The following is a 56,034-nucleotide window of genomic DNA, read 5'->3' as shown; positions in this document are numbered from 1 at the left end:
GGCCTGCGCGACGGGCACCCGGTGCCCTATCGCAGCGACGTGGACCCACGCCAAATTCAGAAAGTGCTCAAGCACGCGTTCATTCTGGAACGCATCGCACCGGGCATGGCGCGCCTGCGGGTGTCCTGCAACACGCTCACCGATGTGATGGGCATGGACATGCGCGGCATGCCCATGTCCGCGCTGATCAACGAAGCGTCTCGCGACAGCTTTGGTCAAGCGTTGGAAAAAGTCTTTGCTGCGCCAGCAATTGGCCGTCTGGAAATGAGCACTACCCGTGGCTTCCGCCGCAACGGTCTAAACGCTGAAATGATGCTCCTGCCGCTGCGCTCTGACAGTGGCGAAGTGAACCGCATTCTCGGCGCCATCACCGTGGACGGAGATCTGGGCCGCGCACCGCAGCGGTTTGATCTGGAAGGCAGCTTCCTGCGCCGGATCGACATGCCAAGCACCAGCATTCTTTCTGACACCATGGCGACACCTCAGCCTCAGAAAGTCGAAATCACCACCCCGGCTGGAATCAAGCCTGCGCAAGAGCACGCCAAGACACCGGCCACGCCGCGCCTTGCTCCAACCCGGCATCCGCACCTGCGGGTGGTTGTGTCGGACGACTAGAAGAAATCTGGTCTCACAAAGAAGGCGGGGTCTACTGGACATGGCACCCCGCCTTTTTTTGTGTCTGCACTTCAGAATATGAATATCTGCAGACAAGTGCTTTGCGGCTATTCTGTTTTCTCAACCCACAAGCGAACCGCTTTTAAGCACCCAAATGCAAATATACCCTTCGGTTCCGCTTGCCTTTTTTCTCGATCTTGCCAACCCGCACCCGGCCAATCTCGCCTGTACTGGCTACATGTGTGCCGCCGCAGGGTTGCAAATCCACCTGTTCATCCTCGGTACCAATCCGTACCAAACGGACCTGTCCCGCACCTTTGGGCGGGGCCACAGACATGGTCTTGACCAACCCCGGATTGGCTTCCAGCTCCGCATCCGTAATCCAGTCTTCAGTGACAGCCAAATCCCGATCAATCAGGGCATTCAACGCATCACTCAGCGCCTGTTTGTCTTCCGGCGCCTCCGGCATGTCAAAATCCAACCGGCCTTTTTCAGCGCCAATGGATCCTCCAGTCACCGGCAAAGGAATAACCACGGACAGCAAATGCAGGGCCGTGTGCACCCGCATGTGGCGATGCCGCCTACCCCAGTCCAGAACTTGGGTCACATCGGTGCCGATCGGTGGCAGCTCTTCCGGCGCAGACGGCACCAATGCAATCTCACCCTCCAAGGTTTTCACTGTTGTGGCAATCTCGGTGCTGTGCCCATCCCACTCCAAACGCCCACTGTCTCCCGGCTGCCCGCCGCTGGTGGCATAAAATAGCGGCGCATCCAGCAAGATCCCCCCCTCAGGTGTATGGCCAATCACCACGCCAATCGCCTCTTTCAAATAGGCGTCTTCCAAAAACAAAAGTTTGCTCATCGGCCGTCTCCGTCCCCATCTCCGTCCACGCCATCCATGTCATCCAGGTCCGGCGGTGTTGGCGTTGCGTTTGCAGGCGAATGCATTTTCGCCACCGGCGCTTTGGGCGGGTTTGCAGCCCGTGCTTCGCCATTCAAAGCTTCTGGATTGCGGAGCCAAAGATCACGCTGGGCAAAGGGTATCTCGATCCCTTCCTCCACAAAACGACGGGCGATTTCATGGTTCAGGTCGCTCTTCACCGTCAACATCCAATTCACATCCCGCAGAATGGCGCGAATTTCAAAATCCAGCGAGTCCGCGCCAAACCCCTGAAACACCACCGCTGGCGCCGGATTGGCCAACACCATCGGGTGCCCCTCGGCAATCTCGCGCAGGATGCCTTCCACCCAGCGTGTGTCCGTTCCATAAGCCACCCCAACGGGCACAATCACCCGCCCAACGGTGTTGCCGCGTGTGTAATTCGTCACCGTGCCGGAAATCAGATCACTGTTTGGGATCACCACGTCAGAGCGATCAAATGTCTCAATCCGTGTCGAGCGCACAGAGATATCGCGCACATAGCCCATCTGGCCATTCACATCGATCCAGTCGCCCTCACTGACAGGGCGTTCAATCAACAGGATGATACCGCTCACAAAATTCGACACGATGTTTTGCAGGCCAAAACCTATGCCCACGGAGAGTGCACCCGCAAACAGTGCAATATTACCAAGGTTAATCCCGGCCACCGTCAAAGCAATCAGCGCCGCCAGAAAAATCCCGATATACCCGGCGCCAGAAACCACCGCCGTCTGCCCGCCCGCATCCAAACGGGTCTTCGGCAGAATATTGTCGCGCAGAAAGCTCTGCGACAGTCGGGTGACCGCATGGCCAAAGGCATAGACCACGATCAACAGCAGGATATTCTCCGGCGATAAGATCAGGTCACCAAACTGCAAACCATCCGTGATGTTGCGCCAGATTTGCTTCAGATCTGAAACCTGCGCGCCCCAGGACATCAGGAAAATTGGCAGCGACAGGATCACAATGCCGATCCCCGCCAGCACTGCCGCCAATGGGCTGTCATCATCATCCCGGCCGTTTAAGGCGGAGAAAATCTTCTGAATGACCCGTTGTGCCACCAGTAAAAAAGCCACTAAAAACACGGTGCGTGTGCTGGAAAACACCAGATAGCTGGCCCCGCGCGTCAACCCGATGGTGGCCAAAATGCTGCCAACCAGTGACACCAGAACCGTGTAGCGACCAAGCAGCGACACCAACTGACCAATCGCTGTCAGCGGCCCGTCTTCTTCAGCGCGCATCGATCCCGCATGGCGGGTCACAAGCAGTCCTAGGCGGCCAAGGTAAAAGGCAGCAGTGACGGTGATGACAAAGAACACCACCGACTCAGTGCCGTGCGTCCAGCTTTCATAGCGGGCCAATTCGACAAACAGAGAGCTGAACGCCAGCGTGGCCCCAAGTACCGTACTGGCCCGGCGTCCTTTGCGCTTTTCCGCATCGGTCAGGTTGACCAGCAGCAAGGGCCGCTCGTTGCGTGAAAACACCCGTTCACCCAACCACCGCGCACTCAACAACTCAAAGGTCATCAGCGGCAAAATAGAGAGCACAACATCGCCCCGTAGCCCAGGCAAATCGGTGGCGTAAACCGCTTTGGAGAATGCAAAAACACCCAGCATCGGCAAGATGACCTGCCCATAAGACAGCAGGAAAACGGCAATCCAACGTGTCGCCGATAGATGCACACGGTCACGGATCATGCTCTGCAGAGCCTTTTCGGTCCAGCGCATTCCGCGAGTCAGCAGCACAAAGGCAATTGCCAGATAGAACAACATCTGTGGCAGCGACTTGCGCAGCTCGTTGCGTTGTTTTTCATGCACCCAGCCGGTCTGGAACTCCAACGCAATAAGCCGAAAGGACTCGCTGAGTTCTCTAAAGGCTGGCGCCCACAACTCCGGTTTTAGTGGAAACGGGCCAGGCTCCAGCAGAATTTGCGTCTGCCGGTCGCGCAGCAACACATCAATAGACCGGATTAGCTCTTCCGCTTCGGTCAGCGCCAGTTCCGCCCGTCGCACAGGCGCTTTGGCCTCTGACAGCGACAGCTCCAATTGCCGCCGTTCCTCGGCCACATCTTCAGGTTCGCCGCCTTCCGGCACCGGCCCCAGACGCTCCATCTGCGCCTCAAGCGTGGTTACGGATATCCGAGACCGTGAACTCTCGTCACCAAAGTCTTCACTCCATAGCAAAAGCTGACCGCGTAGCGTGTCCATCGCTGCTTCGGAGGCGCGATCATTATCGATGGCTTCAGCGGCGCGGTCCGCAACCCGCCGCCATTCGCCATAGTCAGGAGGTAAAGTGCCCTGCGCCCAAACTACCGTGACCCAAACGGTCAGAACCGTGACCGCAACACTCAGAAACTTGGCCAGTGGGCGCATTATGGGACTGCCTTATACGTCTTCGAACACACCTGGGATGCTGCTTGGGCCTTTGTTGCCCAGCCATGCCGGCGTCGGCAGGCCTTTTTCCTTAAGAAACTCCGGGTTGAACAGTTTGGACTGATAACGCGTGCCGTAGTCACAGAGGATGGTCACAATGGTATGTCCCGGCCCCATTTCTTTGGCCATGCGTACTGCACCCGCCACGTTCACACCGGAAGACCCACCAAGGCACAGTCCTTCATTCTCCAGAAGATCAAATACGTAAGGCAGCGCTTCGTCATCCGAAATCTGGTAGCTCATGTCAGGCGTGAAGCCTTCAAGATTGGCGGTAATACGCCCCTGGCCAATGCCTTCGGTGATCGAGCCGCCTTCGGACTTCAACTCACCGTTGGTGTAAAAGCTGTAGAGCGCCGCGCCCATCGGGTCCGCAAGACCAATTTTTACGCCTTTAGGCTGTAAGGCTTCCGCCACGCCCGCCAAGGTGCCACCCGATCCAACAGCACAGGTAAACGCGTCTACTTTACCACCAGTCTGTTCCCAGATTTCCGGGCCTGTGGTCTCCACGTGGCTTTGACGGTTGGCCACATTGTCAAACTGGTTGGCCCAAATTGCACCGTTTGGCGCAGTCTTGGCCAGTTCCGCAGCCAAACGACCGGAGTAGCGCACATAATTGTTGGGGTTTTTGTAAGGCGCCGCAGGCACCTGAACCAGTTCCGCGCCCGCAAGCCGCAGCATGTCTTTCTTTTCTTGAGATTGCGTCTCAGGGATCACAATAACGGTTTTAAAGCCCATGGACGCGCCCACCAGCGCGAGACCAATCCCGGTGTTGCCAGCTGTGCCTTCGACAATGGTGCCGCCAGGCTTCAAATCACCCCGCGCGATGGCGTCTTTGATGATATACAGCGCGGCGCGGTCTTTGACCGATTGCCCGGGGTTCATGAACTCCGCTTTGCCAAAAATCTCACACCCGGTTTCGTCGCTGACTTTGTTCAGTCGGATCAAAGGGGTGTTGCCAATCGCTTGGGCCAGATCACGGGCGATATGCATGTTGCGCGGTCCTTTATAGATGTCTGAAATCCTGTGTAGGCAAGGCGCGGGGCAAACTCAAGCGGTCCCGCGCAGCCTGTCGCGATGTCGCGCCAACCAAAGCGCCGCCAACACCAATGGCGCATTCACCACTTGCTTGTTGTCCACCATCTGCATCAGCTCCTCAAAGCTGTAAAGATAAGAACAAATGTCTTCCGCTTCATGGGCCAGTCCAGACACCCCGACCACTTCATCAGGCAGGTTCGCCAAGCCTAGGTAAATGTTGTAAAATTCGGTGCTGCAACCAGGTGAGGCATAGCAATTTGCCACCTCGTGTAGAGCGGTCAAATCAAGCCCTGCCTCCTCCTGCGCTTCACGCCGTGCGCAGGCTTCGGGATGCTCATCCGCATCCAAACGTCCAGCGATTGGCTCAAGCTGCCAAGGCAAATCATCGCCACGTGCAAACGGGCCTGGGCGAAACTGTTCGATCAACAAAACGCGATCCCGCACTGGATCATATGGCAGCACAATCACGGCATCCGTGGCCACAAAGACCGCGCGTTTGACCATGTCACTGCGCGCACCGTCGTAGCGGCGGAAGGTCAAGTCATACTCTTCCATCGTGAAAAAATTGGCGTACGGCCGAGTCAAGGCCACGTCACTGACATCTGCGCCTGTCATGCCGCTTGGGCTCACGGCATCGTTGCGCCGTCGCGCTTGCATTTTGGCGGTGGCCCGCGCCTTGATCATGGGCAACATGCGGTCCACCTCGGCGCGGCTCCGCTGCCCAAAGTAGGTCATTTCCTCAACGGCTCTGAGCACGGTCACCTCGCCAAACCGTTTCGCCCAGCCGTCAAGCGACCACGCCCCGGCCGGCACCCAGCCCGCGTTTTCGCTTTTGAATACCTGCGCCGGACAAGTTTGTCCGGTCACTTCTACGGAAACATCCGTCAAATCATAATCGTAACTGCCTTCATAGAACCGGAGCCGCTCAACGCCATCATCGCTCAAGCCACCGATGAACAGGCCAAATGCACGGCTGTCCGAAGGTTTTAGAATGGGGAAATCCTGGCCCTGAACCGCAAACACAGAATGGTCCACCAACTCCGCAGGTCTCAAGTCCAGCGCGCTTGCAGGTTGGCCAAGAACAGCCTCAAGCAGTGGCACGTGTCGCAACGTGCCGTACACAAAAACATTTGTCATGATTTATCCCCAGCGGCGCGCCGCAAAATTTGTAAAAACACCACTCACAATTGCGCCTAGCCCAAGCGTGATCAAGACATTTGGATGCAGCAGATATAGCCCATACTCCATGGAAACCGTGACCGCACGTTCCATCGCTTCCACCGGTTCATCCAACCGCCGCCGCATCGCAAGCCGAAACATCTCGATCAAGCCAAACAAAACCAAAGCCCAAAACACCAGGGCTGCGACCCCGACAATCCCCAATTCCAGGGACCCACTGCGCCCAGCCCGTCGCCCCATCACACGCCAGCCCACAATCAGCCCAACTGCGGAACTGATTAAGGTCATATGGCCAAAGTTTGAGCCTTCTGGCATCTGTGGTTTCACAAACTCCGCCACCAGCCCACCGATAACGGCAAGGCAGAGCGCAGCGACTAACTTATTTGATGTGATCATGTACTGGGCTTAGAAATCGTGATTTGCGTCACGTCGCAGCTTCCACTGCGAAACGCCGCAGCGCAAGAGGTCAGATAAAAATTCCACATGCGGCGGAAGCGCTCATCAAAGCCCATACGCGAGATCCGGTCCCAATGGGCGTTAAACGTGCCGTGCCACCGACGTAAAGTCTGACTGTAACTCTGACCAAACTCAATTGATCCAGCGACAATCAAGCCCGCTTTTGTGACCTCTTCACGCAGGGCGGACGGGCTGGGCAACATGCCGCCTGGGAAAATGTATTTCTGAATAAAATCAACACTCTTCCGATATTGCTCAAACCGCTCTTCGGTTAGTGTGATGATCTGGAGCGTGGCCTTTGCACCTGGTTTCAACCGGTCCCGCACTGCCGCAAAATACACCGGCCAATATTTCTCGCCTACTGCCTCAAACATCTCAATGCTGGCAATACCGTCATAGGTTTCAGTCTCCTCTCGGTAATCTTGCAGCTTGAAATTCACCAGGTGAGAAAGTTCCGCTTTCTCAATGCGTTCCTGCGCGAACTTTAACTGCTCTTCAGAAATGGTCAGCCCCGTGACTTTTAACCCACGTTCCTTGGCTGCGTATTCTGCAAAGCCGCCCCACCCACAGCCGATCTCCAGCACATGGTCACCTGGTTTCACGCCCATCCGATCCACCATACTGGCGTATTTGGCGATCTGCGCATCTTCCATGCTTTCCTGGCCGGTTTTGAAAATCGCCGAGGAGTAGGTCATCGTGTCATCCAGCCACAGACCATAAAACGCGTTGCCCAAGTCATAGTGGTAACTGATGTTTTTCTTAGCCTGACTTTTGGTATTGGTGTTCATCCAGTGGCGCAGCCGTTCAAAGGCGCGCACAAAATACATCCCCGGAAACCCGTCGTACAACGCGTCGTTGTCATGTCGCAAGAAGTCACAAAACGCCTGTAAATCCGGGGTGCTCCACCAGCCTTCCAAGTAAGCTTCACAAAAGCCCAACTCTCCCTCGCGCATCAATCGCGCAAAGGTGTCATTGTTGTGTACATGCATTTCGCATTCCGGACCTGGCTCCGGCCCCAGCGCATGAAACCTGCGCCCGTCCTGCAAGACAAAATCAATCCGCCCATGTTTGATTTTCAGCGCGGTCTCAAACACCGCAGCAAAATAGCGCGGCAAGTTGTCTTCACCTTTGGTCGATGTCAGGTACATAAAGTCCCCCTCTTCCTTGTGTGCTCTAAATGCTAGGCGCGATCAGCGCCTTACGGCAAGTTTTAATTGTTATGGGAGCCCTGCAGTGTAGCGAATGGGGGGCAGTTCTGATCGACATGCAAAAAGATTTCAGAGCCGTTGAACCGGTAACAGACAGGTGCACCCTGCCGCAGGACCGGACGCATCCCCCGCGCCACGAAGTCCTGCGACAAGGCTCTCAACGCCCGCGACAAACACGATTTGCCATGGCTCTGAGGCTTACAAATATGGGGATGACTTCGCGGCCCAGCAAGAAGGCGCCATAAGTCGTCTCTGGATTAACCGCTGGATAGACCAACGGCAAACTACGTCACAAACACTCCGTGAATTGCGACGTCCTTGATATCGAATGGGGCAAAGCCCCGCCTGTTGAAGTCTTTCAAACACTTACGACGGGGCTGAGCCCGGTTTCACAGCACCGCGTCGAGCGCCGAAATCAGTTTCTGCACTTCGTGTTCACTGGTGTAATGCACAAAACTCACTCTCAAAACACCGTGAGTGGCATCCACATTCATGCCTTCCAGCGCCCGCAGCGCATAAAAGTCGCCACCACCGGCCATCACGCCATGCGCGGCCAGTTGGGTCGCAAGCGCCTCACCCGGCGCATTGGCCACCAGCGCAACAGTTGGCGCGCGCTTGGCCGCCTCGGATGGCCCGATTAGCCGCACCGAGTTTTTGGACGTCGCATAGTCCAGGAGCGGCTGCAAAATCACCTCTTCATGGGCGCGCATCAAATCATGTACCGCTGCACCGGTCGCCGCCGGTGTTTCACCCATAATCCCGTGATGTGCCGCGAGCGCCTCAATGTAGTCCACCATGCCAGCACTGGCCGCGACCTGCGCATGGTCCGGACCCGCCGGTGTGAACCGTTTATAGAGGCTGTCGCCGTTGAAGTAGTGGCCTTGGTTGGGCAGCATTTCCCCGATATTGCGTCGCACCACCATTATGCCTTGATGCGGGCCATAGGTCTTATACGCCGAGAACATGTAGATGTCCGCACCAAGACCACCCACGTCCGGCAAGCCGTGTGGGGCGTAGCTCACGCCATCAACACACACAAACGCCCCGGCCGCATGTGCCAAAGATGTGATTTTGGCCACCGGATTGATCTCGCCCACGACGTTGGAGCAATGCGGAAAACACACCAGCCGCACCCGATCATCCAGCAGCTCCATCAGCTTTTCAGGGTCGAGATGCCCGGTCTCCGGATCAATCTTCCATTCGCGGATTTCAATGCCGTCCTCAGCCAACCGCCGCCACGGGCCAGAGTTGGCCTCATGATCCTGATTGGTCACAATGATCGCGTCCCCAGGGTCCATCCACTGACGAAACGCCTGCGCCAAAACATAGGTGTTCTGTGTGGTTGACGGCCCGAAGGATACTTCATCCGTCTCCACGCCCATGAGGGCTGCCAGACGGGCGCGGGCTTCGTCCATTTCGGCACCACCGAGTTCGGAGGCCCTATACGGCGCATAGGGTTGCACTTTACGCTCGCGATAAAAACGGGTCAGGCGGTCAATCACCTGTGCGGAGGTATAGCTGCCACCCGCATTCTCAAAAAACGCTTGTCCCTCAAGCGATTGTTCTGAAAACGCCGGAAACTGGCTGCGCACAAAATCTACGTCAAGCATCGGATACCCCCTGAATTTGACCCGCACCAAACCGCTGTTTCCCGGCAGGGTCAAGCCGGGAAACACGTATAAAACGCGGCGTTTATGCCAACGCTGCGCGGATTTTGTCTGCCTGCTCTTTCAGTACCGCAAAATCCGCCATCGTGCCAGGTGGACGCAGCTTCACACCGTCGTGGCGCGGCAACACGTGGTAATGCAGGTGAAACACCTCCTGACCACCGGCGGCCTCGTTAAACTGCTGCACCGTCACGCCTTCCGCGCCAAAAGCTGTCATCACCGCATGGCCCATCTTTTGCACGGTCTTCAAACAGGCAGCCAGCTGCTCCGGTGTGGCGTCCAGCATGTTGCGGCACGCTGTCTTGGGAATGATCAGACAATGGCCATCGGCGCGCGGCATGATGTCCATAAACACATAGGTGTCGTCATCCTCATAAAGCTTCTCGCTTGGGATTTCGCCCCGCAGGATTTTTGCAAAAATATTGTCGTTGTCATAGCTCATGGCGTGACGCCTCCCTCAGACATGCAAAAGGCGGGCAAGTTGCCTCACCCGCCTGTTTCACAGTGTTTTCGCGCTGTTAGGCGTTCACGTCAACCACAACGCGTCCCTGCACCTGACCTTGCAGAATGTCTGCGCCCAATTGCGGCAGGTCCGACAGGCTTGCCGGTTTCACCATCGCTTCCAGCTTGTCCATCGGCAGGTCTTTGGCAATCCGTTCCCAGGCGCGCAGGCGATTGTCATAAGGCTGCATCACGGAATCGATGCCCAAGAGATTCACACCGCGCAGCAGGAACGGGATCACGGTCGCTGGCAGTGCCGCGCCTCCGGCCAGACCCACGGCGGCCACGGATGCCCCATATTTCATCTGGCCGAGAACCCGCGCCAGCATCGCACCCCCAACGGCATCTACACAACCAGACCAGCTCTCGCTTTCCAGCGGACGCTTCACGGTCTCGTTGAGCTCTTCCCGCGCCACAATCTGCGTCGCGCCAAGAGATTTCAGGTAGTCGGCACTCTCCGGACGCCCGGTCACACCGGCGACTTCATAACCAAGGTTTGCCAGGATCGCGACCGCCACAGAGCCCACGCCCCCGGCCGCACCAGTCACCAGAACCGGACCATTGCCGGGTTTTAACCCATGATCTTCCAGCGCCATCACCGACAACATAGAGGTAAAACCCGCTGTGCCCACGGCCATCGCCTGCTGTGGCGTCAGCCCCTCTGGCAGCGGAACCAGCCAATCGGCTTTCACCCGCGCCTTCTGGCCGTATCCGCCCCAATGGGCCTCACCCACGCGCCAGCCGGTCAGCACCACTTTGTCGCCCGGCTTGAAACGGTCATCATCGGACGCCTCGACGGTACCGGCAAAGTCGATCCCTGGCACATGCGGATATTTGCGCACCAGCCCGCCGCCCTTGGCCGACAGGCACAGGCCGTCTTTGTAGTTCACCGTGGAGTACTCCACTGCCACCGTGACCTCTGCGTTGGGCAGGTCGTCCAGCGTCAGATCTTTGATCGACGCGCTTGCCAGACCTTCGTCGTTTTGGTCCATCACCAGTGCTTTGAACATCTCATCTCTCCTCTCGCGCCAGACCACCGCCCGGCTTTCTCATTCCCAAAATATCCTTGCCGTAGGCGTCCGCCCTCAGCCACATCCGCTATTGCCAGAAGGCCTCATAAACCGTTGCTGGCCGTACCCCATCTGGTGTCACCACATCCACCTCGGTGCCTGACTTCCAATGGGTCATCCGCACCATGCCGATCGCCACATTGGTGGTGAAATCTGGCGACCAAGCCGCGCTGCTCACATTGCCCACGTGATCATCCCCATCCATGATTGGCCACAACTGGTCACAGGACGGCACTGCCGCGCCATGAATTTCAATGGGACGGATCTGTCGCACAGGCCCTTCCTGCGCCACGCGCAGCAAGGCATCCCGCCCCACACAGCCAATCGCGGTGTTGGTGTTACAAAACCGACCCAAGCCACATTCATGTGGCGTGTTGTCATCGGTCATGTCGTTGCCGTAGCTCAGCAACCCGCCTTCGATCCGCTCAATCAGGTTGGGACATCCCGCATAAACATCCAGATCTTTGCCCGCTTCCATGAGGGCATTCCAAAGCGGCATGCCGATGTCGCTGCCTTCGACATAAATCTCAAACCCGCCCTGTTTGGAATAGCCGGACCGCGCCACCACAAGGCTACGCCCCTGAAACTCAAACCAGCCAAAGCGAAAGAACCGCACGTCCCGCACTTTCTCGCCAAACACACGTGCTATCAGATCGTCCGCTTTCGGTCCCTGTACCGCCAACGGGCTGACATCCGGTTCATCCACCAGCACATCCAGCCGATAGCCGTAGGCGATGCCTTTGACCCACAACAGCAAATCACTGTCGGCAATCGAAACCCACCACCGATCCTCGGCGAGTTTAACCGCCACCGGATCATTCAACATGCCGCCGGTCTCATCGACGATGGGCACGTAATAGCACTGCCCCGGCAACATGCCGCGCAGGTCCCGCGGCGTCAGCATCTGCAACAGCTTGCTCGCATCCGGCCCGCGCACTTCGACTTGGCGCTCCACGGACACATCCCAAACCTGCACAGCGGTTTTGAGGTGACGATAATCCTCTTCCACAGAGCGAAACACCGTCGGCAGTAACATGCGGTTATAGACCGTATAGGCCTTCACACCGGCCGCTTCGACGCCGTCCGAAAACGGTGTGCGTCGTAGCCGTCGTGATGGGGAAATCAGAGCCATGAAACCTCCTCAGGCATCAAAACCAAATCCGTATCTTCTGTGGTGCGACCAAAGCCGGTCAGCATAGCATGCACTTGGCCGCGGTGGTGTGTCTGGTGATTGAACAAATGCACCACACACAGCGCCATTGGCTTGAGCATCTCTTTGTTTAACATCTGCGCATGCCAGCTCAAATCCCCACTCAAGCTTTCGGAGGTAACACTTTCTGACCACTGCACAATTCGCAGATCCATGCGTTTTCTCTCCTGCGCCCAGATACCAAAAGTCGGGCACAGTTCTGCATGTTCAGTCGCCGGCTTGGACGGCCCATCCCCGCCGTCCAAGCGGCTCATCCACAGGGCATCGCCCCAGAGGATGTGGTTGATTGTCGCCATGACCGAGCCAAAAAACGCACCACGATCGGCCCGCAATTCTGCCTCGGTCAGTGTTTCACACGCCGCACGCATCGTCTGGTTTTGCCAGGCGTTATACTTGGCCATCATCTGACAGTATTCGGGCGTGATCATCGACATTGGCCTTACCGAGGTCCGTGCCAGTCGATCTGGCAGATTTCAGCAGAGCGTCCACCAAAATCCCAAACCCGACCAAAGGCGCGCACGCGGCCCTTGGAGGCTGTTGCCACCGTGATGTCCGGACCCATCCAGTATTTGGTGTTGGAGATCACAATCTCCTCGTCCTTGTTCTTGCCTTCAACCGGATAGACGACACCCTCGATCTTCTTGCCGACGGTGATGTGGCGGGTTTTGCCATCCTCGGAGGTATCATAAGACACAGGCTGACGCTCCACGCCAATGATCTCTCCCACCAGCACCTGGAACAGGCCTGTGGTGCCCTTGGCTTTACCGCTGAAGATATCAACGAGCGCGTTGTAGGCCTCCGGGCTGGCCCGATCATCAATGAACAGCGCCACCTTCCAGTTGCCACGGCTCATCATGCCCGGGATCTCGATCAACAGACCGATGTTGAGGCCCGACAGGTCGACGTCACCGTACTGACCTTCGTCAATCCGCACACCGCCCCAGGTCTGACAGTGGCCTTCCGTGGGAGGATGCAGCCCAAGGCTCACCACACAAGGGCAGAACACTGTACAGTTACAGTTCAGGATCAGCTCGCCCTTGATAGTCCACGGAATGGTGCCCAACCCGGATTTCATCGCCTCCGGATGGCGGTTGTCGATCTTGGCTGGCGCCGTAATGTTGTCCGATGCCATGGTGTGGTCCTCCTTAAGTATTCTTCACAGGGCGTGCGCCGCCACATAGGCCGCGCTGCACAGCAGCACGAGCCCCAGCGGCTTTGTCACCCAACGCCCAACGTCGGGCAGTTTCTCAAAAATCATGATCAGCGTGGCCAGCCCCATAAAGGCAATGTTCATCACGCCGCCCACGAATGCCAAAAGCATCAACGCCCAGCAGCAGCCCAGACAGGTCAGCCCCAAACGCAATCCGTTTTTCCATGGCCCTTCATCCCAATGCTGCATAAAGAACGTCATCGGCATGCGGCACTTGGACAGACAGGCCTCTTTCATGGGCGAGAACTGATACAGCCCCGCCACCACCAGCAAAAAGGCTGAGAAAACCGCCGACCGGCTTTCGCCCAATGCGCCCAGCAATCCCGCTTGAAACAACACCATCTGCAGCGCTGCGGCGAGTATGGAAAAACCTATCCATACCGCAAGGTACCCACCGACAAGCGCGGAGAACCTCGCGCCCGGCGCTTGTCGCGCCAGGTCATCATAGGTGGCAAAGGCTGGCAAAGCCGTGGGTGCCATCATCGCAGCGCTCATCACAACCCACATCAACAGCACACGGGCAAAGCCGCTGGCGTCCGGCGTGATGGTGCACAGGCTGACCCAGAAATCCGCACCGTAAATTGCATTGAGCTCGCGCATCTCCGCCGGAATGGCCATCAGAAACAGAGCAGTCCACGCAGCCAGAATGCCGCCAAACAGCGCCACCCAATGAAAACCCGACATAGAACGAATGCGATCCGCGATCATCCCGGCATTCCTCCTCTTGCCACGACTCACAACTTGCTGTCTAAAATGTCAGACAATTAAACGCGCAGCAAACACTAAATGTCAGACAATTGAAAATAGACCCCAAGAACAAAGCCGACCTCTCCGCGCAAATCGCCAAAGCGATCCGCGATGCGATCATCTCCGGCGACATGAATGTCGACGAACGCCTGCCCTCGGAATCTGAGCTGGCGGACCAATTTGACGTCTCCCGACCAACCGTGCGCGAGGCGCTCAAACGACTCGCGGCGCAAAACTTGATCCGGACTCAACGCGGCGCTACAGGCGGAGCCTTCGTACGCCGCTTGTCTTACGATGAAGCCTACGCACAGCACATCACGACCAGCACTCTGTTGCTGTCAATGAATGCGGTGGATTTTGAAACCGCCTGTGAAGCGCGGTTTGCCCTAGAACGCGCCTGCGCGCCCCTGTCGGCCCAACGCCGCACACCGGATCACCTCGCCACCATGCGGGCGGAAATCCACCGTCAGGCCCAACCAGGCCTCTCCGATGAACGCTTCTGTGACAGCGACGTGGCCTTCCACCGTGCCCTTGTCGATGGCGCAGGCAACCCGGTGCTGTCCTATCAACTGGCTGGCGCGGTTGAGGCCATGCAACCGCTGATGAACATGATCACCTTCACACAGCGCAACCGCGATGTGATCATTGGCCTGCACACCCGCATCGCCGACGCCTTGGAGATGCAAACCAGCACCGACGCCGACGAAGCCCTAGCAGAACTCACCTCTTACACACTCTCGCTTGGTGAAGAAGCGATGGAGGCACGTGCCCGGCGGTAAACGCATCGGCGCTCACAAACATGTGCACTGAATTTCTCAACGCCTGTGGCAAACTGCGTCAAGGACCACCCACGCCGTGCCACAGGAGTTTGTCATGTACGCGCCTTACTACAATCGCCGCCGCTTTTTGATTGGTGCTGGCCTGTCTTCGGCCCTGGTCGCCTCAGGGATGACTTCACCTGCTCTCGCTCAGTCATTGAAGCCAACTCAAACAATGCGCGGCGGATCAAACAACTACCGTCCAAACGCGCCGTTTGTCGAAAAACTGGGCGATGGGTTTCATATTTCGGGCAAAGTCCGTCTGGCGGGTCAAGGTCAACCGATCCAAAATGCCCGTATACAAATCTGGGCGGCAACCACTATTGGCGGCGAGCGCGAACCACTCAACCATGGCTCTGTTCTCACACAGGCGGATGGGACCTACCATCTGGAAATGCACCAGATTGTGCCTAACTTTGGCCAGCCGCACGCACATCTTGCCTATGACGACGGCGCATTTAAAACGGTCTTCTTGCGCCCAGTCATGCCAAGTGCACGTGACACAACTCTGAATGTTGACTTTGTCCTCACACGCGCCTGATCTTGCCAAATGGCCAAGTCTCTTTTGATCTGGAGCGCCGCGGCGCTTGTACTGTTAGTGCCCTTGGTTGTCGCGGCGCAAAGTCCTTACCTGGCCTATCGGGACCCCACGTATATCGTTGCGGGATTTGCTGGCATTCTCAGTCTCATTCTATTCCTGCTGCAACCTCTGCTGGCGGGCGGCCACATCCCAGGGCTCAGACCCCGCACAGCGCGCATTTGGCATCGCGCCACAGGCAGCGTTATTGTTCTGGCGGTGGTGGCGCATGTCGGCGGTCTCTACCTGACGAGCCCACCCGATACGCTTGACGCGCTGCTCCTTGTCTCCCCGACTCCATTTTCGCTTTACGGCGCCGTAGCACTCTGGGGCATGATCATCACGGCACTCCTAGTTATGTTACGGCGCCGCTTGCCGTTGCGCTTTCTACACTGGGCCATTCTGCACAACTCGCTCGCCGTACTCATTGTTCTTTCAACGGTCGTACATGCTCTTCTGATCGAAGGCACCATGGGCCCGGTCAGCAAATGGATAACATGCCTCGCTGTAGTCGGGACAACACTCTGGGTCGTTTGGGACATGCGCGTACTTCGTCCACGGCGTAAACACTAAACCTGCTTGCACCCAACACGCGATGCGGGTTTTCTCCGCCCAAACGGCTTCAAAGCCGAACAACAGGAGAGATTTATGCGCCCAACCGACCATCTGCGCACCCTTGCGGGTGAAGACTGGACCGCCGCGACCACGCACCCGTTCTGCACCGAATTGGCCGAAGGCACCCTGCCCTTGGAAAAAATGCGTTGGTATCTGGCACAGGACTATCAGTTCGTCGGCAACTTCGTGCGCTTGCTCGCCAGTGCCATCGCGCACGCGCCGACATTGGCCGATTCAGTCCCGGCGGCACAGTTCCTCGCTTTGGTCACCGGCCCGGAAAACACCTACTTCCTGCGCTCCTTTGAGGCGCTCGACATGACTGAGGCAGAGCAAAACGCGCCGCCTGCGCTGCCCACCGAAGGTTTCAACGCGCTGATGGCCGAAGCCGCCGCTTCCGGTCGCTATGAATTGATGTTGGCTGTGCTGGTAGTGGCGGAGTGGGTCTATCTAAGTTGGGCCACGCCGGTGAACCCACCCAAAAACGACCTGCCGTTCTATTTTGCCGAATGGATCACGCTGCATGCGGGGGAAGGCTTTGAGGGCGTCGTTGAATACTTGCGCAGCCAACTGGACGCCGTATGGCCAACTCTGACTGTCGAGGCCCAGGATGAGGTCGAGGCGCTATTTCTGCGGGCCGTAAAACTGGAGCGGGATTTCTGGGACGCGTCTTACGCCGAACATAACTAACGCGCCTTAACATTTAGGGGCGCAACGCACGGTCCGGTAACCCTTGCCGGGCCGTCAAAAACCCCACCTCCGCGAAACAGTCGCGATACTGACGTGTTACCGACGCGCCAAAATTTGATTAACGCCGCTTGCACCTCCTGCGCAACAGTCTTATCTATTGGGTGTTCCTTCGGGGACTATGGACATAAACGCGCTTGTAATAAACGGATCGGACCCGGGGGCGGTACCCGGCGTCTCCACCAAAAATCCTTCATTTGAGGATCATGGGGACGAAATAGGATCGACGGACGTCTAAAGAAGTTAGCTTTGTTTCGGCTGTCTGCCACCGTTATCGGCGAAACTTGTACAATTGCAAATGACAATCGTGCTCCGGCAATGGCAGTTGCAGCGTAAGCTGTAAATGTCGCCGAAACTAACTCCTTAGGTTTAGCGACCTAAGGCGGGGTCCGCAGGAACCTGGCAACAGAATCCTGCACTTTCTTCCCCCAATTTCCTAAATTAACCGAGTCGCGTCTTGAGTGTGGAAGATGTTAATTTTTCAACGAAAAATGGTTAATTTGAGGCTCGGCATTAATACTTTGCCGTCAAAATTGCTTTATTTGTTAAAAATCGCAATTTCGCCACGTTTTGACCTTTCTTTTTAACCTTTCACTTACTCTTTGGACCGTAGCGTCCGCTTTGGGGATACAACTGGAAGGCACTCAAAATGTCTGTAGATAAGCAGCAAGTAATCGAAGATTGGTTCCGGCGTGTTTGGGTAGAAGCCGATATGGACGCCATCGACGAGATGTTCCGTCCTGATAGTAAAGCAGAAGGTGTTTTGCCTGGCTTTGATGTAGGGCCGGATGATTTCCGCGAAATGGCGAGCATGTATTTGGCGCTGGTAGAGGATCCAATTGTCTGCGTCGAAAAAGTTATGGTGGACGGCGACTGGGCCGCAGCCCTTTGGACCATGAGCATTCTCAACCCGGTCAGCGGTGATCGCATCACTGGCTTTGGCCAACTGTTTGTGCGCTTCGAAGGCGCAATCATGGTCGAAGCCTATAACAACTTTGATTTGGTTGCCTTTTTCGAAAAAATGGGCTTCCTGCCAGAGCAAACTATGGCTATGTGCCTGACTGGGCAAAAGGTCGCTTAGGTCCGTCAAAAACACCTTGCATCCGAGGCGTTGTGAGCTAGCCATAGAGCCATGACACAGATGCCCTCATACACCGACTTGCTGCGCGTCTTTGGACGTATTGGCCTCCTGTCGTTTGGCGGACCCGCAGCGCAAATCGGCTTGATGCATCAGGAGCTGGTCGACCGCACCGGTTGGCTGAAAGAGAAAGAATTTCTCGGCGCCCTGTCCTTCTGTATGCTTTTACCCGGCCCTGAAGCCATGCAGCTCGCCACCTTCTGTGGCTGGAAGCTGCGCGGCACGATCGGCGGTGTCATCGCCGGCAGTTTGTTTGTCCTGCCCGGCGCTGCTTTGATCTTCCTCCTGGTTGCAGGCTACGCCGCTTATGGCGACCTGCCACTGGTTGCGTCAGCCTTCCTTGGCGTGAAAGCGGCGGTGGTGGCAATCATCGTGCAAGCGTTGTTAGGTCTGTCGCGTAAGGTTCTGACAAATAAAATAAACGCAGCAATCGCGTTGGCAAGTTTTGCCGCGTTGTATTCAGCTATCTTGCCGTTTCCGGCCGTCATTGTTCTGTCTGCGGCATTGGGATTTATGTTGTCCGGGCAAACAGCAACGGACACTGACATAAACCAAAGCCACGTTCAAAATCCGTGGAAGGAAACTGTGACCGCCGTCGCGATTTGGGGCCTGCTCTGGCTTGTGCCCGTGATCTTTGCTGTGTCCGCAGGTGGTTTTCTGAAAGATATAGCACTGTTCTTTTCACAACTGGCCGTGGTCACCTTTGGCGGCGCTTACGCCGTGTTGGCCTATATGGTGCAAGCGGTGGTGCAGGACTTCGGCTGGCTCACCACCGATCAAATGATGGACGCGCTTGGTTTGGCGGAAACCACGCCGGGTCCGTTGATCCTTGTCACTCAGTTTGTCGCAACTTTGGCAGGCCAATTGCAAGGCGGCGCAGGCCTGGCGCTCACCGCAGGTTCACTCGCACTGTGGTGCACGTTTATTCCTTGTTTCCTTTGGATTTTTGCCGGTGCGCCTCATGTGTCCCGCATCTTGTCCAACCCGCGCCTCAGCGCCGCGCTCACTTTGATTTCGGCCGCAGTTTTGGGCGTTATCGCCAATCTGAGTCTATGGTTCACACTCAACCTCCTGTTTGCCCAAACCACTCAAAGTCCCATCGGTACCCTGCCCGTCTTGACCAGCTTTGACCCAATTGCCGGTGTGCTGACCGCCGCGGCAATCTTTGCAATGCTGAAACTGCGCCTGCCACTTTTGGGTGTGATAGCGCTCTCAGCCAGCGCCGCGATGACAATTGGTCTGCTTTAGGCCAACTTTTTGCGCTGGATCGTCTTTTGTTTCCCGCGCAATGGTCTATTGTAAAAACAACAGACTATCGGAGCACTGACATGTCCGGGACCATCGACTACGGAAATCTCATGCATCGCGCGATGCGCAGCCTGATTCAGACGGTTTTGACCGATGTTCAAGCAACCGGTCTGCCCGGTGAGCATCATTTCTTCATCACCTTTGACACTCAGCATCCAGATGTGGAAATCGCCGAGTGGCTTGCAGATCGTTATCCTGGCGAAATGACCGTGGTCATGCAGCATTGGTACGACAACCTGACCGTCACCGACGAAGGCTTCGCCGTAACATTGAACTTTGGCGATGCGCCGGAACCTCTTTATATCCCTTACAATTCCATCAAAACCTTTGTGGACCCATCGGTGGAATTTGGCCTGCGGTTTGAAACCCAGGATGAGGACGAAGTGGAAGACGCGCTTGATGAGCTGCCTGAGGAAATCAACCTCGAAGAGATCGTCGAAGAGCCGCGCAAAGACGCCGAAGTCGTCTCTCTGGACAGCTTCCGTAAGTGATCCCCTCGGCCGGACGGGCCGCTAATGGGGTTTTACGCCTGCCTGGAATTTAGCCCTCGGTCTCAAAGGCTGATTTGCCGCGCCTTGTTAGCGGTATCCCACGGTATACAGTATTGCACTTTGCCCCACTTCCGTTATGACACTCCTGACATTTTATACCGGAGGTCGTCATGGCAGATACCCGTACTGAAACCGACAGCTTTGGCCCACTAGAGGTCCCTTCTGACAAGTACTGGGGTGCGCAGACCCAGCGGTCTATCATGAACTTTCCGATTGGTTGGGAAAAACAGCCAGTGGCGATTGTTCGTGCACTTGGCGTGATCAAGCAAGCCTGTGCCATGCAAAACAAAGCCACCGGCAAGATGGACGCTAAAATCGCCGACGCGGTGATCCAGGCTGCTTCCGAAGTGGTTGCCGGCAAGTTTGACGACAACTTCCCATTGGTTGTCTGGCAGACCGGTTCCGGCACGCAGTCCAACATGAACTCCAACGAGGTGATTGCAAACCGCGCGATCGAGATCCTTGGCGGCGTGATTGGCTCCAAGGACCCCGTGCACCCGAACGATCACTGCAACATGGGTCAGTCCTCCAACGACACCTTCCCAACCGCGATGCACATCGGCGCCGCAATGACCGTACGTGATGTATTGCTGCCGGGCCTGAACAAGCTCGCAGAAGGCTTGGAAGCGAAATCTGAAGAATTCAAAGACATCATCAAGATTGGCCGGACCCACACCCAGGACGCGACACCGCTGACATTGGGCCAGGAATTTGGCGGCTATGCCCATCAAATCCGCCAGGGTATTGCCCGCGTTGAAGCTGCCCTTCCCGGCATTTATGAACTGGCCCAGGGCGGCACCGCCGTCGGAACCGGCCTGAACACCCAGCCCGGTTGGGGCGAAGCGGTGGCAGGTCATATGGCCGACATCACCAGCCTACCATTCGTGACCGCACCTAACAAATTTGAAGCGCTGGCAGCACATGACGCCATGGTCTTCATGTCCGGCGCTTTGGCCACTGTGGCGGGTGCGATGTACAAAATCGCCAACGACATCCGCTTCTTGGGGTCCGGTCCGCGCTCCGGCCTTGGTGAGCTGATCTTGCCTGAAAACGAGCCAGGCTCCTCTATTATGCCGGGCAAAGTGAACCCAACTCAGGCCGAAGCCATGACCCAGGTGGCCGCCCATGTGATGGGTAACAACGCCGCCATGACCTTTGCCGGCTCTCAAGGTCACTTCGAGCTGAACGTCTACAACCCGATGATGTCCTACAACCTGCTGCAATCCATGCAGCTGTTGGGCGACGTTGCGGACAGCTTCACCGAGCGTATGCTGAACGGCATCAAAGCCAACGAGCCACGCATTGATAAGCTTATGAAAGAAAGCCTGATGCTGGTCACAGCGCTGGCCCCAACCATTGGCTACGACAACGCAACCAAGGTTGCTAAGACCGCGCACAAAAACGGCACCACCTTGAAAGAGGAGGCTGTAGCGCTTGGATTTGTTGATGAAGATACCTTCGACGCTGTGGTGCGGCCGGAGCAGATGATTGGTCCAAAGGCGTAAGCATGGCCCTTCAATAGTTTGAAAAGGCGGCTCATTGTGGGCCGCCTTTTTCTTTTTTCGACGGAAAAATTGCGGTCAACCGTTTGAATTTTGATGACTGCAATCCTAGGTACATCCCATGAAAAAACAGAACATCCGCCCCCTACACCTGATCCTCATCCTGATTATGGGTGGGGTGTCCCTGGTCACAACGCCGGTGTTTGCCATGGTGATTGATGAGATCACCACCTGTGAACTCGACGCCGCAGGACTGTGACGGAACTCAAGCTGGGCAACTCCTTGGGATGGCGCTAGTCTCCCTCCATGACCGTTGTGAATCTCAATAAGTTCCGCAAAGCCAAAGCCCGCGCCAACAAGCAGGCGCAGGCAGATGAAAACGCTGTAAAGTTTGGCCGCACCAAAGCCCAGAAACAGCTTGAATCTGCGCAGGCAGACAAGGCGCGCCAAGAGCTTGACGGAAAAGAACGCGAATGAGCCGCCCTATCAAGCGTTCATTGACCCTTCGTGGTCACCGCACCAGCGTGTCTTTGGAAGATGATTTTTGGCGGGCGTTTCGCGACATCGCGGACGAAAAAGAAATTCCTATCAATGCCTTAGCGGCGAAAATTGATGCGGAGCGCGATCTGGAAGCCGGACTCGCGACAGCCATTCGGCTTTACGTTTTGGCTTATTTTCGCACCCGCGCTTCATTTGACCCCTAAATATCCCTGCCAGAGGCAACGCCCTGTAGGGCGTTTTAGGCCGCTTCGGATGCCACCAAACGAATCCGCTCAATCATGGCCCGCAAACCGTTAGAGCGCTGCGACGACAGGTGTTCGTTCAGCCCGAGACGCTCAAGTTCCGCCCGCGCATCAACAGCCACAACCTCCGCAAGGGTTAGCCCGTTGTAAAGTTTGCGCAAAACCGCAATTAAGCCACTCACAATCATCGCGTCGCTTGCCCCGTCAAAGGTCAAAACGCCGCCTTCAATGGTTGGGTGCAACCATACCTGACTGGCGCAGCCGTCCACTTTGGTGGCCGGCACCCGCAGCGCCTCGTCCAGCACGGGCATGTCTTTGCCCTGCTCAATCACATAGCGATACCGATCTTCCCAATCTTCAATGAACTCAAAGTCCTCAACAATGTCTTCAAAGGCTTGGGCGGCCATGGGGATCACTCCTGTGACGTGAACTGCGGTATCTCACTTAAATCGCGCGCTCACAAAGGTCCACCCCTGGCACGGCACCATCATCTGGTGCTTTTCAAGGCGAAACGAATAGGTTAACCCATGGGACAAAGAATGAGGCCTATCAATGCGCACCCCTGTCTTACTGTTGTTGACATCGACATTGGCTTTGTCGGCCTGTCAATCCCGATGGAATCCCTCCAACTGGTGGGGCAAAGATCAGGCAAGTCAGGTGCAAACCGAAACCAACGAGTTGATTCCGGAGAAGACTGAGGACGGGCGGTCGTTTTTTCAAAGTCAGGAAACCGCCGAATACAGGGGGCTCCCGATCGACAAGGTCACGTCCGTCGAAGTTCACAAAGTGACAGAAGGCCGCTTGATCATGGCGGTGGGCGTGTCCTCTGTGCACGGGACGTCGGACATCCGACTCATTGTGCCAAACGAAAACGCATTTGAGGGTGGTGTCTTGACGCTGAACTTGATGGGGCGTCCGCCAGTTGAACCCATCATTGGCGGCTCAGACCAATCCCGCGAAGTGACAACCGCTGTGGTTCTGACCGAGCAGGAAATGGCGGGTGTGCGGACTATCCGCGTAAAAGCCTTAACCAACAGCTTGGATCGTCGCGCCCGGTAAAGGGCCACATCCACTATCAATTTTGGTGAGAAACGAGGCGGATTTGGTAGGCCCGGCAGGACTTGAACCCGCAACCAAAGCGTTATGAGCGCTCTGCTCTAACCAATTGAGCTACAGGCCCGCCGAGTGCTTGGTTATGAAATGCCGCCGGTGCCGTCAAGCGGTCAGTTTGCCTTCGACCACTTTGAACTCAGCCTGACGACGCAGCTCCACCAATTTGTCCACGAAAGCGTTGATCACCAAGTCAATTCTTGATCCGGGAATGGTTTTGGTTGGTGAGATTGCAAAGACATCTTTACTGGGCGCTGTGAACGCAGGCAGCACAACTTCATAGATGCCCTCATCAAGCTCTTTTTGGATCAACATCCGTGCTGCGCGGGTGTATCCCATGCCCCGGCACACAGCGTTGACGATAATACCCGGGTCATCTGCCGTAAATCCGACACGAATGGGCGCTTGATAAGACAGACCATCCTTTTGAACATCAAAGTGTCCAAAGGACTTGTCTTCATGGTGTTGTATAAACTTCAGCCGTTTTAAGTCTTCTGGTTGCTCTGGGCGACCACAGGCATCCAGATAGTCGGGCGTCGCAAAAAACACGGTGTCCAGGGACGCAATTTTGCGCGCATAGCCAGCCGTGTCTCCCAAACTTCCGGCGCGAATGGCAAGATCAAATCCTTCGCGCACCACATCCACCAACCTGTCCTCAAGTCGCAATACAATGTTGAGGTCCGGATGCGCCTTTCCCAGTTCAATCAACACAGGGCCGAACACGATACGCCCAAGAAAATTCCCCGCATTGATCCGTATGGTGCCAGCCACGTCGGTGTCGAGCGCCTCAAGCTCCGCAAGCATCAATTCATAGCGCTCAAGAAGTTTTTGGGCATGTTCGTGCACCAGAGCTCCAGCACGCGTCGCTGACACGCCTTGTGGCGAGCGGTGCAAAAGTTGCTGCCCAATATCGGATTCTAGCTGTTTGATCTGTTGACTGGCAGCGGATTGTGAAATGCCACGTTGCTGCCCTGCGGCAGATAAGCTTCCTTCATTTAGCGCGCTGACAAAAGTCTCCAACAATCCAAATCGATCCATGGCTATTCGCCTTCCTAATGCCCTGTATCACCATCACATCGGTACAAGTCGCTAGATTTCAAGATTATCTCCCTCCCACCAGCACTTGCTGGTCACAAATTTGCTTCAGGGATATTGGAGATCCTTATGTCGATGAACCGCAGAAACTTCCTGTTCACCGCCGCTGCAGCCCCCGCCTTGGCCGCAGCACCTGTACCTGTCGTGGCTTCAACACCTTCGGAAAGCCGCTTTCAAGGCACCTACCGATTCCGGGTCGGAGACGCGACTGTCACGGCGCTTCTAGACGGATACCTAGATGCTGCGCCGGAGATGATTCCTGGATTTGAAGCAGCAAGCGTGAGCGCTGCTCTGGAAAGATCTCAGCAAAAACTCTTCCCCGGCGGCGTACGAATCCCGGTCAATGCCTTCCTGATTGAAATTGGCGGTCGCCGTGTTTTGGTCGACGCCGGAACGTCATCATTCTTAGGTGACACATTGGGTGATTTGAACACAGCGCTCGCGGCCATCAATGTCTCTGCTGACTCCATTGATATGGTTGCCCTCACCCATATTCACCCGGATCATTCCGGTGGCTTGATTGACGCCAATGGTGCTGCTGTATTTGCCAATGCGCAGATTGCTGTTGGCCAAACCGAATACGGGTTCTGGCATGATGACGCGATCATGGCGAGCGTGCCTGAAAGCTCCCGTGGCTTCTTCCAGATCGCCCGCAATACCATCGCGCCCTATGCGGATCGTTTGATCATGCAAAGCGGTGAGCAAGAGGTTCTGCCAGGTCTGACAAGTTTGCCTCTGCCCGGGCATACGCCTGGTCATGCAGGCTACCTGCTACAATCTAGCGGTGAACAGCTGCTGTTCTGGGGCGACTTGGTGCATATGACAGCGCTGCAGTTTGACAATCCAAATCTGACAATCGCCTTTGACACCGACGCCAAGCAAACGGTTGAAACCAGGATCGGCATGTTTGATCGCGCGGTAGCAGACAATCTGTTGGTCACCGGATCACACCTCGACTTCCCGGGTCTCGGCAAAGTGCGCACATCAGGCGACAGCTACGTTTACCAGCCGGCTCCATGGCAATACGGCGCCTAATGCCGCACTTGCATCGCCTGTTGACGCAGGTGGTGCATTCCCCTGTTTCAATCGCTGAGCCAATGCAGTAAGGACCACGCCAAGCATCGGATTGTAAGGACATACCCCATGAGCGACGGCAAAAACGGCATCACCTACGCAGATGCAGGCGTGGACATTGACGCAGGCAACGCCTTGGTAGAGCGCATCAAACCCGCCGCCAAACGTACAAAACGCTCCGGCGTGATGGCAGGCCTAGGTGGCTTTGGCGCATTGTTTGATCTGAAAGACGCAGGCTACACCGATCCAATCCTCGTCGGGGCGACCGATGGCGTGGGTACCAAACTGCGCATTGCGATTGATACCGGCAACGTGGATGGCGTGGGCATCGACCTTGTTGCCATGTGCGTGAACGACTTGGTTTGCCAAGGCGCAGAACCTCTGTTCTTCCTCGACTATTTTGCCACCGGCAAACTCGAAACAGAAACAGCGGCTCGCATCATCGAAGGCATCGCGGAGGGCTGTGTTCAATCCGGTTGCGCACTGATCGGCGGTGAAACCGCTGAAATGCCAGGTATGTATGAAGCCGGTGACTTCGACCTTGCAGGCTTCTCTGTTGGCGCCATGGAGCGCGGCGCGGACTTACCCGCAGGCGTCAAAGAAGGTGACGTGCTTTTGGGGCTCGCCTCCAACGGTGTACACTCCAACGGCTACAGCCTTGTGCGCAAGCTGGTTGATGTCTCCGGCCTGAAGTGGGACGACACCTGCCCTTGGGACGACAGCCAAACGCTCGGCGCAGCCCTTCTGGCCCCAACCCGTCTCTATGTAAAACAGTGTCTTGCCGCGGTTCGTGCGGATGGCGTGCATGCGCTGGCCCACATCACCGGCGGCGGTCTGACCGAAAACCTGCCCCGTGTGTTGCCGGAAGGTCTGGCAGGCAACATCGACCTGAACGCATGGGATCTGCCCCCTGTTTTCCAATGGTTGGCGAAAACTGGTGGCATGGCAGAGGCTGAATTGCTCAAAACTTTCAACTGCGGTGTTGGCATGATCCTGTCTGTTGAAGCTGACAAAGCTGACGCCCTGACTGCGCTGCTGAAAGAGCAAGGCGAAACAGTGTATCAACTGGGCACCGTTGTTGCTGGCGAAGGCGTGTCTTACGCAGGCTCGCTCCTGTGAAAAAACGCGTTGCGATCTTCATTTCGGGTGGCGGCTCCAACATGGTCCGCCTCCTCGAAGACATGGCGCAACCCGGCCACGCAGCCGAGCCAGTCTTGGTTTTGGCCAACAGCGCCGATGCGGGTGGGTTGGCCAAAGCTGAGGCGATGGGCGTCAAATCCGTTTCGGTAGATCACCGTCCCTTCAAAGGTGACCGCCCGGCGTTTGAGGCGGCTCTGCAAGCCGAACTTGACAAAGTCCAACCGGACATCTTGTGTCTTGCTGGCTTTATGCGTGTGCTGACCGAATCCTTTGTGGCGCCTTGGGAAGGCCGGATGCTGAATATCCACCCTTCTCTGCTTCCCAAGTATAAAGGTCTGCACACCCACGCCCGCGCACTAGAAGCCGGAGACAAAGAGCATGGCTGCACCGTGCACCTCGTAACCCCTGCCCTGGACGACGGCCCGATCCTCGGCCAGGCCCGCGTACCTGTTAAGGCTGGCGACACGCCTGACGACCTTGCCGCACGTGTTTTGATACAGGAACACAAGCTCTACCCAGCGGTTCTGCGCCACTTTGCGGCAGGAAATACCACACCCATCACTCTTTAAGAGTGGATCAATTGCTTTCCTCTACGTTTGTGCGTAGTGCTGTTATCCACAGCCTCATAGAACACACCAAGAAGACACGCTGCATATGAAAACCCTCACGACGACCGAAGAGCTCGCGCACTTTTGTGAAATGGCGCGCAAAGAGCCTTATGTGACCATCGACACGGAATTCCTGCGCGAGCGTACTTACTATTCCAAGCTTTGTTTGGTTCAGATGGCAATGCCAGGAGACGGCAATGACAACGCGGTCTTGGTGGATCCTCTGGTCGAAGGCTTGTCGCTGGAACCGATGTATGAACTGTTCCGCGACACCAATGTTGTGAAAGTGTTTCACGCCGCGCGTCAGGATCTGGAGATATTCTTTGTCGAAGCTGGCGTTTTCCCGGATCCGCTTTTTGACACGCAAGTTGCTGCCATGGTCTGTGGCTTTGGTGAACAAGCGGGCTACGAGACCTTGGTGCGTAAGATCGCCAAACAAAGCCTCGATAAAAGTTCCCGCTTCACTGATTGGTCCCGCCGTCCTCTGACCGATGCCCAGAAAACTTATGCTATTGGCGATGTGACGCATCTGCGCAAAATCTATGAGTTCCTATCCGCGAAACTGGCCGAAACTAAACGCGCGCATTGGGTTGAAGAAGAGCTGCAAATGCTCACCCGCCCGGAAACTTATATCATCGACCCAGAGAACGCTTGGAAGCGCGTAAAAACCCGCACCACGTCACCGAAGTTTCTCGCCATCGTTCGCGAGTTGGCCAAGTTCCGTGAATCGCACGCACAAAGCCGAAACATCCCACGCAACCGCGTGTTCAAAGATGATGCATTGGTTGAACTGGCCTCCACCAAACCGGCCAATATGAACGATCTCAGCCGCTCCCGTTTGCTGCTGCGCGAAGCCCGCAAAGGCGAGATTGCTGACGGAATTCTGGCTGCGATCAAGGCTGGCAAAGACTGCCCTCAGGACGATATGCCACGTCTCCCCAAGAGGGATGACAAACAGCAGGTCAACCCGGCGCTCGCTGACCTGCTGCGCGTGCTGTTGAAAGCCAAGACCGAGAGCTCCAGCGTCGCCCCTAAATTGATCGCCTCTTCCGCAGACCTGGACACTCTTGCGTCCGGTGGCCGAGACGTCCAAGCCCTACACGGTTGGCGCCACGAGGTGTTTGGCCAAGACGCCCTGCGTCTATGCGAAGGCAAGGTTGCCCTGGCTGCCAAAGGCAACAATATCAAAATTGTCTCGCTATAACCGCTTCCCTCTGGACTGCCGCATTATTCCTTGGACTTCATCGATTTGACAACGGCCTTGGCAATCCCGGCGGCCACGCTTGGTGCGATGCCTCCCAACGGGTTGGCCGCCATCGTTTTGACAGCGTCCACAGCGGCTTTGGCTTCATCAGCGGCCTGACGCATCTCAGCTTCCAAATCTTCAATGGCCATATCGCGCACTTCACTCACAGCTGCGATGTCCTCTTCAACGCCAGATTTGGACGACGCCAAAGACACAAACAGCCCCGCGAGGGCAAAGTTGACAATGCCAACAATCAACGCCGCAGCCGCTGGCGTCATGATCTCCTCCAATGCAAAGAACCCAGCAACATTCAACATCACCAGGCCAATGCCTGCCACCACCAGCGCCATCACCATCAGCCCGGTCTGACGGCGCAACACCGCGAGGTGCCGATGGGCGATCAAGCGTTCTGAACGCAGAATAATGGAAATATTTCTCGAAATTCGGTTGCTCATCATCCCGCTCCTATTTCGCCCGGCCAATCAAGTAGCCTACCGCAAATGCGCCTAGGGCAAACATCAATGGCTGTTTGTGCGGAAACGCCTCGAGGTCCGCAAGGATTTCTCCAATATCCGTCTCCCAATCCGTTTGAGCCTCGACCCCATCGTTGCCCTCTTCTTGAAGAGCTTCTTCGGTTGACGGCGTGGCTTCTTCAGCACGCGCTTTTTCACGAATATCTCGCGCCGCCAACTCAGCTCGTAACTGGGCCAGTTCCGCTTCCAATTCGGCTTTTGTCGCCATCTAGTTTTCCAATCTTTCAAAGCGGCATCGCAAAAACTCGATCAAGGATGGCCATGCTCACGGTGAAAATATCATCAAATCTCTTCAAATCACATGTGTTCCACAAAGCCATTAACGCGAACCGGGTGCAAGAAAAACAACCTTCACCTTGGGGCAATCCTGCTCTCCATCCTGCCGCACCTATCAAGAGCACCCCCCCAAGTACTTGACTTTGAACAGAAACCACACATCCATGGTCAAAGAGGGAGCCGTTGAAAGCCCCCGAAATCCAAACCACTTTTGCCTCAAGTCTTAACCGATCCGCACAAAAAGGCCCCATTTCCGGCATTAGTTTCGCAAGGTGATCCGTAAAATCATCCCTATACCCGCTGGCCATATCCATAATTGGGAAAGGGAAATGTGCTGGCATGACATCATAGGAGGCACACCATGTCACAGTCCAAAAAAGACCAGCCACGTCAGTCGGAAAAGCAGTCCAAGCCGGCGCCAAGCAACACGCCAATCTTCAGCGATTGGGCCATGATCTAACTGCGCCGCGGATCACAACAAAATGCTGTGGGCACCGCTTGCCCCTGCTCGACCACGCGGTCTAATGTGCCGCCATGTCAGAGCCAATTTCCAGCATTCGCAACTTGGGCCCAGCCTATGAAGAGGCCTGCGCCCGCGCCGGTATCCATACCGCGGAAGAAGTCCGCACACTGGGCGCCGATGAGACCTACGCCCGTCTGCTCAAGACCGGCACAAAACCGCATTTCATTGGCTACTATGTTCTGGTGATGGGCCTACAAGGCCGCCCCTGGAACGATTGCAAAGGCAAAGAAAAAGATGCCTTGCGCAAACGCTTTGATGCGCTCAAATCCAGTTCCCATGACAAAGGCCGCTCTGATCTTGAGGCGGCACTCAACATGATTGGCGTGATCGAAAAACGCGAAGCCTGACCTTCAGCTTTCTCATTCTCAAAATATCTCGGGGAGTGTGAGGGGCTGGCCTCTCATTTCCAACCGCCAAAACAGAAAAACGCGAGAGGTTGCCCTCCCGCGCTTCAATGTCGTTCTCGGTAGAACCGGTTGGCTTAGCCTACCAGCTCCAGACCGGAGAAGAAGTATGCGATTTCTACCGCTGCGGTTTCTGGAGCGTCAGAACCGTGTACGGAGTTTTCACCTACAGATTCTGCGAACTCGGCGCGGATGGTGCCGGCTGCCGCGTCTGCTGGGTTGGTTGCGCCCATAACTTCGCGGTTTTTCGCGATTGCGCCTTCACCTTCCAGAACCTGTGCAACGATTGGCGCGGAGGCCATGAATTCGCACAGTTCGTCGTAGAACGGACGCTCAGCGTGCACAGCATAAAACACACCAGCTTGAGCTTTGGTCAGGTGAATACGCTTCTGTGCAACAACGCGCAGGCCAGCTTCTTCAAACTTGGCGTTGATGGCGCCAGTCAGGTTGCGGCGTGTGGCATCAGGTTTGATGATCGAGAAGGTGCGTTCCAGAGCCATGTCTGTATCTCCATAAAGTGAGGGCCAGACACCACGTCCGGCCGAAATTCGAATTGGCGCTGCGATACCACGCGTTGACGCGGTTGAAAAGCGGTGATTGACGCCGCTGCAATAGTGCGCCAAACCCGCCCCATGCTTAAGATATCAGACATCTCCTATTCCGTTGAAGGCCGCCCCTTGTTTGAGGAGGCCTCCGCCACCATTCCCACTGGCCACAAAGTGGGTTTGATTGGCCGCAACGGGGCTGGCAAAACCACCCTTTTCCGCCTGATCCGGGGAGAGCTGTCGCTTGAAGGGGGCAGCATCACCCTGCCCAACCGCGCGCGCATTGGTGGTGTGGCACAGGAAGTGCCGTCAAACGAGGTGTCGCTGATCGATACGGTTTTGGCGGCGGATACCGAACGCGCTGCTCTCCTTGCAGAGTCAGAAACCGCAACCGATTCAAGCCGTATTGCCGAAATTCAAACCCGTCTTAGCGATATTGATGCTTGGAGCGCTGAGGCGCGGGCTGCCTCTATTCTCAAAGGGCTTGGTTTTGATCACGAAGACCAACAACAACCCTGCTCGGCTTACTCCGGCGGTTGGCGTATGCGTGTGGCTTTGGCGGCGGTGTTGTTCTCGCAGCCGGATTATCTGCTGCTTGACGAACCGACCAACTACCTCGATCTCGAAGGCGCGTTGTGGCTGGAGAATTATCTGGTCAAATACCCGCACACAGTGCTGATCATCTCGCACGACCGTGAGCTTCTCAACCGCTCGGTCGGCGCTATCCTGCATTTGGATGAGCGCAAGCTCGCCTACTACACCGGCACCTACGATCAGTTTGCCAAACAACGCGCAGAACAGCGCGCGGTGCAGGCCGCAGCGGCAAAGAAACAACAGGCGCAGCGCGAGCACCTGCAAGCCTTTGTGGACCGCTTCAAAGCCAAAGCCTCCAAGGCAAAGCAGGCGCAAAGCCGCGTAAAAATGCTGGAGAAAATGACGCCCATTACTGCGCCTGAAGACGCAGCACGTGTGGTCTTCACCTTCCCCACGCCGGAAGAGCTCTCTCCGCCAATCATTGCCATTGAAGGTGGCTCCACTGGGTATGACGACACCGTGGTGCTCAAGAACCTGAACCTGCGCATTGACCAAGACGACCGCATCGCGCTGTTGGGCAAAAACGGTCAGGGTAAATCCACGTTGGCCAAGTTGCTGTCCAGCCGTCTCGCGCCAATGGGTGGTAAATTCACCACCTCCAATAAGCTGCGCATTGGCTTCTTTGCACAGCACCAGGTGGATGAACTCTACGTTGACGAAACGCCAATCCAGCACTTGATGCGCGAACGCCCAGCGGAAGGTCAGGCCCGTTTGCGTGCCCGTCTCGCAGGCTTTGGGCTTGGCGCGGCCCAAGCTGAAACCGAAGTTGGCCGCCTGTCCGGTGGTCAAAAAGCGCGTCTGTCGTTGTTGCTGGCAACGCTTGATGCACCCCATCTGTTGATCCTCGACGAACCAACAAACCACCTGGACATCGAAAGCCGCGAGGCTTTGGTTGAGGCGCTCACCGCCTACACCGGCGCGGTCATCTTAGTCAGCCACGACATGCACTTGCTGACATTGGTTGCAGATCGCTTGTGGCTGGTGAAAGACGGCACTGTGAAGCCGTATGAAGAAGATCTCCAGGCCTACCGCAAGCTTCTGCTGACCTCCGACAAACCTGCCGGATCCAAATCAAAATCCAAGCCAAAGCCTGCTGTTAAAAAGGCCAGCCGAGACGACATTCAAGCCCTGCGATCTGAGGTGAAGAAATCCGAGCAACGTGTTGCCAAGATCAACGACATGGCTGAAAAGTTGGCCAAGAAACTCGCAGACCCAACGCTCTACGAAGATGAGAAGCTTGGGGAGATGGCCGTCTGGCAAAAGAAGTATGCCGAAGTGCGGGATGCGCAGGACCGCGCCGAGGAACTTTGGATGAAGGCATTGGAAAAGCTGGAAAAGGCAGAAGGCTAAGCGTAGCGTTTGATCCAACACAAACAGGAGCCCTCAACGCACCATGGACAGTGCTGCCTTCATCACCGCTTTTGTGACGCTCTTTGTGATCATTGATCCCATCGGGTTGTTCCCGATCTTCATCTCGCTCACACAGGGTGTGCCCGCCAACGAACGGCGTAAAATCGCAATCCGCGCTTGCGTGACCGCCTTTGTAATCTTGTCCGTGTTTGGCTTTCTGGGTGAAGCCGTTCTTAGCGGCATCGGCATCTCGATGCCAGCCTTCCGCATTGCCGGCGGTATTCTGCTATTTGTGACCGCCTTTGATATGTTGTTTGAACGGCGCACCAAACGCCGTGAGGATCAAGCCGAGGGCGCTGAGGAAGATTATCCCGATCCCTCGATTTTCCCTCTGTCCATCCCCCTGCTCGCGGGACCCGGCGCCATCACCTCGGTGATCTTGCTGGCCGGTCAGGGCTCAGGAGTGCAAGCCACTCTGGCTGTGCTCGGCGTTGCCCTTTTGGTGTTGGCCATTGTGTTTTGCCTGTTCCTGACCTCCGGTTTCTTTGAACGATTGCTTGGGCGCACTGGCATTACTGTGATCACACGCCTACTTGGGATGTTGCTGGCCGCGCTGTCGGTCCAGTTCATTTTGGATGGTCTCAAAGACTTCGGATTCGCAGGCTAGGCACATGGAACAAATCTCTTTTGGCAATCTCGCCTACCTGCTTTTGCTGCTGGTCATGGTGCTGATTTGGACCATTGGGTCTGGCCGCATCAACTTGGGGCAAACACTCCGCTATGGAGCCATTTGGGCTTTGATTTTCCTGGGTGCCATAGCCGTTGTGGGCATGTGGGAGGACATCCGGAGCACGGTGAAACCGACCCAGGTGGTGTTGGCTGATGAAGGTCGCGTTGAAATTCCGCGCAGCAATGATGGCCACTACTATGCCACACTGTCGGTGAACGGTGCTGATGTTCTTTTTGTCGTGGACACCGGCGCGACCGACGTGGTCCTCACTCAAGCAGATGCCAGCCGTGCCGGTTTGGATCCAGAGAACCTACCGTATTTTGGCCGTGCCATGACCGCTAATGGCGAAGTGCGCATTGCGCCCGTACGTTTGGACGAGGTTGCGCTTGGTGGCCACGTGGATCGCAATGTACGCGCCAGCGTGAACGAAGGTGAGATGAGCCAATCTCTGCTAGGTATGACGTACCTACAGCTGTTTGATCAAATTACCATCACTGGTAGCAAGCTGATACTAACGCGTTAAAGACGCGCCCTATCCACCTGAAGACTCGGCTTTTTTCTGCCAGTTACCGGATTCTTCGGACCAATATTGCGCCGCACACCCCGCGTCGGTCAGCGCCTTCCATTGACCACGCGCATGCTGCACCGCCTCTGGGTCGTGCCCGTCAAACAGAATGCAAACCCGTTCCGCAGCGTTGACTTCATCCGCGCTGACATCCGCACCATCAACCGACATCACACATACTGCGCCGTTGGGACTATCGCGCGTTGTCGTCAACAAAACCGGCTGCAAAGCATCATGCGGACCGCCGACCATACCATGGGCCAGGAAACTCACGTCCCCCAGCATCCACAATTTTTGATCCAGCCATTCCATGCGACCTTGCTCGCGTCCGCGCACGGCAATCTTCCACCCGGCCCCCCGCGCCTTTTCCAAAAGACGCGGCAAGGTGACTTCAATGGAGTTCTGGGTCAGATGATAGAAATACGCGGCACCCAAGGTTTAGGCCTCAAACTTATCCGCAACCAAGCGGCTCAACGCGCTGACTCCCCAACCGGTTGCGCCAGCCGGTGCCAGCGCGGTCTCGGACTTCACGCTGGCAACACCTGCGATATCGAGGTGAATCCACGGCATTCCGTCTTGCACAAAACGCTGCAAGAATTCGGCAGCGGTGATTGAGCCTGCCGGACGACCACCCACGTTTTTCACATCGGAAATCCGCGATTTCAGCTGCTTGGCATAGCCTTTGCCCAGTGGCATCCGCCACGCCCCTTCACCTTCCGCCTCAGCAGCCTTCAGGAACCCGTTGCACAGCGCATCATTGTTGGAAAACACACCCGCATTTTCGTGGCCCAAGCCTATGATAATTGCACCGGTCAGCGTGGCCAAATCGATCATACCTGCTGGCTTAAAGCGTTCTTGCGCATAGTGCATCACGTCACACAAAACCAAACGGCCTTCAGCGTCGGTGTTGATCACCTCGATGGTATCACCTTTCATCGATGTCACAACATCACCCGGACGGGTTGCGCGGCCGGATGGCATGTTCTCCACCAAACCAACAAGACCAACCACATTGGCTTTCGCTTTGCGCAACGCCAGCGCTTTCATGGCACCTGCCACAACACCGGCACCGCCCATGTCCATGGTCATGTCTTCCATGCCTGCGGCTGGTTTCAAGGAAATTCCGCCGGTATCAAACACCACACCCTTGCCGACCAAGGCCAAAGGCGCTGCATCTTTCTCGCCGCCATTCCACTGCATCACAGCCACCTTGGACGGGCTGTCAGAACCTTCGCCCACGGACAGCAACGCGCCCATGCCAAGCTCTTTCAGTTGGTCTTCTTCCAGCACCTCAACCTCAAGGCCCAGATCTTTGAGCGCCACCAACCGGTTGGCGAATTCAGTTGTGGTTAGCACGTTGGCTGGCTCATTCACCAAATCGCGGGTGAAGAAGGTGCCCTCCGCCACGGCCAACAGCGGGGCTGCGGCCTCTTCAACTTCCTCTGGTTTGCTGACCATCATGATCACCGCCCGCGCGTCCTCTTTGGCGTCCGCTGTTTTGTGATCGTCAAAACCGTAATCGCGCATCGCAATGCCATAGGCGATATGCGCCGCTTTTGGGTTGGTCCCGGCGAGCACGGTCAATGCCGCATTCCCACGCGCTTTGGCAAGACCGGCGCCTGCTTTGCGGGCGTCTTCAACCGAACAGCGACGCGGTAGGATCACCACATCCACAGCCTCAGCGGCCACGCCTGCGGGATAGGACAGGCTAAACACAGTCCCGAGGCTTGCATCTTCTGCCTTGTTTTCACGCACCCGTTCCACTGCACCACGGGTCAACCGGTTCAAGCGGCGGGCACCCTGATCCAAGTTGCCTTCTGCGGGCACAAAGACCGCAATGCGCCCTTCCACTTGGCCAATTTCATCCAGCTGGGTTTCTTCAAAAGAAATCGTCACAGGGCGCATCACAAACCTCCAAAATCGCGTTTCGAAACACCTAACGCGCGCCTTCTCGCTTGACCAGAGCACTTCGCCAGATAGCAGTTTCACCGCCCAAACAATTCCCCTAAAGTGCCGTTCAATAATAAGGTTCGGGGGATTCTCAGCAGGTGAGCAGATTCGACAGATATATCCTGTCGCAGTTCCTGACTCTGTTCGGTTTTTTTGCGCTGATCCTTGTGTCCGTCTACTGGGTCAATCGCGCGGTCTCGCTGTTTGATCAGCTGATTGCTAGCGGCCAAAATGTCTCCGTCTTTCTGGAATTGTCGGTCTTAACGCTGCCCAACGTGATCCGTTTGGTGCTGCCCATCGCGGTGTTTGCAGGCACGGTCTACGTAACCAACCGGCTGTCCTCTGAAAGTGAGCTGACCGTGATGCAGGCCACTGGGTTCAGTCCCTGGCGGCTCGCCCGACCAGTGGCGATCTTTGGCGCGATCACAGCGTTGATGTTGTCCGCGCTCACACATTTCCTGGTTCCGACCAGCAATTCGGAATTGAGCAAACGGCAGAAAGAAATCACCGAAAACGTAACGGCACGTCTTTTGACCGATGGTACGTTTTTGCACCCGGCGGACGGTGTCACGTTTTACATCCGCGAGATCACCCCCAATGGGGTTCTGAAAGATGTCTTTTTGGCCGACCATCGCACCGAAGGTCGTGCCACTTCCTACACCGCATCAGACGCCTATTTGGTGCAAGATGAAACCGGACCCAAACTGGTTATGGTGGACGGCTTGGCGCAATTGCACCGCCAGGACACAGACACGCTGATGACCACCAACTTCGCGGACTTCTCCTACGATATCAGCTCACTGATCGATCCTGAGACAGCGCCTCGTGTGTCCGCCAGTCATTTCCCGACCTGGGAAATCATTGGAAATATCGGCGCAATTGCAGAGCAATCCGGTGAAAGCATTGGCGGCATCACCGAAGATCTCCATGATCGCTTTGCCATGCCTTTGTCGACGATCAGTTTTGCGCTGATTGGCTTTGCGATGTTGCTCGCAGGCGGGTTTAGCCGCTTTGGCGTGTGGCGACAGATCATTGCTGCCTTTGTCATTCTGGTCATCCTGGAAGCGATGAAAAACGCCATAGCCGATCCGGTCCGCTCAAACCCCGAGCTCTGGCCACTGATGTATGTCCCAAGCTTCCTTGGCTTTGTGATTGCGGGTATCCTACTCTATTTCTCGGCCAACCCAATTCGGTGGCGGCGGAGGGTGACGCAATGACGGTTCACATCTACTTTGCCCGCAAATTCCTCTGGATCTTCCTTGCCATCTGCACTGTTTTCTTTGTGCTTACCGTACTGGTCGACATGATGGAGCAACTTCGCCGCTATGATGTGGAGGCCGTTGGGTTTGGCAAAGTCTTGAACCTGACGCTGCTCCGCACACCGGAGAGCCTCTATCAATTGATGCCTCTGATTGTGATTCTAGCCACAATCGCTTTGTTCATAAACCTCTCCCGCAGCTCCGAGCTGGTTGTGGTGCGCGCCGCCGGGCGCTCCGGCATTGTGTCCGTGCTCTCGCCCACCACAGTCTCCCTGATCATCGGCCTATTGTCCGTGACCACGCTGAACCCGATCGTGGCTGCTACCTCTGTGCAATATGAACTGCAAAGCGACATGTTGAAGTCCGGCGGACGCAGCGCATTATCCCTGTCCGATGAGGGTATCTGGTTGCGCCAGGGCGGTGAATCTGGGCACGCGGTGATCCACGCCGGTAGCACCAACACCGATGCGTCCATTTTCCGTGACATTACAATCGTGACTTACGGCCAAGAAGACGGGCCGCAAAAACGGATTGAAGCAGACTCTGCTCGCTTGGTCGAAGGCGGTTGGGAGCTTTCCAACGTGCGCACATGGTTGCTAAATGCCGGCCTGAGCGAAGGTTCTGATCCCCTTCGCGAAAACACGGTCACCTTTCCAAGCACGCTGACCGCCGACCGGATCCGGGAAAGGTTTGGCACCCCCGCTTCCATTTCAATCTGGAAACTGCCCTCTTTCATCGCCGAGCTTAATGATGCCGGGTTTTCCGCGCGCCGCCATCAGGTCTGGTTGCAAATGGAACTGGCACAGCCGCTCTTCCTGATGGCCATGGTGCTGGTGGCTTCTGCCTTCACAATGCGCCATACGCGTTTTGGAAACACTGGCATCGCGGTTTTGACATCTGTACTGATTGGATTTAGCCTGCACTTCATCCGAAACTTCGCCCAGATCCTTGGAGAAAATGGTCAAATTCCAGTGATGCTCGCCGCCTGGGCACCGCCGATCGCAAGTGTGCTGTTGGCTCTTGGCCTGCTGTTGCATATGGAGGACGGATGACGATCTCTCCGCGCTTCCTCTGTCCCGTTCTGGCCGCTACGGCTCTCACATTGGGACAGCCTTTCGAAGTCACCGCTCAATCCACGCAGCCAACTGACACTACACAGCAAGCCTCGGAAAAGGAGCCACAAAACGTGGTTCTGGTGGCGGACTCGGTCAACCTGACAGCTGATGGCCTGCTGATCGCACGCGGCAATGTCGAAGCGCTGACCGATGATGTCCGCTTGATCGCCAAGGAAATCACCTACAATGACAAGACCGGTGAAATTTCTCTGGTTGGCCCGATCCGCATCACCCAAGGCGAGACCATATCTGTGGTCGCTGATGCTGCCGAGCTGGACGCCGATCTGCGCAATGGCCTCATCCACAGCGCCCGCGTGGTTATGGCGGATCAGGTGCAATTGGCCGCCGCCCGCATGACACGGGTCGAAGGCCGCTACAGCGTGCTTGATAAAACCACCGTAAGCTCCTGTCATGTCTGCGAAAATGGCGAACCACCTCTATGGCGTATCCGTGCACGTCGGGTGGTGCACGACCAGGTGGAAAAACAGCTCTACTTTGACCACGCCAGCGTTCTGGTACGGGATGTGCCGGTGTTCTATTTCCCGCATTTACGCATGCCCGACCCCACATTGGATCGCGCGCAAGGCTTCTTGATTCCCGAGTTCAACCACTCCAGTCTGCTGAGCTACGGTGTGAAAGTGCCTTACTTCATCCCGTGGGGCACAGATCGCGATTTGGTTCTGTCTCCGTATCTGTCGTCAAAAACCCGCACCATGGAGTTCCGGTACCGGCAAGCCTTTGAGCGTGGCGGTATTCAACTCGAGGGTGCCATCTCCGACGATGACATTCGCACGGACATCATTCGCGGCTATGTCTTTGCCGAAGGTCTGTTTCAACTTGGTCAGGACTATAAGCTGACCTTTGACCTTAAAGCCGTTTCTGATGACACCTATCTGACTGACTACGACTATTCCGACGACGACCGCCTCAACAGCGACATAACCATCGCGCGCGCCAGCCGGACCGAGAACACGCGTTTTGCCGCCTATCATTATCAAACGCTGCGCGAAGACGAAGACAACGATGAAATTCCGTTCCTCGTGCTCAAAGCTGAGACCGAAAGGAGGTATTTGAATATCTGGGGCGGCGAGTTGCGCACCAGCATCGAAGCGCATGGGCATCAGCGGCGCTCCACCAAAGACGGAGACCCCGGTCGGGATGTCGGACGTGCCAATGCAAACGTGCAATGGCTGGGAGATTGGACCCTGGGCAACGGGCTGCGCACAGGTGTAACCGGCGCCCTTGCCTTTGACGCTTATCGCACGGAGAACGACAGTTCTGTCAGCACCTTTGATAGCGGTTTGGCCCCGTCTGTCGCAGCCTACCTGCGCTATCCAATGGTCAAATCCGGCAACGACGGCGCGACATACATCCTGGAGCCACTGGCCCAAGCTGCTTGGACCGGTGGCGACACACTCGACATTGCCAACGACGAAAGCACCCACGTGGAGTTTGACGAAGGCAACCTACTCGCCCTATCGCGTTTCCCGTCTTACGATCGTCGAGAGCGCGGCTTGTCTACGGCCGTTGGTGTGAACTGGTCACGTGTCAGCAACGCGGGATGGCGCGGCAACCTGACGTTTGGGCAGGTGTTTAGACAGGACGCTCAACCAGACTTCACCCAAAGCTCGGGCTTGTCTGGCACGTCTTCCGACGTACTCGTCGCCGGTCAACTGAGCAACCAAAGTGGGCTTTTGTTCACCGGCCGTGCCCTGCTCGACACCAAAGGCGACCTGGACAAAGTCGGCGCGCGTCTGGGCTGGTCCAACGATCGGTTGTGGCTCGATGCGAGTTACATTTGGCTTCAAAAAGACCTCGCGGAATCGCGCGACAAAGACATTTCTGAAATGAAGTTTGACGGTAGTTATCGCATCAACCGTCATTGGACCGGCATGATGGACTGGCAATTTGACGCGGTGAGCGGAGAAACGTCAGAGGCTGGCCTGGGGTTGGAATATCGCAACGAATGTCTGCGCGTTGAGCTTTCCCTCTCGCGCCGTTTTTCAACATCCTCTACCGTACAATCGAGCACCAAGGTGGGTTTCAACGTGGCCCTGCTTGGATTTTCGGTCAATTCAAACGATAAGAGCTACGACCGCAAATGCGGCTGACCTACAGGAAGACGACGACACCATGATGCCACGCACGATGATCCGCACCGCATTTCGCGCCTTAGCCAGCACAACGGCCGCCTGTGCAATGATTGGATTTGCCGCTCTGCCCGCTTCAGCCCAAAACGCCTTTGGCCCTGCCATTGCCGTGAATGACTCTGTGGTCACCCATTTTGAGATTGAACAACGCGCCCGTCTCCTGGTGATCATGAGCGCGCCTGGGGATCCCCTGGATCTGGCGCGTGAACAGTTGATTGAGGATCGGCTCAAGCTGCAAGCGGCGAAACAAGCTGGGATTGCCGCTTCGGAAGAAGGTGTAACCGCAGGGCTGGAAAATTTTGCCAAACGCGTGAACATGAAGACAGAAGACATGCTCAAGGCCTTGGCGAATGAGGGCATCTCCGAGGAATCACTGCGCGACTTTATTATTTCCCAGATTGCCTGGGGCGGCGTGGTGCAGTCCCGATTTGGTGCAAACGCAGAGGTCAGCGAAGCAGAAATTGATCGAGCAATTGCGCAAAACAGCGGGCAAGGTGGCGTCCGGGTTTTGCTGTCCGAAATCATCATCCCGGTTACCCCTCAGACCCGCGGACAAGTGGACAGTCTCGCAGCGCAGATCTCTGAACTAAAAAGCTTCTCTGAGTTTGAATCCGCAGCCCGCATTTATTCCGCGTCCGGGACCAAGGAACAGGGTGGCCACGTTGACTGGATGAATGTCACCAACCTTCCGGCGCCTTTGCGACCGGTTGTGACCTCCTTGCGCAAAGGCGAAGTGTCCCCTCCGCTGCAATTGCCTAATGCTGTGGCGCTTTTTCAGCTTCGTGGTATCGCCGAGACTGGCCGCAGCGCGCCTCGTTACTCTGCCGTCGACTACGCAAAGTTTTACATTCCAGGCGGCCGTACTGAAGAGGCTCTTTCAGAAGCCGCCAAAGTGCGGGCTTCCGTGGACAAATGTGACGACCTTTTTGGAGTCGGCTTTGGGCTGCCAGCGGAGCGTCTGTTCCGAGAAACGCAAAAGCCCAACGAAATACCACGGGATGTGGCCATCGAACTGGCCAAAATGGACGACAATGAAATCTCGACCAACCTGACAACAGCGGATGGACAGAACTTGATTGTGCTCATGCTGTGTGGCCGCACAGCCGAGATCAACGATGCCGAGCTCTCTCGTGAAGATGTGGCGCAGTCCCTGCGCAACTTGCGACTTGAAAGCTACGCCAACAGCTACCTTAGCCAGCTGCGCGCGCAGGCACGGATTATTGAAAAATGAGCCTTGCGCCCATTGCAATGACCTGTGGTGAACCAGCCGGTGTTGGCCTGGAAATTGCTGAAAAAGCATGGGTCGCGCTGAAAGATGAGCTGTCCTTCTTCTTGATTGCGGACCCGAGACATCTGCCCGGCTCTGTGCCTCACAAGCTGCTGCAATCCCCGCTGGAGGCCAGCGACGCCATGGCCACCACGCTGCCTGTATTGCCACACCCTTTTGCTGCGGGTCGTACACCAGGTGCTGCACTTCCAGACAACGCTGAAGGGGTAATCGACGTAATCGCCCATGCCGCCGATCTTGCCATGAACGGTGAAGCCTCTGCGATGTGTACCTTGCCGATCCACAAAAAGGCTCTAAAGGACGGCGCGGATTTTCCTTACCCGGGACACACGGAGTACCTTGCGGATCTTGGCGGCGTAGACGACGTCGTCATGATGCTTGCCTCCGATATGCTTCGCGTCGTACCGGCGACAATCCACATCCCGCTGTCAGACGTCCCTTCCGCACTCACGCCGGAACTGATTGAAGAGACCATCCGCATTACGGCCAAAGGTCTGCAAGCGCAGTTTGGTATTGCGCATCCGCGTATCGCGGTGGCCGGCCTGAACCCGCACGCCGGTGAAGGAGGTGCCATGGGACATGAGGATGCAACCATCATTGCGCCCGTTCTGGACAAACTTCGGGCTGACGGTTTTGACATTTCCGGACCTTTGCCAGCAGACACCATGTTCCACGCCGCAGCACGCAAAAGGTATGACGTGGCTGTCTGTGCCTACCACGATCAGGCCCTGATCCCGATCAAAACGCTGGACTTCGACGGCGGCGTCAACGTTACCCTCGGCCTGCCATTTATCCGCACCTCGCCGGATCACGGCACCGCTTTTGACATCGCAGGCACCGGTCAGGCCAACCCGTCGAGCACAATCGCCGCTCTGCGCATGGCGCACCGCATGGCACAATCCGCTTGACCCTTCATTTGGCCGGAAATATCCCCGCCGGAGGCATCCACCCGCGGCAGAGCCGCCAGAACCAAGGCATATCCCATGAGCGCAATTGATGACCTTCCTCCGCTGCGTCAGGTGATTGAGACCCATGGTCTTTCTGCACGCAAATCTTTGGGACAGAACTTTCTTCTGGATCTCAACCTCACTGCAAAGATCGCGCGACGTGCGGGCGAACTGACGGATTGCGATGTCCTTGAGATTGGCCCTGGCCCCGGCGGTCTCACCCGGGGGCTGTTGGCAGAAGGCGCGCGCAAGGTCCTTGCCATTGAAAAAGACGACCGCTGCATGCCTGCTCTGGCGGAAATCGCCGCCGCCTACCCTGGCCAACTTGAGGTGATCAATGGCGACGCTTTGGAAGTGGATCCGCTGAGCCATCTCACGCCGCCCATCCGCGTGGCCGCCAACCTGCCGTACAATGTCGGCACGGAACTTCTGGTGCGCTGGCTGACCCCCAAGGAATGGCCGCCGTTCTGGCAAAGCCTGACATTGATGTTTCAGCGTGAAGTTGCGGAACGTATCACAGCGCAGCCGGGCTCCAAAGCCTACGGTCGCCTCGCACTCCTGTCGCAATGGCGGGCCAATGCCAATATCGTCATGTCCTTGCCGCCGGGTGCATTTTCACCACCACCCAAAGTACATTCCGCAGTGGTGCATCTCACAGCATTGCCAGAGCCACGCTACCCCGCGGATGCCGCGACCCTGTCGCGGATCGTTGCTGCCGCCTTCAATCAGCGCCGCAAAATGCTGCGGTCTGCCCTCAAGGGACAAGCGCCGGACATCGAGGACCGTTTGATTGCTGCGGGCATTAAACCAACAGATCGCGCGGAGGTGGTTGGTCTCGAACAATTCTGCGCTCTTGCGCGCGTGATGGAACAAAGCTGACTCTCCGAGCCTGTTTGGTGATGTCAAACCATTGCCCGAAATTCTGCAGTCAATCCCCCGTAATTGGCTGATATCCGGATCATGCAATGTGCGGGCCGTCTGACCTCCGCTTCAGCTTGGTCCAGCCTCACGTTGCGTGCCGTCAGTTACCGTGCGGCGCTCTTAGACCCTTTTAGCCACCAACGACTTTTCGTCGCCAGCTCCAAAATCGTGTTCAACTTGGGCGATGTTCGACGCAGACTGCATGGCCCATCCTATTCCTGCTCGTTTGGCGGAAAATATCAAAAAAATGGTCGCTTTCCGCAATTCTCCTGTTTGCGACTGCTCCTTATGTGAGTTGTGAAATACACTTCCCTCTCTCGCTTACATGATCTGATCCAACCACTGGCAGTGTGCTGTCTTTTACTAATCTTTCTCCTACCCGCCGTCGGAAGATGGCGGCAGCTTTGCCGCAACTGAAATTCTCAACAAACGTGAGGGCTCTTTGGCCAAGGACTTCCCCCCAGCTGCAAATTTTTGCCCCACTGACGCGGCTTTGGTGTTTAGTACACGTTCGGCCAACCTGTTTTGGGTTCAAACCCGACGTTCCGGTGGTTCAGGTCATGCGCCACTTTTGATCCTTCCTGGCCCCACAGAACAAGATGCGCGGGACGCGATCCTAATGATGACCAAACTGCGCCAACTCCAAACACGTTCTGGGCCGGATCTTTACCTCATTGTCTGGAACTCCTATTGGCCGGCGCAGGGTCAGGTGCGTTTTGCGCCTCTGATACGGGATTTAGGGGATGCTGTCGCATTTCTCCAAAAAACCGCTGCGCCTCCCCATGTTATGACTCTCGGGCATGGGGCATTGCTTCCAATGCGGGCGGCAGACGGTTTTGGCCAGAATACCGACGCCAATACCGTGTCCAGCATCAGTTTTTGGTCGCCAAAACTTAGTGTTTACCTCCAAAAGCCAAGACTAAAATCGACAAATATATCGAGAAAAATTAGTGTGATAGGTTCTAAAGTTAAAGTGAGGCTGTCATCTGCTCCGCTGTTCAAACGGTTTCCCTCGACATCTGTTGAGGTGTTTGAAGTCGAAAGTGAGCACTGGTTTATCCGGTCTCAAATTTCGACGGAGTCCGAGATTGCCAATTCTCTCCCGTCTTGTGCCTTCGCTGGAAATTGGTTTCACAGCTGGCATGACTGGTTGGCACCTGATCAGGCCCCTCAATAAGATCATTCGGTGGTCTTGCTGAGGTTGAGATCACCAAACGTGACCACCTGGCCTTGAAACACAAGCATACCTCCCCAAACCCCCTCGGCTTCCCCAAGACTTTTTGCAAACTCTGTCCCACGTCTCAACGCGTCGGCCACATCGGCAACTGGCAAAGACGGCACCGCAACCGTCACCAACCTGTTGCCCAGATCGCTGTCCAATTGTTGGCTCTCAGCAGTCGCCCGCGTAATTCCATCATGACTCGGCAGATCCACTGCGTTGGCGATCAACGTGGCGGCCACATCTGCCAGCGCCGCGGAGCTGGCCAAAACTGTCACAGCGTCCGCAATGCCAAATGACAGGCTGCGCCCGCGCCAACCAGACGTTGCGATGCCTCTAATCTTACCTGCCCCATGCAACGCGGCGCGTCCCATGCCGCCCCCCACATCAGCCCTTAACGTTTCGCAGGGCTCAAGAACCAGCGCAACGTCGCCTCCGTTGTTCACATAGGCCTTCTGTACATTTGGCGTACCCGCGATCACGCTTGCGATTTCATCTGCCACAGCACCCGCCACCGCCGCCATTGGCGTCACAAACTCCGGCAAATGTCGCGCAACGGCGTCCTGCATGGCGGCGGCTATCGCCCCGTTAAACCTCGCGTGCAACACTGCAGGCCGTCGCAAATCAGGCAGCTCTGCCACCAACTCCTCTAGGATTGAATGAAACCGCAACGCCGCCCGTTGATACGCCTGGTCTTTCCCAGAACCCCAAATTTCGACAATTAAATCAATGGGTCCATGGTGCATGTGTAAACGCTTACCATCTGGTAACCAACTCACTTGCGGCCCATTTTTCATGGTTTTTTGAGTTTGGTGGGCACCACATGCGTGCTGCGGACATACGCGCCACCTTCATTCAATATCTGGTGAAGGCCACGGACCTGATCCATATGCCCACCTAATGTCTGATAAGCCTCGCGCGACACGGTAAATTCCAATGGGGCCACCACCGCCGGCGTTGGCACCATGCCAAACGCCCCATCCGGCATTTTGGTCACGTCTGCCATGAGCGTGATCCCGCCCCCTGGCCAGACATAGGCCGGCGCGCCGCCGACTGTTACTTTAGCTTCGTTCTCCTGTACCGCCCGTGTCAGCTTCACAGGGTTTTGGGTCACGCCGGACCGGAGCGACCCACCTGCCCCGCCCATGAACATAACGGTGCAAAGAGCAGCCTCACAGTTTTCTGCAATCAAAGCCACCGAAGGTTCCAAAGTTTCCGGCAGCGGGCGTTTCTGCGGAACAAGGTCAGCGTCAAGCACGTAGTAGGCAGCGTGCTCCCCCGTGGTGCTCACCATCAAAAGTGTCAAACCTTCCCGCGCGCCTTTTTCTGGCCGCCACGGACCAAGTATGCTCAAAGGATCCTCAATATCCGTGCCGCCCCAACCAAGCCCCGGTTGCGCCACCTGAAAGTACCGGCCAGGCGTACTGCGTCGCCCTTTGATGCGAATGCCACTGTCCGGCCAACCAATCACTTTGCCCGCTTGATGTTCGCTCACCACGCCCGTGATGTGATCGTCGACGACAACAACTTCGTCGACCAAACCTTTCCACTGGCTGGCAAACATCCCAATTGTCGCCGACCCACAGCCAACCCGCATCCGCACTTCTTTTTGGCCGTCCACAATCGGTGCTGCGCCAGCCTGAACCACAACCTCGGCCCCGCCTTCTACGTCCAAAACCACCGGCGCGCGGTTCAAGAGTTGTAACAACACGTCGCAGGTTACACGCCCTTCAGCTTTGCTACCGCCGGTCAGGTGATCCACTCCGCCCAGGCTCATCATTTGACTGCCATATTCGCTGGTCACCATCAGCCCCACGGCCTCTCCTTGCGCGCGTACAACGGCACCTTCCGCCCCCAAGTGCCGATCTGTGTCAATCTTCACCTTCACGCCGCAGTAGGAAAAAATGGCCTCGGTCACGACGGTGACAAAATCAACGCCGTCAATCTCCCGGCTCACCAGGAATGGCGCTGGCTTAAAATCAGGATAAGTGGTGCCTGCCCCAACTGCGGTGACAAACAGGTCATCCGTGGACAATCCGTCATGCCAGTCACGCCCCAAAAACGGACGAACTTCGGTTCCTGCCTCGATGGCCCGATCCAAAACCGTCAGAGGGTCGCAGCGGACAATCTCACCGTTGATATTGGCATACCTGTCGCAGGCGCCAATGCGCCCTTCCGCGATAAAGCACATCACCGGACAAGCGTCACATCGGATTTTTTCCTCGCGCTGTCTCGGTGGGCGGCTCATGGTTTTGTTGCCTTTATCGCTGCCAACACCCTATCGGGACGGGCAGGCAATTGGGTCAACACAGCTCCTGTCGCATGCCGTATCGCATTCAAAATCGCAGGTGCAGTTGGGATCAAGACATGTTCCCCCAACCCTTTGGCCCCCATTGGCCCCTCCGGATCAGGCACTTCGATCAAATGTGACGTAATCTCAGGAACATCGCCAATGGTTGGAATCAGATAATCATGCAGGTTTTCGGTCTTGCCCGGATGAAACTCCTCCATCAACGCCATCCCAATCCCCTGGGCGATCCCGCCCTCAATTTGGCCTTCCGCCAACAAGGGATTGATGACCTGTCCCACATCATGCGCAGCCGTGATCCTGAGCACTTTCACGGTCCCCAGCGCTTGATCGACCTCAACCTCTGCCAGCTGCGCACCATACCCGTACACCGCATAAGGCGCACCTTGACCGTTTTCATCCAATGCTTTCGTAGGTGGGTCATACGTTTCCTCCGCCCAAAGCACATAGCCAAACGCGTCTTCTGGCAGATCTCGCAACGAAATATCCCGCAGCGCCGACCCTTGCATCAACGTCAGCACCGCCCCGGATAAGGTGATATCTGCCTCGTCCCCCATATTTCCCAACTGAAGAACGCGTGCCCGCAACGCCTGCGCAGCCAACACAGCCGCTTTACCACTGACCACCGTCTGCCGGCTGGCCGAAGTCTTTCCACAATCAGGAGTCACCGCAGTGTCCGCGTCAATCAGCGTGATCTGATGCACTGGCACGCCAAGCGCATCCGCAGCCATTTGCGGGATCACCGTATTGGCCCCTTGACCGATGTCCATCGCACCTTGATGCAGACAAATCTGCCCCTCCGCCGTGATCCCGATCCGCATTGTTGAAGGGTTTGGCAGCGCAGTATTTCCGCAACCATACCAACAGCTTGCCACTCCAACACCGCGTGCCTTCCCGTTAGATTTGACGTTTTCCGCAGCCGCTTCAATCAACGCCGCGTCCCAGCGCGGCTGCAGCGAGCCGAGGCAGGCACTTATGCCAACCCCCTCAAGGTGCTGACCACAGACCGTGGGCACGCCGTCTGACAGCGTGTTGAGACGGCGAAAGGTCAGGCGATCCATGCCCACCTGGTCTGCCAATTGATCCAGCAATTGTTCCTGCAAGGCCGCTGCCTGCGGCACCCCAAACCCGCGAAAAGCACCGGCCACTGGCCCGTTGGTGTGGATCGCCCGCGCTTTGGCGACATAGTTTGGCACCACATAAGGACCGCTGGCATGTACCGGCACCCGCACGGCCACAGTTGGCCCCCAACTGGCATAGGCACCGGTGTCAAAGTCACCCTCAAACTCCATCCCAACCAGACGGCCATCCGCATCCGCGCCTATTTTTGCTTGCATATCAGCAGGATGCCGTTTGGTGCTCGCCTCCATGCTTTCGTGACGCGTGTAAATCATGACGCTGGGCTGACCGGTCAATAAGGTGACCAACCCAAGCAACGGCTGAACCGTCAAATCCAACTTTGCCCCAAACCCACCGCCAGTGGCCGCCGGCCGAATGCGCACTTTGTCTTCCGACAATCCAAGCACCCCGGCCGTGCTCTGCTGATCCAACACCGGCGCTTGGGTGCAGGCGCGAATGTTGAGGATATCTCCCTCCATCCAGGCGGCGCCCGCTTCTGGCTCAATATAGGCGTGCTCCACATGGCCTGTGCGCAGAACCCCTTCGACAACATGGGCCGCATTGGCAAGCGCGCCTTCCGCGTCCCCTTGCTTGACAAACCCTGCAATCAGCTTATTTCCCGCGCGATCAGAGTGTATACGCGCTGCGTCGGACACCGTTGCGCTTTGAACGTCCAGTGATGGCGTCATCTCATCCCAGGTCACAGGAAATGTGCTCAATGCCAACGCTTGGACAACGTCTTTGGGACCTGCCACCAGTGCCACGGCCTCGCCCGCCATGCGCACGGCTTCAGAGGCAAGCACCGGTTGATCAGAAAATCTCTCAATCACACCAAAACAATTCACGCCTGGAATGTGCTTGGCTGTAAAGATCTGCACACTTTTTTCGGCAGCCCAATCCTCAATTTCACCAAACTCAAACCGCGCTGACGGATAAGGGCTGCGCACCGCACGCACATACAGAGCATCTTCGGGCACCACATCTGCACCAAAAAGCTCGTGGCCCATAACCTTGGCAGCGCCATCCAGTCGTTCGACACGAGCACCCACCGCTGCGCCCGCTTCAGGCTCCGGTCCTGCGCCACCTCCGGCAGCATCCAAAACCGCATCAATGATTTTGGTGTATCCCGTGCAGCGGCACAAAACGCCCGCCAGCGCAGCCTCAACAGCACTCCGATCAGGGCCACTTTCCCGCCGCAGCAAAGCTTCCGCAGCCACTATCATGCCTGGTGAACAAATCCCGCACTGCGCCGCGCCATGACGCAAAAAAGCCCTCTGCAACGGGTTTGGCCCCGATGCCCCCAAACCTTCAATGGTTTCGACCCGACGGTCTTCCACCTGTGCGACCGGTGTTAGACACGCGCAAACGGCTTCCCCGTCCAGCAACACAGTGCAAGCGCCACAATCCCCTGCGTCACAGCCCACCTTTGTGCCGCGCAAGCTGAGATCTTCCCGCAAGACTTGGGATAACCGCCGCCCGAGCGGCACGTCTACGGTCTGCGGATCACCATTGAGGCTAAAGGAAATCATGAGCGCATTTCCAAGACATCAGAGATCCCGCGCTGAACAAGCTCCAACGCCGCAGCTTTGCGGTAGCTTGCCTCGCCCCTCACATCCGAAATAGGCGTCAAAACATCTTCAAGACGCGCCGTGCTGACCAATCGGTCAGCTTGGTCGGCACGTGTTCCAACCAACGCGCTTTCCAAAACTTCTGCCCGCGTTGCAACCGGCCCGCAGGCCCCTATGGCCACTGCTGCGTCGCAAATGATCTCGTCTTGCACGTCGAGACGCACAGCTACCATCGCAATCGAAATCACCAAATGTTTGCGTGCGCCCAACTTTAGGAATCGGCTGTCCCCCGACACACTGGCGTCCGGCACCAACACAGCGCTCACCAACTCATCTTCGCGGCGGGTTGTGGCTCTCGGCCCAATCACAAAGTCCACCAAATCGATGATCCGGGTCCCCTGCTCCGACGCCAATTCGACCTGAGCATTAAGCGCCAACAACGGCGGCACCCCGTCTGCCGCTGGAGACCCATTGCAAAGGTTGCCAGCCACTGTACCCGCGTTCTGAACTTGCAGCCCGCCAATCTCACGTGCGGCTTGTTGGAGCATGTCAAAAGCCGGCGGAAGCTTGGTACCAAGGACGTCGCGCCAGGTTGTTGTAGCACCGATGCGCCATCCAACGTGTGTTTTTGAAATCCCGCGCAGCCCGTCGATTGCCGTCACGTCCAACACCTCGCCCCGCAATTCCTGCGCGTCGGTGCCAGCAAAAACATCCGTGCACCCAGCCACGGGCCGCGCGCCAGTTGTCGCCAATACAGCGAGCGCATCTTTCAACTTGCCGGGGCGATGATAAATCCCCATGGTGACCTCTCAAATCGTCAGGGCGCGCACAAAAACTTGTGTGTATACCAATGGATTTTGCGGCAGCTTTTACACGTCTGTCAACAAATCGCACATCAGCGCCCGCAACAAGGCTTCCTGAGATGACCTCCGAAACCCCACAACTCACCGCATCAGCCGCCGCAGACTCCTACGCGTTGGACGACCAAGTTGGTTTCTTAATTCGCCGCGCCAATCAACGGCATTTGTCGATATTCGCGGATGCCATCTCTGATTTAACCCCTACCCAGTTTGCCGCGCTTTCCAAACTTTGCGAACATGGCGCTGTGTCGCAAAACGCCTTAGGCCGCGCCACAGCAATGGACGGCGCCACAATCAAAGGCGTGGTCGATCGTCTGCGCGCCAAAGACCTTGTGACCAGTTCCCCGGACCCGACTGACCAACGCCGCATATTGCTCAAGCCCACTGCGCAAGGTTGGGATCTTTTCGAAGCTGTTGCGCCCGCCGCCCACCAAATCACCCAAGACACGCTTGCGCCTTTGAACGAAGCAGAACAAACGATCTTCCTTTTGCTGTTGAAGAAGCTCACGTGATGAATCGGATTCAAGGTGATTTTTGCACCTCCGCAATACAGTCGCGATACAGACGCAATACCGACGTGGTTTTTACTGCGTCAAACCCCAAGATGTGACGCCAGTTTTTTCGGGTTAGAAGCCATCTCTGAACGCGTCATTATGCCTCTTATCCGTCCATTTTCCAGGAGCGCCACGTGATCTGCCAGTTCGACAATCGCGTCCAACCGCTGCTCCACCAACACAACCGCAACGCCTTGCTCTCGCATCCGGATAGTCGCGTCCTGAATCGCAACGATCAAAGACGGTTGTAGCCCTTCCGTTGGCTCGTCCAGCAACAGCACTTTAGGGCGCAGACACATCGCACGGCCCATCGCCAACATTTGTTGTTCACCGCCGCTTAAGGTGTTGGCGCGCTGCCGAAATCTCTCCGCAAGCCTGGGAAAGATTGAAAGAATTTCCTCTACAACAAGCCGGTCCTTACCGTTTGTCAAACGCCCGACCTCAAGGTTTTCCGCAACCGTCAACGCGCCAAACAAACGCCGCCCTTGCGGCACATAACCAACTCCGTGGCGAGGCACAAAATGGGCTGGCAATGATGACAAGACAGTCTCTTCCAACGTGACGTTTCCGGCCATCAGTGGCAGCAATCCCATGATCGCCTTAAGCGTGGTTGTTTTGCCCGCGCCATTGCGTCCGACCAAGCACAGGATTTCCCCTGCCTTCGCTTCAAAAGACACCTCCCGCAACACCTGCGCCCGCCCATATCCTGCCGACACCCCCTCAAGCCGCAGCATCACCACCTCCTAGATACGCCACCTGCACTGTCTCGCTTGCTTTGACCTCTTCCGGTGCTCCCTCAAAAATCACCCTACCAGAATCCAAAACCGTCACGAAATCAGCCACTTGCATGACAACATCCATATTATGCTCAATCAACAGAACGGTGATGTGGCCGCGTAGCTTGGCGAGCAATCTCACGAAATCAGCCACTTCACCATCGGCCAATCCTTGTGTTGGTTCGTCCAAAATCAACAATTTTGGTGCCTGCGCCAGGCCCATTGCAATCTCCAACAAGCGCTGGTGCCCGTAGCTCAGATCCCCGGCATCCACTGTTTGCCGTGCCTCCAACCCGACTTCGTCCAAAGCCGCGCGAACTGCGTTTTCTACCGCCTCAGTTGTTGTTCGCTTTCGCCGCGCCGCCAAAGCCACGTTTTCCCACACACTCAGGTTTGGAAATATGGATGTGATTTGAAAAGTGTAGCTAATACCTGCCGCAATGCGTTTATGTGCCGGCCAGCTGGTCACGTCATTCCCATCAAAGGTGATGCGACCGGACGACGGTGCGATACGACCTGACAACATCCCGACCAACGTGGTTTTGCCGGCGCCATTTGGCCCAATTAGGGCGCGAACTTGGCCATGTGGCACGTCAAGTCCTACCCCGTCTACTGCGAGCAAGCCGTTGAATCTCTTAATTAATCTATTGGCAGATAAGAGGGTCATGGAAGCCACCGAATAGCCCGACGACGCAACTCGCCCATTAAACCTTGCGGCGCAAACAACGTAAGGAACACCAAAACCACACCGGCAATCAACATGTAAGCGGTTGTGACGCCGGAACTTAGATCAATTAGGTAAAACATAAACAGCGTTCCAACCAATGGTCCAAGGACTGTTCCCGTACCGCCCAGCAGGACCCACAGTAAGGGTAAAATTGAGTATTGGACCGATGCAAAAGAGGCCCCGACATACCCAAACAACACCCCATACGCAGCCCCGGCCAACGCAGCCAGAGATGCGGACAATCCAATCGCTGCCAACTTGTACCTGTCCACGTCATACCCAAGCATGCGAGCACGCTCTTCGTTTTCGCGAATGGCGATGAGCACTTTTCCAAAGCGTGATTTTACCACTGCCAAGCACATTAACAAGGCGGCACTAAATACTATAAATGCAGAAAAATATCGTATTGACGGGTCGGACAGATCCCATCCAGCAATGTTCCGATGTGCCTGCGCAATAACAAACCCCTCGTCCCCTCTGGTGTATTGTCCAAAGTACAGGATTGTAAGGTACCCGGCCTGCGCGAACATCAGTGTCACAATCATAAACGCGACCCCCTCTGTACGCAGTGCCAAGGCGCCAATCGCGACGCCTACAAGGGTGCCAAATAGAACACCCACTGCCAAGGCGACGCCAGCGCTCACGCTAAACTGTGATATTGCCAACCCCATGCCATAAAGACCTGCCGCAAAGAACAGCGCATGACCAAGGCTTAACAACCCCGTGTAGCCAAACAACAAATTGTAACCCATCGCGTAACTGGCCAGCACCATGATCCGCGCCAGATTGCCGTGATGGTATGCAGGCAGCACAAATTGCGAGGCAAACAACACAGTCAGCACGCCGCCGTGCAGAAGCAGAGATTTCCGAATGTCTCCAGTCATGTGTCACGCGCTCCAAACAGGCCCTGAGGCCGGAACACCAAAACAAGCGCCACCAGCAGTGTCGCGAGGATTTTTGCCAGTGTCGGAGAGAAGAAAACCGAAATAATTCCGTCAGATAGCCCGATCAGCAACGCAGCCAGTACGGTTCCAGGCAAGCTGCCCAATCCACCGATGATGACCACAATAAAGCTGAGCAACAGCGGATCATGGCCCATCAGATAATGCGCCTGCTGAATCGGCACAATCAACACCGCTGCCAATGCGGCCATGGCTGCCCCAAGGCCAAACACCAAAGCGTAAACCCTTTCCACCGGGATGCCGAAGGCCAAAGCCATATCGCGGTCCTGTTCGGTGGCCCGCATCAACAGTCCCAGTTTGGAACGCGTCATCAGAACCCAAAGACCAATCAACACCAATCCGGCAGCACCGATCACCGCAAGTTTGTAGCTGGTGATAGACAACCCCCAGGGCCAATACAGACTGATTTTTCTATCGACAAACTCAAACCAAGGTAGGGCCAGACGAGTGTTAAACGGCGGCACCACGGGCCGCGCATCTGGTCCGTAGGTCATCAAGGTAACCTGCTGCAAAATATATAAAATACCGATGGTCGCAACAATGGTACGTTCCGGATCATAGTTGATCCGTTTCAGAACGGTCAAATCCGTCACCACCGCCAAAAGACCCACCAAAACCGGCACGACAATCAGTGCGATAACAAAGCCAAAAGCCGCTGAGCCACCCAACATATGCGTGACCCACCAGGCCAAGACCGCACCCAGCATAAAAAACTCACCATGCGCGACGTTCACCACCCGCATAACCCCAAACACCAACGCCAAGCCAGAAGCGGTCAACGCCAAGACAGCTGCCGTGACCGCGCCCTCCAACGTGGCAAGCATCAAATATGGTCCAAAATCCATCAACACCCTCGCCTCAAAATGGGCGCGGCTTGAGCACCGCACCCAAGTTCACTCTCAGAGCGCCTGCGAGGTGTAATCCACCTCGTCCGGATAGAACGTGTCTTCAATCGACGTGGTGTGCACCAAGAGCAATTTTCCATCCACCACTTTGGTGATGTATTGATGGCCAAACACCTGGTGGGTTTTGCCGTTGAAGATTTTTCCCCCTTGTGGGTGCGCGTTGGAATGCGGCATGTCGGTCATCGCTTCCACGGCCTCAACTAGCGCAGCACGATCCTGCGGCCCGCGATATCCGGCACTCTCCATCCCAGCTTTCACAACGTGCAGCGTTTCCCAGCAGCCAAACATATGCGCGTAAGTGGACACGTCTTTGGGATCACTCACGGAAGCGCCGTTGGCGTCCACACCAACCCGTTCCCGGAAAAAGGCGTCATATTCGGACTGATCTTCCTGCGCATAACGCGGATTGCCTTCCCAGAAGTAGGTGCCATCCAGAAACTCAAGTCCTGGGCTGCCAATATCCACTGCTTCCAAGCTGTCGATAAAGCCAAACATTTCCGGACGTTGCGGCCCAAAAAACTCACCGAGCTCTTTCACAAAGGTCAGCACGGCCGGTCCAACCATGACGTGATAGATCACTTCCGTGTCACGCGGGATTTTTGGGAAGTACTTGGTGAAGGATGTCTCTGTAGGCGGGATCGCAATATGCTCCAGAACTTCACCACCCTGCGCCTCAATCGCCGCAGTGAAATAATCGCGGTGGTCATGCCCAAACGCAAAGTCCGGGAAGATCATCGTAACCTTCTTACCAAGGTTCTCCGCCACAAATGGCGCCATCGCCTGCACCTGGCTCTTCACATCCGTGATGCCCGGCTGCAACGTGTAGCGGTTCAACATCCCGCTCGCCACGTGGTGGCCTTCAGACACCACAAAGTACGGTAGCTTCAACTCTCCAGCACGCGGCGCGGAGCCGATCACGACATGAGAGAACAAAGTGCCAAAGCCGATGTCACAGTTGTGCTGCGTGGCAAACTTCTCAACCACCTCGGCCCCACGTTTGGGATCGGTCCCGTCGTCTTCAGCCACAATCTCCAGCGGGCGTCCATTGATGCCGCCTTGCTCGTTGATCAGAGCGGCGGCCGCAGATGTTGTGCGATCATACCACCGCCCATAGGCGGCGCCGATGCCGGTTCGGTGCACCTGAAAGCCCACTTTGATTGGCTCGGACGTTTGCGCCCCTGCGTAGCGCGCCCAAAGCGGCATGGCTGCTGCGGCACCTCCGCCAAGCGCCAAAGTTTTGAGCGCATCACGCCGTGTTGGCTGCGCTCCTGTTACTGGTACGGTCTTGGATTTGGTCATCACTTTACCCCCTGTGTTCACATGGTCTGTGACCGAAAATTCCGTTACTCTTCACAGCTGTTAGAG

58 protein-coding genes, 1 tRNA gene and 1 other RNA gene (1 of these 60 cut by a window edge) are annotated in these 56,034 nt (G+C 56.3%); 30 read left to right on the top strand and 30 right to left on the bottom strand.

Annotation, left to right across the window (positions count from 1 at the left end; genetic code table 11):
• Window positions 1-615, top strand: partial view of a PAS domain-containing protein gene (locus JXR15_RS11650; protein WP_422053389.1) — the 3' portion only. 84 nt of this gene lie to the left of the window's left edge; the window shows 615 of its 699 coding nt (coding positions 85-699); its start codon lies beyond the left edge, outside the window; the stop codon is at window positions 613-615.
• Between the two features lie 142 nt (window positions 616-757).
• On the opposite strand, the gene JXR15_RS11645 is transcribed toward JXR15_RS11650, so the two are convergent.
• The 13 genes from JXR15_RS11645 to JXR15_RS11585 form a co-directional block, all read right to left on the bottom strand.
• Window positions 758-1,477: an alanyl-tRNA editing protein gene (locus tag JXR15_RS11645; protein WP_422053388.1), complete on the bottom strand. Its 720-nt coding sequence runs from the start codon at window positions 1,475-1,477 to the stop codon at window positions 758-760.
• The gene (locus JXR15_RS11640) at window positions 1,474-3,909 is read right to left on the bottom strand and encodes a mechanosensitive ion channel family protein (RefSeq protein ID WP_422053387.1); all 2,436 of its coding nucleotides are present in this window, start codon (window positions 3,907-3,909) and stop codon (window positions 1,474-1,476) included. The genes JXR15_RS11645 and JXR15_RS11640 overlap by 4 nt, the downstream gene beginning before the upstream one ends.
• A 12-nt stretch (window positions 3,910-3,921) precedes the next feature.
• Window positions 3,922-4,959 (bottom strand): cysteine synthase A, encoded by a 1,038-nt coding sequence (locus JXR15_RS11635; RefSeq protein ID WP_422053386.1) that lies wholly within the window; start codon window positions 4,957-4,959, stop codon window positions 3,922-3,924.
• A 57-nt stretch (window positions 4,960-5,016) separates the two neighbouring features.
• Complete coding sequence (locus JXR15_RS11630; RefSeq protein WP_422053385.1) at window positions 5,017-6,141, bottom strand: NUDIX domain-containing protein; 1,125 nt, start codon at window positions 6,139-6,141, stop codon at window positions 5,017-5,019.
• A 3-nt stretch (window positions 6,142-6,144) separates the two neighbouring features.
• Window positions 6,145-6,579, bottom strand: a complete 435-nt coding sequence (locus JXR15_RS11625; RefSeq protein WP_422053384.1) for a TrgA family protein — start codon at window positions 6,577-6,579, stop codon at window positions 6,145-6,147.
• Window positions 6,576-7,787, bottom strand: a complete 1,212-nt coding sequence (locus JXR15_RS11620) for a class I SAM-dependent methyltransferase (protein ID WP_422053383.1) — start codon at window positions 7,785-7,787, stop codon at window positions 6,576-6,578. The genes JXR15_RS11625 and JXR15_RS11620 overlap by 4 nt, the downstream gene beginning before the upstream one ends.
• A gap of 449 nt (window positions 7,788-8,236) precedes the next feature.
• Entirely contained in the window at window positions 8,237-9,457 is a 1,221-nt protein-coding gene (locus JXR15_RS11615; RefSeq protein WP_422053382.1) for an aminotransferase class V-fold PLP-dependent enzyme, read from the bottom strand.
• Window positions 9,458-9,539: 82 nt separating this feature from the next.
• Window positions 9,540-9,956 (bottom strand): HIT family protein, encoded by a 417-nt coding sequence (locus tag JXR15_RS11610; protein WP_422053381.1) that lies wholly within the window; start codon window positions 9,954-9,956, stop codon window positions 9,540-9,542.
• 76 nt (window positions 9,957-10,032) lie between these two features.
• Window positions 10,033-11,025: an acryloyl-CoA reductase gene (gene acuI, locus JXR15_RS11605; protein ID WP_422053380.1), complete on the bottom strand. Its 993-nt coding sequence runs from the start codon at window positions 11,023-11,025 to the stop codon at window positions 10,033-10,035.
• A gap of 88 nt (window positions 11,026-11,113) precedes the next feature.
• Complete coding sequence (locus tag JXR15_RS11600; RefSeq protein ID WP_422053379.1) at window positions 11,114-12,217, bottom strand: dimethylsulfoniopropionate demethylase; 1,104 nt, start codon at window positions 12,215-12,217, stop codon at window positions 11,114-11,116.
• Window positions 12,208-12,723, bottom strand: coding sequence for a DinB family protein (locus tag JXR15_RS11595; protein ID WP_422053378.1), 516 nt, complete (start codon window positions 12,721-12,723; stop codon window positions 12,208-12,210). Before JXR15_RS11595 ends, JXR15_RS11600 begins: the two co-directional genes overlap by 10 nt.
• 11 nt (window positions 12,724-12,734) lie before the next feature.
• The gene (locus JXR15_RS11590; protein ID WP_294115232.1) at window positions 12,735-13,370 is read right to left on the bottom strand and encodes a DUF1326 domain-containing protein; all 636 of its coding nucleotides are present in this window, start codon (window positions 13,368-13,370) and stop codon (window positions 12,735-12,737) included.
• 81 nt (window positions 13,371-13,451) lie between these two features.
• Window positions 13,452-14,213, bottom strand: coding sequence for a DUF2182 domain-containing protein (locus JXR15_RS11585; RefSeq protein WP_422053377.1), 762 nt, complete (start codon window positions 14,211-14,213; stop codon window positions 13,452-13,454).
• A gap of 89 nt (window positions 14,214-14,302) precedes the next feature.
• Between JXR15_RS11585 and JXR15_RS11580 the strand changes: the two genes are divergently transcribed.
• From JXR15_RS11580 to JXR15_RS11525, 12 genes are all read left to right on the top strand, one after another.
• Window positions 14,303-15,031, top strand: coding sequence for a FadR/GntR family transcriptional regulator (locus tag JXR15_RS11580; protein WP_422053376.1), 729 nt, complete (start codon window positions 14,303-14,305; stop codon window positions 15,029-15,031).
• 94 nt (window positions 15,032-15,125) lie between these two features.
• Window positions 15,126-15,611 (top strand): twin-arginine translocation pathway signal, encoded by a 486-nt coding sequence (locus JXR15_RS11575; protein ID WP_422053375.1) that lies wholly within the window; start codon window positions 15,126-15,128, stop codon window positions 15,609-15,611.
• Window positions 15,612-15,620: 9 nt separating this feature from the next.
• Window positions 15,621-16,220 (top strand): ferric reductase-like transmembrane domain-containing protein, encoded by a 600-nt coding sequence (locus JXR15_RS11570; protein ID WP_422053374.1) that lies wholly within the window; start codon window positions 15,621-15,623, stop codon window positions 16,218-16,220.
• 75 nt (window positions 16,221-16,295) lie between these two features.
• Window positions 16,296-16,949, top strand: coding sequence for a TenA family protein (locus JXR15_RS11565; RefSeq protein WP_422053373.1), 654 nt, complete (start codon window positions 16,296-16,298; stop codon window positions 16,947-16,949).
• Window positions 16,950-17,073: 124 nt separating this feature from the next.
• Window positions 17,074-17,426: a transfer-messenger RNA gene (gene ssrA, locus JXR15_RS11560) on the top strand.
• Between the two features lie 229 nt (window positions 17,427-17,655).
• Window positions 17,656-18,087 carry an ester cyclase gene (locus JXR15_RS11555; protein WP_299420547.1) on the top strand — a complete coding sequence of 144 codons (432 nt, stop codon included), beginning with the start codon at window positions 17,656-17,658 and terminating at the stop codon, window positions 18,085-18,087.
• 51 nt (window positions 18,088-18,138) lie between these two features.
• The gene (gene chrA, locus JXR15_RS11550; RefSeq protein WP_422053372.1) at window positions 18,139-19,392 is read left to right on the top strand and encodes a chromate efflux transporter; all 1,254 of its coding nucleotides are present in this window, start codon (window positions 18,139-18,141) and stop codon (window positions 19,390-19,392) included.
• An 80-nt stretch (window positions 19,393-19,472) separates the two neighbouring features.
• Window positions 19,473-19,943 (top strand): SspB family protein, encoded by a 471-nt coding sequence (locus JXR15_RS11545; protein ID WP_422053371.1) that lies wholly within the window; start codon window positions 19,473-19,475, stop codon window positions 19,941-19,943.
• A 170-nt stretch (window positions 19,944-20,113) separates the two neighbouring features.
• On the top strand, window positions 20,114-21,508 hold the full coding sequence (gene fumC / locus JXR15_RS11540) for a class II fumarate hydratase (RefSeq protein WP_422053370.1): 1,395 nt from the start codon (window positions 20,114-20,116) through the stop codon (window positions 21,506-21,508).
• A 118-nt stretch (window positions 21,509-21,626) separates the two neighbouring features.
• Complete coding sequence (locus tag JXR15_RS11535) at window positions 21,627-21,764, top strand: hypothetical protein (protein WP_422053369.1); 138 nt, start codon at window positions 21,627-21,629, stop codon at window positions 21,762-21,764.
• A 47-nt stretch (window positions 21,765-21,811) separates the two neighbouring features.
• Window positions 21,812-21,982: a DUF4169 family protein gene (locus JXR15_RS11530; RefSeq protein WP_422053368.1), complete on the top strand. Its 171-nt coding sequence runs from the start codon at window positions 21,812-21,814 to the stop codon at window positions 21,980-21,982.
• A complete protein-coding gene (locus JXR15_RS11525) occupies window positions 21,979-22,209 on the top strand; it encodes a ribbon-helix-helix domain-containing protein (protein WP_422053367.1) in 231 nt (76 codons plus the stop codon). The genes JXR15_RS11530 and JXR15_RS11525 overlap by 4 nt, the downstream gene beginning before the upstream one ends.
• Window positions 22,210-22,244: 35 nt before the next feature.
• Here JXR15_RS11525 and JXR15_RS11520 read toward each other — a convergent pair whose 3' ends face one another.
• Window positions 22,245-22,655, bottom strand: coding sequence for a SufE family protein (locus JXR15_RS11520; protein WP_422053366.1), 411 nt, complete (start codon window positions 22,653-22,655; stop codon window positions 22,245-22,247).
• Between the two features lie 145 nt (window positions 22,656-22,800).
• On the opposite strand from JXR15_RS11520, the gene JXR15_RS11515 reads away from it, so the two are divergent.
• Window positions 22,801-23,307, top strand: coding sequence for a hypothetical protein (locus tag JXR15_RS11515; protein WP_422053365.1), 507 nt, complete (start codon window positions 22,801-22,803; stop codon window positions 23,305-23,307).
• Window positions 23,308-23,351: 44 nt separating this feature from the next.
• Here the strand turns inward: JXR15_RS11515 and JXR15_RS11510 are convergent.
• Both JXR15_RS11510 and JXR15_RS11505 read right to left on the bottom strand, forming a co-directional pair.
• Window positions 23,352-23,428, bottom strand: a tRNA-Ile gene (locus tag JXR15_RS11510).
• Between the two features lie 35 nt (window positions 23,429-23,463).
• Window positions 23,464-24,396, bottom strand: a complete 933-nt coding sequence (locus JXR15_RS11505; protein WP_422053364.1) for a LysR family transcriptional regulator — start codon at window positions 24,394-24,396, stop codon at window positions 23,464-23,466.
• Window positions 24,397-24,522: 126 nt separating this feature from the next.
• On the opposite strand from JXR15_RS11505, the gene JXR15_RS11500 reads away from it, so the two are divergent.
• The 4 genes from JXR15_RS11500 to rnd all read left to right on the top strand — a co-directional run bounded on the left by JXR15_RS11500 (window position 24,523) and on the right by rnd (window position 28,479).
• A complete protein-coding gene (locus JXR15_RS11500; protein WP_422053363.1) occupies window positions 24,523-25,488 on the top strand; it encodes an MBL fold metallo-hydrolase in 966 nt (321 codons plus the stop codon).
• A gap of 108 nt (window positions 25,489-25,596) precedes the next feature.
• Window positions 25,597-26,646 (top strand): phosphoribosylformylglycinamidine cyclo-ligase, encoded by a 1,050-nt coding sequence (gene purM / locus JXR15_RS11495; protein ID WP_422053362.1) that lies wholly within the window; start codon window positions 25,597-25,599, stop codon window positions 26,644-26,646.
• The gene (gene purN, locus JXR15_RS11490; RefSeq protein WP_422053361.1) at window positions 26,643-27,236 is read left to right on the top strand and encodes a phosphoribosylglycinamide formyltransferase; all 594 of its coding nucleotides are present in this window, start codon (window positions 26,643-26,645) and stop codon (window positions 27,234-27,236) included. The genes purM and purN overlap by 4 nt, the downstream gene beginning before the upstream one ends.
• 85 nt (window positions 27,237-27,321) lie before the next feature.
• Window positions 27,322-28,479 (top strand): ribonuclease D, encoded by a 1,158-nt coding sequence (gene rnd / locus JXR15_RS11485; protein ID WP_422053360.1) that lies wholly within the window; start codon window positions 27,322-27,324, stop codon window positions 28,477-28,479.
• Between the two features lie 23 nt (window positions 28,480-28,502).
• Here rnd and JXR15_RS11480 read toward each other — a convergent pair whose 3' ends face one another.
• Entirely contained in the window at window positions 28,503-28,976 is a 474-nt protein-coding gene (locus JXR15_RS11480; protein ID WP_422053359.1) for a phage holin family protein, read from the bottom strand.
• Between the two features lie 10 nt (window positions 28,977-28,986).
• Window positions 28,987-29,262 (bottom strand): hypothetical protein, encoded by a 276-nt coding sequence (locus tag JXR15_RS11475; RefSeq protein ID WP_422053358.1) that lies wholly within the window; start codon window positions 29,260-29,262, stop codon window positions 28,987-28,989.
• A gap of 602 nt (window positions 29,263-29,864) precedes the next feature.
• Between JXR15_RS11475 and JXR15_RS11470 the strand changes: the two genes are divergently transcribed.
• On the top strand, window positions 29,865-30,200 hold the full coding sequence (locus JXR15_RS11470; protein ID WP_422053357.1) for a TfoX/Sxy family DNA transformation protein: 336 nt from the start codon (window positions 29,865-29,867) through the stop codon (window positions 30,198-30,200).
• A gap of 134 nt (window positions 30,201-30,334) precedes the next feature.
• Here the strand turns inward: JXR15_RS11470 and ndk are convergent, their stop codons facing one another.
• Window positions 30,335-30,757, bottom strand: a complete 423-nt coding sequence (gene ndk, locus JXR15_RS11465) for a nucleoside-diphosphate kinase (RefSeq protein WP_299420504.1) — start codon at window positions 30,755-30,757, stop codon at window positions 30,335-30,337.
• Window positions 30,758-30,889: 132 nt separating this feature from the next.
• On the opposite strand from ndk, the gene JXR15_RS11460 reads away from it, so the two are divergent.
• From JXR15_RS11460 to JXR15_RS11450, 3 genes are read left to right on the top strand one after another with little or no spacing between them, the layout of a single operon-like run.
• The gene (locus JXR15_RS11460; RefSeq protein ID WP_422053356.1) at window positions 30,890-32,746 is read left to right on the top strand and encodes an ABC-F family ATP-binding cassette domain-containing protein; all 1,857 of its coding nucleotides are present in this window, start codon (window positions 30,890-30,892) and stop codon (window positions 32,744-32,746) included.
• Window positions 32,747-32,789: 43 nt separating this feature from the next.
• A complete protein-coding gene (locus JXR15_RS11455; protein ID WP_422053355.1) occupies window positions 32,790-33,413 on the top strand; it encodes a MarC family protein in 624 nt (207 codons plus the stop codon).
• A gap of 4 nt (window positions 33,414-33,417) precedes the next feature.
• Window positions 33,418-33,999 carry a retropepsin-like aspartic protease family protein gene (locus JXR15_RS11450; protein WP_422053354.1) on the top strand — a complete coding sequence of 194 codons (582 nt, stop codon included), beginning with the start codon at window positions 33,418-33,420 and terminating at the stop codon, window positions 33,997-33,999.
• A 9-nt stretch (window positions 34,000-34,008) separates the two neighbouring features.
• On the opposite strand, the gene JXR15_RS11445 is transcribed toward JXR15_RS11450, so the two are convergent.
• Together JXR15_RS11445 and JXR15_RS11440 are read right to left on the bottom strand one after the other, a co-directional pair.
• Window positions 34,009-34,476, bottom strand: a complete 468-nt coding sequence (locus JXR15_RS11445) for a DNA polymerase III subunit chi (protein WP_422053353.1) — start codon at window positions 34,474-34,476, stop codon at window positions 34,009-34,011.
• A 3-nt stretch (window positions 34,477-34,479) separates the two neighbouring features.
• A complete protein-coding gene (locus JXR15_RS11440) occupies window positions 34,480-35,946 on the bottom strand; it encodes a leucyl aminopeptidase (protein ID WP_422053352.1) in 1,467 nt (488 codons plus the stop codon).
• 143 nt (window positions 35,947-36,089) lie between these two features.
• On the opposite strand from JXR15_RS11440, the gene lptF reads away from it, so the two are divergent.
• From lptF to JXR15_RS11405, 7 genes are all read left to right on the top strand, one after another.
• Window positions 36,090-37,208, top strand: a complete 1,119-nt coding sequence (gene lptF / locus JXR15_RS11435) for an LPS export ABC transporter permease LptF (protein ID WP_422053351.1) — start codon at window positions 36,090-36,092, stop codon at window positions 37,206-37,208.
• Entirely contained in the window at window positions 37,205-38,302 is a 1,098-nt protein-coding gene (gene lptG, locus JXR15_RS11430) for an LPS export ABC transporter permease LptG (RefSeq protein WP_422053350.1), read from the top strand. Before lptF ends, lptG begins: the two co-directional genes overlap by 4 nt.
• The gene (locus JXR15_RS11425) at window positions 38,299-40,476 is read left to right on the top strand and encodes an LPS-assembly protein LptD (protein ID WP_422053349.1); all 2,178 of its coding nucleotides are present in this window, start codon (window positions 38,299-38,301) and stop codon (window positions 40,474-40,476) included. Before lptG ends, JXR15_RS11425 begins: the two co-directional genes overlap by 4 nt.
• A 22-nt stretch (window positions 40,477-40,498) precedes the next feature.
• Window positions 40,499-41,746 carry a peptidylprolyl isomerase gene (locus JXR15_RS11420; protein ID WP_422053348.1) on the top strand — a complete coding sequence of 416 codons (1,248 nt, stop codon included), beginning with the start codon at window positions 40,499-40,501 and terminating at the stop codon, window positions 41,744-41,746.
• The gene (gene pdxA / locus JXR15_RS11415) at window positions 41,743-42,711 is read left to right on the top strand and encodes a 4-hydroxythreonine-4-phosphate dehydrogenase PdxA (RefSeq protein WP_422053347.1); all 969 of its coding nucleotides are present in this window, start codon (window positions 41,743-41,745) and stop codon (window positions 42,709-42,711) included. Before JXR15_RS11420 ends, pdxA begins: the two co-directional genes overlap by 4 nt.
• A gap of 75 nt (window positions 42,712-42,786) precedes the next feature.
• A complete protein-coding gene (gene rsmA, locus JXR15_RS11410; RefSeq protein WP_422053346.1) occupies window positions 42,787-43,629 on the top strand; it encodes a 16S rRNA (adenine(1518)-N(6)/adenine(1519)-N(6))-dimethyltransferase RsmA in 843 nt (280 codons plus the stop codon).
• A 661-nt stretch (window positions 43,630-44,290) separates the two neighbouring features.
• Window positions 44,291-44,848, top strand: a complete 558-nt coding sequence (locus tag JXR15_RS11405) for a hypothetical protein (RefSeq protein WP_422053345.1) — start codon at window positions 44,291-44,293, stop codon at window positions 44,846-44,848.
• Between the two features lie 2 nt (window positions 44,849-44,850).
• Here the strand turns inward: JXR15_RS11405 and JXR15_RS11400 are convergent, their stop codons facing one another.
• From JXR15_RS11400 to JXR15_RS11385, 4 genes are read right to left on the bottom strand one after another with little or no spacing between them, the layout of a single operon-like run.
• Window positions 44,851-45,636, bottom strand: a complete 786-nt coding sequence (locus JXR15_RS11400; protein ID WP_422053344.1) for a UPF0280 family protein — start codon at window positions 45,634-45,636, stop codon at window positions 44,851-44,853.
• 47 nt (window positions 45,637-45,683) lie between these two features.
• Complete coding sequence (locus tag JXR15_RS11395; protein WP_422053343.1) at window positions 45,684-47,138, bottom strand: 6-hydroxynicotinate reductase; 1,455 nt, start codon at window positions 47,136-47,138, stop codon at window positions 45,684-45,686.
• On the bottom strand, window positions 47,135-49,846 hold the full coding sequence (locus JXR15_RS11390) for a molybdopterin-dependent oxidoreductase (RefSeq protein ID WP_422053342.1): 2,712 nt from the start codon (window positions 49,844-49,846) through the stop codon (window positions 47,135-47,137). The genes JXR15_RS11395 and JXR15_RS11390 overlap by 4 nt, the downstream gene beginning before the upstream one ends.
• Window positions 49,843-50,685: an FAD binding domain-containing protein gene (locus tag JXR15_RS11385; RefSeq protein ID WP_422053341.1), complete on the bottom strand. Its 843-nt coding sequence runs from the start codon at window positions 50,683-50,685 to the stop codon at window positions 49,843-49,845. Before JXR15_RS11385 ends, JXR15_RS11390 begins: the two co-directional genes overlap by 4 nt.
• A gap of 122 nt (window positions 50,686-50,807) precedes the next feature.
• Between JXR15_RS11385 and JXR15_RS11380 the strand changes: the two genes are divergently transcribed.
• Complete coding sequence (locus JXR15_RS11380; RefSeq protein WP_422053340.1) at window positions 50,808-51,257, top strand: MarR family winged helix-turn-helix transcriptional regulator; 450 nt, start codon at window positions 50,808-50,810, stop codon at window positions 51,255-51,257.
• Window positions 51,258-51,337: 80 nt separating this feature from the next.
• Here JXR15_RS11380 and JXR15_RS11375 read toward each other — a convergent pair whose 3' ends face one another.
• From JXR15_RS11375 to JXR15_RS11355, 5 genes are read right to left on the bottom strand one after another with little or no spacing between them, the layout of a single operon-like run.
• Window positions 51,338-52,033 carry an ABC transporter ATP-binding protein gene (locus JXR15_RS11375; RefSeq protein ID WP_422053339.1) on the bottom strand — a complete coding sequence of 232 codons (696 nt, stop codon included), beginning with the start codon at window positions 52,031-52,033 and terminating at the stop codon, window positions 51,338-51,340.
• Window positions 52,020-52,742, bottom strand: coding sequence for an ABC transporter ATP-binding protein (locus JXR15_RS11370; protein ID WP_422053717.1), 723 nt, complete (start codon window positions 52,740-52,742; stop codon window positions 52,020-52,022). Before JXR15_RS11370 ends, JXR15_RS11375 begins: the two co-directional genes overlap by 14 nt.
• Window positions 52,739-53,686: a branched-chain amino acid ABC transporter permease gene (locus tag JXR15_RS11365; protein ID WP_422053338.1), complete on the bottom strand. Its 948-nt coding sequence runs from the start codon at window positions 53,684-53,686 to the stop codon at window positions 52,739-52,741. Before JXR15_RS11365 ends, JXR15_RS11370 begins: the two co-directional genes overlap by 4 nt.
• Entirely contained in the window at window positions 53,683-54,609 is a 927-nt protein-coding gene (locus JXR15_RS11360) for a branched-chain amino acid ABC transporter permease (protein ID WP_422053337.1), read from the bottom strand. Before JXR15_RS11360 ends, JXR15_RS11365 begins: the two co-directional genes overlap by 4 nt.
• Before the next feature lie 54 nt (window positions 54,610-54,663).
• Window positions 54,664-55,968 carry an ABC transporter substrate-binding protein gene (locus tag JXR15_RS11355; protein ID WP_422053335.1) on the bottom strand — a complete coding sequence of 435 codons (1,305 nt, stop codon included), beginning with the start codon at window positions 55,966-55,968 and terminating at the stop codon, window positions 54,664-54,666.
• Window positions 55,969-56,034: the final 66 nt, after the last annotated feature.

The organism is Shimia sp. (genome assembly GCF_049116215.1).
GTDB lineage: Bacteria > Pseudomonadota > Alphaproteobacteria > Rhodobacterales > Rhodobacteraceae > Shimia.
This window is presented reverse-complemented; position numbering and strand designations above follow the sequence as displayed.

Coding starts and splice junctions, on each gene's coding strand:
- pdxA (WP_422053347.1), top strand. CDS start 41,743: ATGAGCCTTGCGCCCATTGCAATGACCTGTGGTGAACCAGCCGGTGTT.
- JXR15_RS11470 (WP_422053357.1), top strand. CDS start 29,865: ATGTCAGAGCCAATTTCCAGCATTCGCAACTTGGGCCCAGCCTATGAA.
- JXR15_RS11355 (WP_422053335.1), bottom strand. CDS start 55,968: ATGACCAAATCCAAGACCGTACCAGTAACAGGAGCGCAGCCAACACGG.
- JXR15_RS11395 (WP_422053343.1), bottom strand. CDS start 47,138: ATGAGCCGCCCACCGAGACAGCGCGAGGAAAAAATCCGATGTGACGCT.
- JXR15_RS11385 (WP_422053341.1), bottom strand. CDS start 50,685: ATGGGGATTTATCATCGCCCCGGCAAGTTGAAAGATGCGCTCGCTGTA.
- JXR15_RS11420 (WP_422053348.1), top strand. CDS start 40,499: ATGATGCCACGCACGATGATCCGCACCGCATTTCGCGCCTTAGCCAGC.
- JXR15_RS11370 (WP_422053717.1), bottom strand. CDS start 52,742: ATGACCCTCTTATCTGCCAATAGATTAATTAAGAGATTCAACGGCTTG.
- JXR15_RS11375 (WP_422053339.1), bottom strand. CDS start 52,033: ATGCTGCGGCTTGAGGGGGTGTCGGCAGGATATGGGCGGGCGCAGGTG.
- JXR15_RS11505 (WP_422053364.1), bottom strand. CDS start 24,396: ATGGATCGATTTGGATTGTTGGAGACTTTTGTCAGCGCGCTAAATGAA.
- JXR15_RS11365 (WP_422053338.1), bottom strand. CDS start 53,686: ATGACTGGAGACATTCGGAAATCTCTGCTTCTGCACGGCGGCGTGCTG.
- JXR15_RS11635 (WP_422053386.1), bottom strand. CDS start 4,959: ATGCATATCGCCCGTGATCTGGCCCAAGCGATTGGCAACACCCCTTTG.
- acuI (WP_422053380.1), bottom strand. CDS start 11,025: ATGTTCAAAGCACTGGTGATGGACCAAAACGACGAAGGTCTGGCAAGC.
- JXR15_RS11575 (WP_422053375.1), top strand. CDS start 15,126: ATGTACGCGCCTTACTACAATCGCCGCCGCTTTTTGATTGGTGCTGGC.
- JXR15_RS11475 (WP_422053358.1), bottom strand. CDS start 29,262: ATGGCGACAAAAGCCGAATTGGAAGCGGAACTGGCCCAGTTACGAGCT.
- JXR15_RS11590 (WP_294115232.1), bottom strand. CDS start 13,370: ATGAAATCCGGGTTGGGCACCATTCCGTGGACTATCAAGGGCGAGCTG.
- rsmA (WP_422053346.1), top strand. CDS start 42,787: ATGAGCGCAATTGATGACCTTCCTCCGCTGCGTCAGGTGATTGAGACC.
- JXR15_RS11500 (WP_422053363.1), top strand. CDS start 24,523: ATGTCGATGAACCGCAGAAACTTCCTGTTCACCGCCGCTGCAGCCCCC.
- JXR15_RS11545 (WP_422053371.1), top strand. CDS start 19,473: ATGTCCGGGACCATCGACTACGGAAATCTCATGCATCGCGCGATGCGC.
- JXR15_RS11380 (WP_422053340.1), top strand. CDS start 50,808: ATGACCTCCGAAACCCCACAACTCACCGCATCAGCCGCCGCAGACTCC.
- JXR15_RS11585 (WP_422053377.1), bottom strand. CDS start 14,213: ATGATCGCGGATCGCATTCGTTCTATGTCGGGTTTTCATTGGGTGGCG.
- JXR15_RS11630 (WP_422053385.1), bottom strand. CDS start 6,141: ATGACAAATGTTTTTGTGTACGGCACGTTGCGACACGTGCCACTGCTT.
- JXR15_RS11460 (WP_422053356.1), top strand. CDS start 30,890: ATGCTTAAGATATCAGACATCTCCTATTCCGTTGAAGGCCGCCCCTTG.
- JXR15_RS11645 (WP_422053388.1), bottom strand. CDS start 1,477: ATGAGCAAACTTTTGTTTTTGGAAGACGCCTATTTGAAAGAGGCGATT.
- JXR15_RS11625 (WP_422053384.1), bottom strand. CDS start 6,579: ATGATCACATCAAATAAGTTAGTCGCTGCGCTCTGCCTTGCCGTTATC.
- purM (WP_422053362.1), top strand. CDS start 25,597: ATGAGCGACGGCAAAAACGGCATCACCTACGCAGATGCAGGCGTGGAC.
- JXR15_RS11450 (WP_422053354.1), top strand. CDS start 33,418: ATGGAACAAATCTCTTTTGGCAATCTCGCCTACCTGCTTTTGCTGCTG.
- JXR15_RS11555 (WP_299420547.1), top strand. CDS start 17,656: ATGTCTGTAGATAAGCAGCAAGTAATCGAAGATTGGTTCCGGCGTGTT.
- ndk (WP_299420504.1), bottom strand. CDS start 30,757: ATGGCTCTGGAACGCACCTTCTCGATCATCAAACCTGATGCCACACGC.
- JXR15_RS11620 (WP_422053383.1), bottom strand. CDS start 7,787: ATGTACCTGACATCGACCAAAGGTGAAGACAACTTGCCGCGCTATTTT.
- JXR15_RS11600 (WP_422053379.1), bottom strand. CDS start 12,217: ATGGCTCTGATTTCCCCATCACGACGGCTACGACGCACACCGTTTTCG.
- JXR15_RS11520 (WP_422053366.1), bottom strand. CDS start 22,655: ATGGCCGCCCAAGCCTTTGAAGACATTGTTGAGGACTTTGAGTTCATT.
- JXR15_RS11610 (WP_422053381.1), bottom strand. CDS start 9,956: ATGAGCTATGACAACGACAATATTTTTGCAAAAATCCTGCGGGGCGAA.
- JXR15_RS11565 (WP_422053373.1), top strand. CDS start 16,296: ATGCGCCCAACCGACCATCTGCGCACCCTTGCGGGTGAAGACTGGACC.
- JXR15_RS11530 (WP_422053368.1), top strand. CDS start 21,812: ATGACCGTTGTGAATCTCAATAAGTTCCGCAAAGCCAAAGCCCGCGCC.
- JXR15_RS11535 (WP_422053369.1), top strand. CDS start 21,627: ATGAAAAAACAGAACATCCGCCCCCTACACCTGATCCTCATCCTGATT.
- JXR15_RS11405 (WP_422053345.1), top strand. CDS start 44,291: ATGATGACCAAACTGCGCCAACTCCAAACACGTTCTGGGCCGGATCTT.
- chrA (WP_422053372.1), top strand. CDS start 18,139: ATGACACAGATGCCCTCATACACCGACTTGCTGCGCGTCTTTGGACGT.
- fumC (WP_422053370.1), top strand. CDS start 20,114: ATGGCAGATACCCGTACTGAAACCGACAGCTTTGGCCCACTAGAGGTC.
- JXR15_RS11570 (WP_422053374.1), top strand. CDS start 15,621: ATGGCCAAGTCTCTTTTGATCTGGAGCGCCGCGGCGCTTGTACTGTTA.
- JXR15_RS11595 (WP_422053378.1), bottom strand. CDS start 12,723: ATGATCACGCCCGAATACTGTCAGATGATGGCCAAGTATAACGCCTGG.
- lptG (WP_422053350.1), top strand. CDS start 37,205: ATGACGGTTCACATCTACTTTGCCCGCAAATTCCTCTGGATCTTCCTT.
- JXR15_RS11455 (WP_422053355.1), top strand. CDS start 32,790: ATGGACAGTGCTGCCTTCATCACCGCTTTTGTGACGCTCTTTGTGATC.
- JXR15_RS11425 (WP_422053349.1), top strand. CDS start 38,299: ATGACGATCTCTCCGCGCTTCCTCTGTCCCGTTCTGGCCGCTACGGCT.
- JXR15_RS11480 (WP_422053359.1), bottom strand. CDS start 28,976: ATGAGCAACCGAATTTCGAGAAATATTTCCATTATTCTGCGTTCAGAA.
- JXR15_RS11360 (WP_422053337.1), bottom strand. CDS start 54,609: ATGGATTTTGGACCATATTTGATGCTTGCCACGTTGGAGGGCGCGGTC.
- JXR15_RS11440 (WP_422053352.1), bottom strand. CDS start 35,946: ATGCGCCCTGTGACGATTTCTTTTGAAGAAACCCAGCTGGATGAAATT.
- JXR15_RS11525 (WP_422053367.1), top strand. CDS start 21,979: ATGAGCCGCCCTATCAAGCGTTCATTGACCCTTCGTGGTCACCGCACC.
- JXR15_RS11615 (WP_422053382.1), bottom strand. CDS start 9,457: ATGCTTGACGTAGATTTTGTGCGCAGCCAGTTTCCGGCGTTTTCAGAA.
- JXR15_RS11390 (WP_422053342.1), bottom strand. CDS start 49,846: ATGATTTCCTTTAGCCTCAATGGTGATCCGCAGACCGTAGACGTGCCG.
- JXR15_RS11400 (WP_422053344.1), bottom strand. CDS start 45,636: ATGCACCATGGACCCATTGATTTAATTGTCGAAATTTGGGGTTCTGGG.
- rnd (WP_422053360.1), top strand. CDS start 27,322: ATGAAAACCCTCACGACGACCGAAGAGCTCGCGCACTTTTGTGAAATG.
- JXR15_RS11515 (WP_422053365.1), top strand. CDS start 22,801: ATGCGCACCCCTGTCTTACTGTTGTTGACATCGACATTGGCTTTGTCG.
- JXR15_RS11640 (WP_422053387.1), bottom strand. CDS start 3,909: ATGCGCCCACTGGCCAAGTTTCTGAGTGTTGCGGTCACGGTTCTGACC.